Raw genomic sequence first — 57671 nt, 5'->3', positions numbered from 1 at the left:
CGTTATCCTGATACAAAGGTCATCATTTTATCGATTCATGATGATGAAAACTATGTACAGCATGCATTGAAAACAGGAGCACAAGGCTATCTGTTAAAAGAAATGGACGCAGATGCATTGATCGATGCAGTTCGTGTTGTTGCTGAAGGCGGTTCATACCTTCACCCGAAAGTGACGCACAATCTGGTCAAGGAATATCGCCGTTTGGCCGCTGAAGAAGGCGCTGATCGCGATTCCCTATACGCTGTGGAAATCAGAAGACCTCTTCACTTGTTGACTCGACGCGAGTGTGAAGTCCTTCAACTTCTAGCTGACGGAAAAAGTAACCGTGCCATCGGTGAAACGCTTTATATCAGTGAGAAAACCGTCAAGAACCACGTAAGTAACATTCTTCAGAAAATGAATGTAAATGACCGTACGCAGGCCGTTGTCATGGCTATCAAAAACGGCTGGGTCGAAGTGAAATAAATGAATTCATGATTTTGTCCGGTTCTTCCGTTACGCATCGCGTAGGGAGGGCCGGCTTTTTTGTTTGACTTATCATGACAATCATAGGAGAAAGGAAAGCTATTTAATGCAAATAAAGGCTTTTTCCTATAGAATGTTGAATAAGTACAGAGAGTAAATATGTTTAAGGATGGTACTATACTATGAAAACGGCAGTCGTAACAGACAGCACTGCATATATACCTAAGGAAATGCGTGAACGATTACATATACATATGATGCCGCTTAATGTGATTTTCTCGAATGAGGCATACCGGGAAGAAGTGGATATTACCGCAGATGAATTTTATGAAGAAGTTAAAAAGCAAGAAAAGTTGCCGACCACTTCACAGCCTCCGATTGGTTTGTTTGTCGAGAAGTTTGAAGAACTGAAGCAGAATTACAACGATGTCATTTCGATTCATCTATCGAGTGGGATAAGCGGGACGTACCAAGGGGCCATTGCAGCCGGTGACATGGTTGAAGGGATTCGGGTCCATGCCTTTGACTCCGAAATCAGCTGCATGGTCCAAGGGCTTTATGTTCTTGAAGCAGCACAGATGGCCCTTGATGACAAATCTGCAGACGAAATCATGGCGAGGCTCCGGGAAATGAAGCAGTCCGTCCGGGCCTATTTCATGGCAGATGATTTATCCCATCTGCAACGTGGCGGACGACTTAGTAGTGCTCAAGCGTTGATCGGAAGTCTACTTCAAGTGAAGCCTCTTCTTCACTTTGTTGACAAGGTCATCGTACCGTTTGAAAAAATCCGCACGAGAAAGAAAGCGATGAAACGGATTGCGGATTTACTTGGTGAAGACGCGGCAAGCGGGCTCCCGTATAGAGCGGTCATCATCCATGCCAAGCGGGAAGAGGAAGCGACGGAATGGAAAACGGAACTTGAAGCGCGATTCCCGAATGTGGAGTTCAGCCTTGGCTATTTCGGCCCTGTCATCGGGACGCATCTGGGTGAAGGCGCAATGGGAATGGGCTGGTATAAAATCTAAAGGATGAACGTCTTTCCAGAGGAGAGGCGTTTTTTTTGTGATTAAAAAAGGATTCACTTATAGAATGCGAGAATTCTAATCAAGAGCCATCAGTTTACAAGAAAGAAGGTAGGAATGTGAATACTCTCCCCTTTTCAAAAGAACTTCAGAAACACCTCGCTGGACGGCTGCTGTTGGCAGCGGAAATCCCTTTCCCAAAAGAAATCCTGACTGAAGAAATTACTCAAGGCTATGTTTCAGAAATTAATGGCGTACGGCGCGAGAATGGGCGCTTCACATGCATACGCTGTGGGAACAAGGATCCTTCCTTGTTTTATACATTTCCATGTAAAGTGTGCCATCAAGATTGTACGTACTGCCGGTCCTGCATCATGATGGGGCGGGTCAGTGAATGTAGTAAATTATACAGCTGGAGTGGTCCTCCACTCGCGTTTCCTATTCCGGATCAGGTTCTGGGCTGGGAGGGAACACTTTCGGCAGGCCAGCAAACGGCCTCGGATTGTGTCGTTCAAGCCATCCAAAAGAACGGGGAATTCCTCGTATGGGCCGTGTGCGGTGCCGGGAAGACGGAAGTCCTGTTTGCAGGAATCGAAGCAGGCTTGCTAGCTGGGAAGCGGATTTGCATCGCGACACCCCGTACCGATGTCGTACTAGAACTAGCTCCCCGTTTAAAAAGGGCTTTCCCGGCAATCGAAGTATCCGCCCTCTATGGGGGGAGCGAAGATCGGCATAAACCATCCCCCCTTACCGTTTCCACTACCCATCAGCTTTTTCGCTTTTCCAAAGCATTCGATGTCATCATCATTGATGAAGTCGATGCGTTCCCCTACTCCATGGATAAATCGCTGCATGATGCGGTCCAGAAATCCAAGAAACCAACTTCGACCAGCATCTACTTAACGGCGACACCCTCCAAACCAATGCAACAAGCTTACCAAAACGGAAAACTGCAAGCAGTGACCATACCAGCACGGTATCACGGGCAGCCCATTCCTGTACCTGAAATGAAGTGGGGTGGCAATTGGCAAAAGCAGTTCCTCCAAAAAAGGATTCCTCCTGTGATCAAGAAGTGGGTAAGCGACCGCCTACAGAAAAAGACGCCCCTATTATTATTTTTCCCGAGTATTGAAGTGATGGAGCAGGTGCTTCCTCTGTTTCAAGAGCTGGACCCGAAAGTAGAAGCCGTTCATTCAAAGCATCCGGAGCGAAAGGAAAGGGTGCAGGCATTAAGGGATGGTGAAGTGCCAGGGTTATTGACGACGACCATCTTGGAGCGAGGTGTCACGATCGAACGTCTGGAGGTGGCAGTGATTGGAGCTGAACATGAGGTGTTTTCCGAGAGTGCCCTCGTCCAGATTGCCGGACGTGTGGGCAGAAGCTCTGCTTATCCGAGGGGCACGGTCACGTTTTTTCACTATGGAAAAAGCCGGGCGATGCTAGAGAGCATCCGTCATATTGAAAAGATGAACCTGGAGGCCAGGAAAAGGGGGCTACTGGATGCGTAGATGTTTATTTTGCGATGAAGAGATGAAGGACGTCCTGACATGGAGGAGTTTATTGCTGAAAGTTGAAGCGAAAGTGATCTGCGAGGAATGTGAATCAAGGCTTGAGGTGATAAGTGGCGAGACCTGTTCGATTTGCTCCAGGGAGTTGGATGAGAAGTTTCGGGTGGGGGATCGATGTTTAGATTGTGTGAGATGGGAAAAAGATGAAAAGTGGAAAGGGCATTTAACGCAGAACATCTCGCTATTTCATTATAATGAATTCCTGAAAGACATCATTGCAAAGTATAAGTACAGAGGAGATTACGCATTGGCTGAAGCCTTCGTCCCCTTTTTAAGAGAAAGAATGAAGGACCTGAAATATGATATTGTGACGGTGATTCCGCTTAGCGGGGAGCGGTTGAAGGAGCGCGGGTTCAATCAGGCACAAGCCTTAACAGATCTATTGGATCTTGAAACAATGGAGCTCCTTACACGCCTTCATACCGAAAAGCAATCGAAAAAGTCACGTGAAGAGCGGATATCATTGCCACAGGTCTTTCAAGCTGTGGAGCTGGACGCGATACAGAACAAATCGATTGTAATCGTGGATGACATTTACACGACTGGGTCGACGTTAAGGCATGCAGCAAAAGCCTTGAAACTTGCCGGTGCAGGAGACATTTCCTCGATTACGCTGGCTAGGTAAAAGTGAGTATTTTTACAAACTTCCTAAAGTATCGCTTTTTCTATTCGATATATAAAGTATAAGAATATAGTCGAGGGGGACACCCGAAGTGGATTTATTCAACTGTCCGAACTGTAACTCGTTATTTGTTAAATCGAAATTCCGCGATGTTTGCGATGCTTGCTATAAAGAAGAAGAAGCGCAATTTGATAAGGTGTATGATTACATCCGGAAGAAAAGCAATCGTACGGCGTCCATGGTACAGGTGGTGGATGCGACAGGTGTCGAGGAAGAACTAATCATTAAGTTTGTGAAAACGGGAAAGCTGAGAATTGCTCAATTTCCGAACCTGGGTATTCCCTGTGAAAAGTGCGGGACAGTCATCCGGAGCGGGAGATTATGTGATTCATGTAGCCAGTCCATTCGTTCGGGTCTAGAAACGTATGAAAATGAAGAAAAGCGTCGCCTTGAGATTGAGGAACGCGATAAAAAAAATACATACTTTACGAAAGATCTATAAAGTGTATATCTTAGCTTCTTGGCTGGAATTTTGTTAGAATATTCTATATTGAGAACAGAATTCGACAAAGGATGTCGAAGGAAAGATTCTAAGAAATCATCAAATAAATCTATTCCTTGTCGATAATACTAGTATGGATAATAAACACAGCTGTGAGTCTTTCTCATCGTCTGTTAAAGGAATCGTAAATATGTGGATGTTGATAAGAATAGATAAAAAAAATCGACCGAAGGAGAGGATCTGGAATATGAAAATCAATAACGTCGGTGTAACGGGTGTGAATCCCTATAATACTCAAATCAATAAAGTGGGGAATGTCAAAGATTCCAAGGTCAACCCCTCAGACAAAGTGGAAATATCTTCAGCCGCGAAAGAGATGCAGCAATTATCACCCATTCCAGCTGCTAGACAGGCGAAGGTGGATGAACTGAAAATCCAAGTGGAAAACGGAACATATAAGATAAATGCAGAGGCAACAGCCAAGGGATTAATCGATTTCTACCGAAAATAACCCTTAATCAAACGTTTGATTAAAATGGACGGAAACCGCATTCCGTCCATCATCTATGAGCAGAGGAGGCAACGAACATGTCTGCACGACAGATCATCGACTCGCTTGAAAAATTGGTTGCCCTTCATAAAAGCTTCAACCAATTGGCGCAAAGAAAAACGAACATCCTGAAAGCCAGCGACACGGAGGCTATCTCCGCCCTGCTGATTGATGAACAAAAGCATATTAAAGCGATCAGCCAAACGGATCAAGAAAGAGAAGCCGCTGTGGAAAGATTTCTTACGGCAAATGGCGCAGCGAATCAGGAGGCTTCGATTTCCACTGTAACGAAATTCACAGATCCGCTAGAAACGGTTGCGCTTGAACACTTAAAAACGGAACTGATTGAAGAGGTAGCTCAGCTGAAAGAGCAAAATAGCTTAAATCAGCAGCTAATCTATCAATCTCTTCAATTCATAAATGTTTCCCTGAATATGCTACGGCCGCAAAATCAGAATATGAATTATGGCAAGACGGCCAAGAAGGCTGCGAAAAGCGGCTTGGGCATGTTTGATTCGAAAGCGTAAGATAGAGAAAATAATGGAGGTTTGAACTTATGATTTCAAGCTTTATGGGGCTCGAAACAGCAAAGCGTGGATTATCCACCTCGCAAGGTGCCTTGTATACGACGGGAAATAACGTGTCCAATGCCAATACGGTAGGCTATTCAAGGCAGCGGGTCAACCTGCAGCAAACATCAGGTTTTCCTACCGTCGGGATGAATAGCCCACTTGTAGCGGGTCAAATCGGAACGGGTGTAGCGGCAGAAACGGTGCAACGAATCCGCGACAGTTTTTTGGATGCGCAATACAGAACACAAAGTAATAAAATCGGTTATTATGGCGCCATGAGCGAATCGCTATCGAAGATGGAAGGCATCATGAACGAACCAACGGATAGCGGCTTGGCTGCAACGATGGAAAAATTCTGGAACTCATTACAAGGATTAACGGCCAATACGGAAAACTCAGGAGCCCGGGAAGTCGTCGCATCAACGGGTGTGATGGTCGCAGATACATTGAATTACTACTACAACTCGTTAACAAGTGTGAAAACGGACATTGGCAATCAAATCAATGTCAAAGCGAACGAAATCAACACGATCATCGACAGCATCGATCAACTGAACCAACAAATCAGTAAAGTCGAGCCGCATGGCTATATTCCGAATGACCTTTACGATAAACGAGACGTGCTCGTGGACAACCTATCACAGCTTGTCAGCATCAATGTAAAAAGCGTCAAACCAAGCGCCTACGGCATAGCAAGCGACGTTGCGACAGGACTATACAACATCGAGTTAATGAATAAAGACGGCTCCTCTTATGTACCGCCTATCAATCTAGTCAGCGTGAACAAGACGGGCATGCAGGGAACGGCGAAAGTCGAAGTGAGCTATGATGATACGTCAGGTGCGGTAGATGGAGTGAAGTTCGGTTCGAAAACGATGACGGACTTCAATTTTTCTGGAGAACTGGCTGGGTTGATTGAAAGCTTCGGATATAAAAAGAGTGATGGCACCACTGGGGGCTCGTATCCTGATATGTTGCAAAAGCTCGATAACATGACGAAGGCTTTTGTGAATGAGTTTAATGTGATTCATCAAGAAGGGTTTGCTTTAGGTGCTGGTACAAAATCAGGGATTAACTTTTTCGAAATCAGCGCTGATGGGAGTGCTGCTCAAAGCATTAAGGTAAACAGTACCATTTTAGGGGATTCTTCTAAAATCGCAGCTGGAAAAAAGAGCGGAGCATCTGGGGATAATGAAAATGCGAAACTATTGGCTGATTTGAAAAAGAAAGCTTTTAGTGACTACCAAACTTTCAAAACTTCGACTGGAATAGAAGATTTAAAGAAAATGAAACTAACGGGTTCTTTTGATACCTATTATTCCGGAATTATCGGGAATTTGGGTGTTGATTCACAAAGTGCGCAAAAGAACCTTTCTAACTCGACAGTACTTGCGGCATCCGTTGACCAGAATAGGGCTTCTGTTAGTTCTGTATCCTTGGATGAGGAAATGACTGACATGATCAAATTCCAGCAGGCCTACAATGCATCAGCCAGAATGGTGACGATGGTCGATGAAATGCTTGATAAAATCATTAACGGAATGGGAACCGTAGGCCGATAATAGGAGTGAATATAGATGCGCGTAACGCAATCGATGCTAACCAATAATATGTTAACCAACCTTAGCAGCAGCTATGAAAAGTTGGGCAAACTGCAGGAACAAGTCTCTTCGCAAAAGAAATTCTCAAAGCCTTCAGATGATCCCGTAGCAGCAATGATGGGGATGGGATATCGAACCAATCTTAATCAAATCCAGCAGTATAAGAGCAACATCTCGGAAGCGGAGAACTGGATTAATAGTACGGATGATGCGATTACCGAAGCTGTTTCTGCACTGCAAAGGATTCGGGAGTTAACCGTGCAAGGGAGTAATGGAACGTATGAAGAAAATCAGAAGAGTAATATTGCAGAAGAAATCAAACAATTGAAAGAACATCTTGTGAGTATTGGGGACACACAGATTGGAGGTAAGTATATTTTTAATGGGCAGAATACAAATGTTAAACCTTCTGCTAGTGCCGATGCTAATGGAAATATTACGTATGGTACGGAACTTATCAATCTTGAGGCATTTTCTGGTATTTCTATTCAAATCAATACGGATGGATCTAATATGTTTGGAGAGGCACTCGGAGAGGATGGAAGTATCCAAAAAACAATTAAAGCACTTACAGAGAATGGCGATGTAGGTGCCATGTTGGCAGAGCTTGATAAAACGATTGATAGCTTTTTAGCAACACAGGCCCAAGTAGGTGCGAGGCAGAATCGAATTGAGTTGATGACTGATCGTCTAAGTCAACAAGAGGTGTTTGCTACGGAAATCCTTTCGAAAAATGAAGATGTCGATATCGAAAAAGCCATCATGAATTTAACGACCCAAGAAAGTGTTCATAGTGCTTCATTAAGTATCGGCGCAAAAATCATGCAACCGAGTTTACTAGATTTTCTTCGCTAAGCTATTCGTAACCGGATAGCTTTTTTCTATAAAGAGAGGAGTGGTGAAGATGCAAATGCCGCAAATTCGCATGCATTCTACATCGATGCAAATCGGACTGAATATCGAGCAGCCGGTACAGCAAATAGAACAAAAAGCAGCAGACTTATCGATAGAACAGCCAAAAGCGATTTTGGAGATCCAGACAACCCCTGGAAAACTGACAATCGATCAATCAAAGGCTAGAGAAGATATGGACTTAAAAAGCTTATCCAAGCGAGTGGAGGAATTTGCCCAGCAGGGGTACCAAGATTGGCTGGCTGGTATGGCAAGAAGATCACAGCAGGGGACGGAATTGAGGCATATTGAAAACGGGGGTAATGCAATTGCTTCGCTGGCGAAACAAAATAGCAAAGGTTCAGAGAAGCAATTCAATCTTGGTTGGATACCCTCGCATTTCAGTGTGAAGCTAGACTATCAACCTGCCCAAGTCGATATTGATGTAACTCCGCAAAAACCAAACATTGATGTTCGAAATAATAGGCCAACCCATGAATATACGCCAGGTAACACAGAAGTGGAAGTTCTACAAAAAAATTCACTGGATATAGATTTCATAAATTTATTTCCAGATGAGATAGGTGAGTGAATATATGATCAGACAAACAAAATTTCATGGTGAATTAGAAATAGCAGAGGAAGATATTTATAGATTTGAAAGCGGGATACCGGGGTTTCTGGAGGAAAAGCAGTTTTGTCTATTACCACTAGAAGAAACACCATTCTTCGTTCTCCAGTCCATTGAAACAAAAGAAGTGGCTTTCATCGTAACGAATCCTTTTGATACTTTTCGTGCTTATGAAGTGAAGCTGACTGATGAAGTACTTTCTACTTTACAAATAGAAACAGAAAAGGAAGTCATCACGCTTGTCATCTTAACCATTCATGATCCTTTCAATCAGACAACTGCCAATCTTCAAGCGCCTATCATTTTAAATAGTCATAAAAAAACGGGAAAGCAATACATCATGAATGGTAGTGACTATATGAATAAGCATTTGCTAATTGAACCTCTAGAAGTAGAACAGGGGGAAAAATAATGCTTGTATTAACTAGAAAACAAAATGAATCATTAATGATTGGTAATGATATTGAAATTACTATTCTAGCAGTAGATGGTGAACAGATTAAAATTGGTATCAATGCTCCAAAGAATGTGGATATTCACCGAAAAGAAGTCTACCTGTCTATTCAGGAGGAAAATAATGAAGCTACTAAAACAGAAACCAATCTTCTGGAAAACTTAAATGCATTTTTTAAGAAAAAATCTTAAAATCTACTAAATATGTTTCTAAGCATGTCGATATTATATATAGAACGATGATTAGTGAAATAGGCGGCCGACTTATTCACTACTCATCGTAAAAAACCACATGGATGTGGGAACTTAAAACTCAAGGAGGAAACAAAAATGATTATCAATCACAATATCGCAGCTCTTAACACACATCGTCAGTTAGGTAGTGCTACTAATGCACAATCTAAATCAATGGAAAAATTAGCATCAGGTATGCGTATTAATAAAGCTGGGGATGATGCAGCTGGTCTTGCGATTTCGGAAAAAATGCGTGGGCAAATTCGTGGTTTGGATCAAGCAGGGAAAAACTCACAAGATGCAATTTCTTTGATTCAAACTGCTGAAGGTGCATTAAACGAGACACATGACATCCTACAACGTATGCGTGAACTTGCAAACCAAGCAGGTAATGATACTAATACTACAAGTGACCGTGGAGAAATTCAAAAAGAGATTAACTCTCTAACTTCTGAAATCAACCGTATCGGTAATACTACTGAGTTCAATACACAAAAATTGCTTAACGGAGAAAAGGACGGAGCTGGTTCTGCGGCAGTAACTGCAGTTCAAGGTAAATTCGCAATCGGAGTGACTGACCCTGCAACAGCGGGTATTACAATTAATGGAACCAACGTAAAAGGAGCAGATTTAGCTACATTAGCTACAAATATTGGAACAGCTTTGACTGCTAAATTCACTGCAGCAGAAGGTACTGGGGTGGATGCTGGAAAAATTATCATTACTCAAAAAACTGGCCAAGAATCTGCTAGTGAGCCAACTGTCGCTGGAGGTAACATCACAACACAGACAGCTGGAGTAGTGGCAAAAGCAGCCGTAGCAGCAGATGATAGTAAAAGTCTTAAATTCCAAATTGGAGCAAACCAAAATCAGAGCTTAACTCTTGATATTGCTGATATGAGAGCGTCTGCTTTAGGTCTTACAACTGTAGGTACTGGAGATAAGCTTGCTGTAACAAACGGGACAAATAATACAACTACTGAACAAGCATTAGATGTATCTAATCACGCATCTGCATCTGCAGCTGTAACAACAATTCAATCAGCAATCGATAAAGTATCGGCAGAACGTTCTAAACTTGGTGCAAACCAAAACCGTTTAGAGCACACAATTAATAACTTAAACACATCTTCTGAAAACCTAACTGCTGCCGAATCTCGTATAAGAGACGTTGATATGGCTAAGGAAATGATGAACCAAACTAAGAACTCTATTCTTTCTCAAGCAGCACAAGCAATGTTGGCTCAAGCTAACCAACAACCGCAAGGCGTACTTCAATTACTTCGTTAATCTTTGGCCCCACGGCTTAGATTAGCTAAAAAGAAAGAGACTCTAGGGATTTTCCTAGGGTCTCTATTTATGCACTCTCATTCTCTAATACAGGCTGTCTGTAAGGTGTTTTATTCTTCATAATACTAAATACTAAATACTATGTTTACTAGCCTTCTTTCTACATAGACCATGGCTTGTTTCTTCTTGCGCCCCTCTTTTATTTTACTCTGATAGTATTCATACAAGATTGGATTCATATTTTTTCTTATTTGTGTTAAGGCAAGGGAGTAGAAGGCTTTGTTAAGTTCTCTGTTACCTAATTTGTTTGAATAATTTCTTTGGCTCTCCCCCGAACTGTGTTCCAGTGGAGCTATTCCAGCCAATTTAGCTAGTTTATTTGCCTTAGGAAACCTATTGACAACTCCTATATTGGCTATGAAAGTAGCTGCCAGTACTGTATCCATTCCATTTATAGTCTTGAGCGGATAAGTTATCAAGGGTTTTATCAAGACCATCAATCTGATTTTCTATATGTTCGAGGGAATTTATGAAAGATATCACACTTTCATTTTGTTCCTTCTGATAATCTGTCTTATTCCAGCCGTTACTATCAATAGCTAATAATATCTCTTTTGCCTTCTTTCTAGGTACTGATTTATTAAAATTTTTTAGTTCTTCTATCAGTTCCCGCTCTGTTACCCCTTCAAGTAAGTTTGGTGAAGGATATTTCTTGAAGAAACCTTTTGTCGTTTTACTTTCTAGATCCTCTTTATGCATGGGGTAATGATGAACAAGGATATTCTGAAGTGACATTTTGATATTGGCTGTCATTTGAACATAATTGTTTCTAGTATTGAGTGTTTGTTTGATGGCAAGATATACATCTTGAGGATAGGTAAAAGGGAGATGCTTATATTCAAAAATAAGAGTTTTAGCAACCGCAAGAGCATCAAGCTCATTAGATTTATTGTGATTAGTTCCAATACTTCTTTGTTTCTTTGTATAAGAAGAATTAACTTCTTTTACTATGAAACCTGAGTCAAGTAGGTATCTGGCAAGGCTTCTACCATAAAAATTAGCATCTTCTAAACCAAATACAATTTCTTTCCCGCAAATTCTACTAAGTAATTTCTATTTATTTGGATTAATAAGAGAATGTGACAGAATAAGAGAGTTACCTTCAAAAATGTTTAAAATAAACCCTTTCTGATATTCGCTAAATCTACATACCCCATTCCAATCCCTAAATATTAACTGGCAAATACCGATATAAAAAGTAAAGATATCTTATTGGGGGCAAAAGAGATGTTGGAGAGTCTATCGACGAATATTCTTTCCTCGCAACTTAGAACAGCAATCTCAGAAGGAATCAGTACGTATTATCAAAGAGAAATCAATACAGTAGCATATTCAGAAAAAAGTGTGGAATCGAATGATAATCCAACAAAAGAAAAGGTCCAGGAGGTAACTGAAAGTTTAAATACCTTTCTAAACCCAACACACACAGCGGTACGCTTTGAATATCATGAAAAACTGGACGAGTATTATGTTAAGGTCGTTGATGACATAACGAATGAAACAATCAGAGAAATTCCTCCAAAAAAGCTTCTAGACTTTTATGCGGCAATGACGGAATTTGTCGGAATAATGGTGGACGAAAAAATATAAGCAGGTGATGAATGATGGTACGTGTCAGTGGATTAGCAAGTGGGATGGATATTGATGAAATAGTGAAAAGTATGATGCAGGCAGAACGAGTGCCTTTGGATAAATTAACGCAGAAGAAACAATACTCTGAGTGGCAACGGGATGATTATCGATCGGTCAATACAGCATTATCTGAATTGGATAAACTGATCTCAGATGGAGTTGGAAAACAATCTTCGTTTATCAAAAAGACGGTGTCTGTATCAAACCCAGATGCAATATCTGTGCGAAATGTTAATTCAACAAGTGATTTTACGGGGAAGATAAATGTAACAAACCTTGCCACGGCGGCGACTATGACGAGCAAACCAATAAAAGAGGTAGATAAAGATACGGGTAAGCCTATAAAGATTGATTCAAAAGAGCCGTTATCTAAATATGGGTTGGTAAAGCATGAAATTTCGATATTAGCGATTAATAAAGATGGCGTTTTTGATTTGGATGAGAGTAAGGTGAAGAAACCTTATACACTTACCATCGAACCAACTGATACATTAGATAGTGTTATTAATAAAATTAATGCTAACTCAGGGGTAACAGTCTTCTTTGATCAGAACTCTCAGCAGTTTTCTATTACTGCTAAGAATACTGGTGATGTAGAGGGTGCAGCAGAGATTGAATTGGGTGGGGAATTTTTTACTGGTTTATTAGAAATGAGTAATAATAATTCAGAGGCAGGAGGCACAGCTGGAACCAACGCAACGGTAGAATACAATGGCTTAAAAATTACCCGACCATCGAACACCTTCCAAATCAATGGAGCAGAAATTACCGTAAAGAAACCAACAACGGAAGCTGTTACGTTCTCCTCCAAAGCTGACGTAGACACTATTTTGGACACGGTCACTCAGTTCGTGAACAAATACAACGAAATCATCAAAAAAATTCAAGACAAAACTAGTGAATCGAAATATCGTTCCTATACGCCTCTTACTACAGAGCAAAAGAAAGCGATGACCGAAGATGAGGTGAAGCTTTGGGAAGAAAAGGCGAAGAGTGGGACGCTGAAAAATGACTCTACTCTAAAGAACCTTCTCACAACGATGAGGTCCTCTCTTTATACTTCAGTCAGTGGTATGACAGGGACTAATACGCTTAGTAAGTTAGGGATTACTACCACAAGTAATTACTTAGAAGGTGGTAAACTCACCATTGATGAGGATAAGCTGCGTGCGGCCATTTCAGAAGATCCGAATGCAATTTATAAACTGTTCATGACTGAGGGTAAGGGTACGGAAAAAAGTTCACAAGGCCTGGCACGTCGTTTGCGGGCGGATATTCAATCATCCATGAAGGTGATTACAGAAAAAGCGGGTAAGGCCGGTTATGTAAATAATATGTTTACCATTGGGAAATCGGTCAATGGGCTGGATACTAGAATTTCCACATTCGAGGCAAAGTTAGTAAAACTTGAAACCCGTTACTATAATCAGTTCACAGCCATGGAGAAGGCGATATCGAAAGCGAATAGTCAAAGCTCTAGTTTATCGCAATATTTTAGCTAAGTAAGAAAGGAAGAATAAAAGAAATGGCCATTAATAATCCATACCAATCTTATCAACAAAATTCAGTGAATACAGCATCGCCGGGAGAGCTTACACTCATGCTTTATAACGGATGTCTGAAGTTCATTCTACTTGGTAAAAAAGCCATTGAAGCGGGTAAGATTGAAGAAAAGAATACGAATATCTTAAAGGCCCAAAACATCGTTCATGAGCTGATGGTGACCTTGAATATGGATGTTGCCGTATCGAAAGACTTGATGAGCCTCTATGATTATATGAACCGTCGCCTGATTGATGCTAATTTGAAGAATGATATCGCGGCTCTGGAAGAAGTGGAGGGGCTTGTTACCGAGTTCCGTAACACATGGAAGGAAGCCATTCAATTGAACCGACAAAAACAATTCGTCCAAAGTGGCCAAGTTTGATGGTGCTTCAAGATTTTCATGATGTCACCACTGAATTACTAACCGTCTTGCAGGACCAAAATATTGTCGAACGTGATGATCGAATCGATCGAATCACCAAGTTGCTTGACCGTCGTGAAGCGTGTCTTTCGCATATCCAACCGCCTTTTTCTGATGAAGAGCTACAATTGGGACGTCAATCCATTCTTTTGAATCAGCAGGTCGATCAATTGTTGTTGCTCCAAAAGCAAGAGATTCAGCGGGATATCAAGGAATTGAACCAGAAAAAGAAAACTTCGAATAAATACACCAATCCCTATGAGAATCTTTCCACGGATGGCATGTTTTACGACAAAAAGAAATAAACCCTTACCCAAACCGTTTGAATTTCAAACGGTTTTTGTGTAATTCTTTTCTAAAATTTCTGTTAATTTTAATGGCTAATTTTTTCTTTATTGGGCAGTGTTTGGTATAATAGAGCTAAGGTAGACATCAACCTTTTTCAAACCTTCCGACAATTGTTTCATAATTTCGACATATTTCATGATGTGTTTCTAAAGGAAACCGGAGGGGTATTGTAGAATCTAACTGTATAGTCTTAATTTAAGGAGGACTCACTTTATGAATTACAACGTACGCGGTGAAAACATTGAGGTAACTCCAGCAATTCGAGAATACGTCGAAAAGAAAATTGGCAAGTTAGAAAGATATTTTAACAATACGCCAGATGCAAATGTGCAAGTGAATTTGAAAGTGAACAATAATACGTCCAAGGTCGAAGTGACGATTCCGATGCAGAATTTGGTTCTTCGTGCTGAAGAAGAAAATGCGGACATGTATGCCGCAATTGATTTGATCAATGACAAGCTAGAACGCCAAATTCGTAAACATAAAACGAAGGTCAACCGAAAATTCCGCAACAACTTATCCAATACACCCGAAGCATTCGCTTTTGCTACGGAAGTCGATGAAGTGGCGGATGAATTCGAAGATGACAGCGATATTGAAGTGGTCCGTAACAAACGCTTCGATTTGAAGCCGATGGACAGTGAAGAAGCGATTCTGCAAATGAATATGCTTGGTCACAGTTTCTTCGTTTACACGAATGCGGATACGAATACAACCAACGTCGTGTATCGCCGGAAAGATGGACGATACGGATTAATAGAACCAAGTTAATTTAATCATGAAATGCATGGAAGCACCGTCCAGACTCTGGGCGGTGCTTTTTAGGCATGCTCCTTTTCTATTTATCGATATAGGTATAAGGTAACGGATTCTTTTTCGAATTTAAGACTGTTTCAAAAATTTAAGAAGGTATATTCCTTTCATAACAGGTGTTCTCAAATGAAGTAGAGTAAATTTATTTTTCTTTAAAACGAACAAAAAGCGTTCTTTTATGAGAAAAATAGCTTTTTATACCCATTCCTATACTCCCTTAATTTGGCATATAATCAACTTACTTGTTCTTTAAAAAGAACAAGTGGTTAATAAGGTGTAGAGGGGATGGGATGTTGTTTCGGAAAAATTGCCATACATGCAATAGGGCTTCGTTTAGTAGTTCGGAAATGGGGAACTGGTTTTGTCCGACCTGTGGCGAGGATTTGACCGTGCAAAAGGCCTTTGATGCCCTGTCGGTGGAGCGAATTAATATGTCTCATCGCCTGAATGAAAAGAGCAAGGTTTTTTATTATCTTAAAAAGCGAACGTGATCTTTCGTTTCATGTAAATCCATCCTTGATTTTCTCCCACTTGTTGTAATTTGTCGATAAACATTTCCTTATTTTGGGTAACTGACGACATAAACTAGCAACATATGTAGGGTGTATTCCCTATAATAAGATTGTAAACTATGCATTTAGTAATATTTATCGAGAAAAAGGCAAACTTATCGAAAGGTGAGGGCGCAAAGGCACAGGTCTAAGGCTGTAAGGAGCTAAGATGGCTGGTCTGCCTGAAATACAAGGTAGTATTTTAGGAGGTTGATAAAATGATTACGACGGAAATGGATCAAGAGTGGATGACGTTGATTTTGGAGGCAAAAAGCTTAGGATTAACGAAAGAAGAGATCCGTGATTATCTTGCACGGGAGTCATCGAAGGGGAATGGCGAAAAATGAGAAAGATGTGGAAAGCATCCCTATAAACAGTATGGAGCATGGCTGTTTATAGGGATGCTTTCGTTTGCGTAAATAGATTGATATACTTTCTATCTACTATTCTATTCGTTGCTCTTTTTCCATTTGTTAAACTCAATAAATTCTCGGAATTGTTGTTTTGAAACACCTGAATGCATGGCATCTTCAACGATTTTTATCCAGTCGGTATCCAGGATTTCCTTATTGGGAGCATCGTAAAGAAGGGCATCAACAGGAACATGAAGCACTGCAGAGATTTTTTCCAAAAATTGAATGGAAGGGTTCGTTTGTAAGTTCCGTTCGAGCGAACTTAAGTAAGACTTGGCTACCCCTGCTTTCTCGGCTAGTTCAGTCATCGACATTTTCTTTTCTTCCCGCAGCTTTTTAACACGCTCACCGATCATCATTACCACCTCGAAACTAGTTCTATTTATCCCGCAGAATAAGCTTTGTTAACCCACTTACAGTGTCTTCTACCATCCAGGTTTTCAAGGGAATGGTATCAACTATCATTGAACCATCTCATTATAGTAGTTGAGAGATATAGCCTTTTATAAAGACCAGCTGTGCAAACGTGGGCCTACTTATATGTATTTTAAATCTTCCCTCTATTTTAACAGTTTTTGTCCTGTTTTATCCATTGTTTTTCTCAAGAAGTGATATCTGGCCCATAGTCCTGAAAGTGACATGAAGTTGTACCTCATGAATAGAAGTGGTAAAATTAAGACTAGATTATTATCGGCAGAAGGTGTGTTCCTTCTTACTTATATGAATGAACGATATTGAATGATCATTTTCCCAATAGAGGAGCGTTAATGAATGCTTAATATATTAAATAAAGTTTTTGATCCGAATAAGCGTGAACTTAAGCGGTTAGAGAAAGTGGCTGATCAGGTCGAAGCGCTGGCGGATGAGATGGCTTCGTTATCGGACGAGCAGCTGACTGCCAAAACGGAAGAATTCAAGAAACGTTATCAAAACGGGGAAACTGTGGATGATTTGCTCGTTGAGGCGTTTGCTGTCGTACGTGAAGGGGCAAAGCGGGCCCTTGGCATGTATCCTTTCCGCGTTCAGATCATGGGTGGGGCGTCCCTTCATGATGGGAATATCTCTGAAATGAAAACAGGTGAAGGGAAAACGTTGACCTCGACCATGCCCGTTTATTTAAATGCGATTACTGGCAAAGGCGTTCATGTCGTGACCGTCAATGAATACCTCGCACAGCGTGATGCGACGGATATGGGTGTGTTATATAATTTCCTCGGACTGTCTGTCGGGTTGAATCTGAACAGTCATTCTAAAGAGGAAAAACAAGAAGCATACAATGCGGATATCACGTATAGCACGAATAATGAGTTAGGCTTCGATTACTTGCGTGACAATATGGTGCTCTATAAAGAACAAATGGTACAACGACCATTGCATTATGCGGTCATCGATGAAGTCGATTCCATCTTGATCGATGAAGCGAGGACGCCATTGATCATTTCCGGTGCAGCGCAAAAGTCAGCCCAGCTTTATATCCAGGCGAATGCGTTTGTACGTACCCTGAAAAAAGATACGGATTACACGTATGATGAGAAAACCAAAGGCGTGCAATTGACTGAAGAAGGTATGAACAGGGCTGAAAGAGCGTTCAATATTGATAATTTATTCGATATCAATCATGTGACATTGAACCATCATATCAATCAGGCATTGAAAGCGCATGTTGCCATGCACTTGGATGTGGATTATGTGGTCCAAGACGGCGAGATTGTCATCGTTGACCAATTTACGGGCCGTTTAATGAAAGGTCGCCGTTACAGTGAAGGACTTCATCAGGCCATTGAAGCAAAAGAGGGGCTAGAAATTCAAAATGAAAGCATGACCCTTGCGACGATTACTTTCCAGAACTATTTCAGGATGTATGAAAAACTTTCCGGTATGACGGGTACGGCCAAGACGGAAGAAGAGGAATTCCGTAACATCTATAATATGAATGTTATCGCGATTCCAACGAACCGGGATATTGTCCGGGATGACCGACCAGATCTCATTTATGCGTCAATGGACGGGAAATTCAGAGCGGTCGTGGAAGATATTGCAGAGCGTCATGTAAAGGGACAGCCCGTGCTGGTTGGTACGGTCGCCATTGAGACTTCGGAGATCATTTCCAATTACTTGACGAAAAAAGGCATTCCTCATAACGTGTTGAATGCGAAGAACCATGAGCGTGAAGCGGAAATCATCTTGAATGCAGGGAATAAGGGAGCGGTTACGATCGCCACGAACATGGCCGGCCGTGGTACGGATATCAAGCTAGGTGAAGGCGTCAAAGACGTGGGCGGGCTTGCCGTCATCGGGACGGAACGTCATGAAAGTCGCCGGATTGATAACCAGCTGCGTGGTCGTTCTGGTCGTCAGGGAGATCCAGGGGTCACTCAGTTCTATCTATCCATGGAAGATGAATTGATGCGTCGCTTTGGTTCGGATAATATGAAGAGTATGATGGCGCGCCTTGGCATGGATGATTCCCAACCCATTCAAAGCAAAATGGTGTCAAGAGCCGTTGAATCCGCTCAGAAACGGGTTGAAGGCAATAACTTCGATTCTCGTAAACAATTGCTGCAGTATGATGATGTTCTTCGTCAGCAACGTGAAATCATATACAAACAGCGTTTCGATGTAATGGAAAGCGAAAACTTGCGTGAAATCGTTGAAACGATGATCACGGCATCCATTCAACGTAATGTTGCAGCTTTTGCGCCAATGGGCGATGAGGAAGGCTGGAACTTGCAAGGACTTGTCGATTACTTGAACGGCAATCTATTCCAAGAGGGTGAGATTACAATTGCCGATTTGGATGGGAAAGATGAATCGGAACTAGTTGAATTCATTCTAGGAAAAGTAAAAGAAAGTTATGATCAAAAAGAAGCCGAGCTTTCAGAAGAGCAAATGCGCGAGTTCGAAAAAGTGATCGTGCTTCGGGCGGTGGACAGCAAGTGGATGGATCATATCGACGCGATGGAACAATTGCGTCAAGGGATTCACCTACGTGCATATGGTCAAATCGATCCGCTTCGTGAATACCAATCAGAAGGCTTCGCGATGTTTGAAAGCATGATTGCTTCGATGGAAGATGAGGTCACTAAGTACATTATGAAAGCTGAAATCCGCAATAACTTGGAGCGGAAGGAAGTCATAAAAGGACAAGCGGTCAATCCGAAAGAAGACGAAGGCGGCAAAGTGAAGAAGGCGCCGGCTCGTAAATCAGAAGATGTCGGGCGAAATGCTTTATGTCCATGTGGCAGCGGAAAAAAATATAAGAATTGTCATGGCAACTTAGCCTGAAAATAGGTGTATAATGGAGAAGAGACGGATAAGTTAAATGAACTTACCGCCTCTTTTCATGTTTCGTTTAGTAAAGCGGACGGGATGCATATCGTTTTGATGAGGTATATTTGCATGAAGTAAATCCCGATACGGGATTTTTTTTAACATACTAATGAGGTGAATAGAAATGGAAATGGCAGAAATCAGAAACGAATTAGAAAGAACAGCGCAACGATTAACGGACTTTAGGGGGTCTCTTTGACTTAGATGAAAAAGAGGCACGCATTGCACAACTAGAAAATGAGATGACGCATCCTGACTTTTGGAATGATCAACAAAAGGCTCAAGGTGTCATCAATGAAACAAACGCATTGAAAGAACAAGTCGACCAATTGGCCGAGTTGAATGATTCATATGAAAATCTCGATTTGACGTATGAACTGGTCAAAGAAGAGAATGATGAAGATCTTATGACGGAGTTAGTGGAAGAAATCACGATTCTTTCCCAAAAGATGAATGACTTTGAACTACAGCTTCTACTAAGTGAAGAGTATGATTCGAAAAATGCCATTCTGGAACTGCATCCTGGTGCAGGCGGAACAGAGTCCCAAGATTGGGGTTCCATGTTGCTACGCATGTACACTAGATGGGGCGAAAAAAGAGGATTCAAGGTGGAAACCCTTGATTACCTTCCAGGTGATGAAGCGGGAATCAAGAGTGTAACGCTCCTATTCAAAGGCCATAACGCTTATGGCTATTTGAAAGCGGAAAAAGGCGTGCACCGTCTTGTCCGGATTTCTCCTTTCGATTCATCAGGCCGCCGTCATACTTCGTTCGTATCATGCGAAGTCATGCCGGAATTCGATGAAACGATTCATATAGATATCCGTACGGAAGATTTGAAAATCGATACGTACCGGGCAAGTGGCGCCGGCGGTCAGCACATTAACACGACTGACTCAGCTGTCCGGATTACCCATTTACCAACGAATACGGTCGTAACGTGTCAAAATGAGAGATCGCAAATCAAAAACAAGGCCCAAGCGATGAATATGCTGAAAGCCAAATTATATCAACTTGAGATCGAACAGCAACAAGCCGATTTGGATGAAATCCGCGGTGAACAGAAGGAGATTGGCTGGGGAAGCCAAATCCGCTCTTACGTCTTCCACCCTTATTCCATGGTAAAGGATCACCGTACAAGTGCGGAGACCGGAAACCTTGGAGCAGTGATGGATGGGGATATCGATATGTTCATCGATGCTTATTTACGTTCTAAATTATAAGAGGTATGAATCGAACCGGATCTTATTCGGTTCGATTTTTTTGTACAACATTTCAATTCATTAGTCCTTTACCACGTCATCTGGCTGTTATTTACAGGAAATGAACAGGGATGCTATACTACTTTCGGTTAAGACTAATTAAATAGAAGGATTATGAGGAGACAACCAGAATGAGAAAGAGATATCGGGAGCCAAAGCACCCTTTGATACAAATTTTGATGGAATATGGCCTCGTATTGGTAGGTTCAGCAATCATTGCGATTGGATTCAATGTATTTCTACTACCGAACCAGGTCGCTTCAGGCGGGGTCAGCGGAATCAGCACGATTCTATATACGACGCTAGGTTGGGAGCCGGCATACGTTCAGTGGGCCTTTAATATTCCTCTATTCATTGCCGGACTTATTGTGCTTGGACGGAATTTTGGGGCAAAAACGTTCATCGGGACATTATTTTTACCGTTTGTCGTCTTTTTGACAAAGGAATGGGAACCATGGACGAACGATGCGTTACTCGGATCCCTTTGTGGCGGTATCCTGGTCGGATTGGGATTGGGCATAGTCTTTCGCGGGAAGGCTTCCACTGGGGGAACGGATTTAGCGGCGCAGATCATTCATAAGTATACCAATTTGTCATTGGGGACCTGTGTGGCAATCATTGACGGTCTCATCGTCTTGAGCGCGGCCATTGTTTTTGATATCGAAAAAGGGCTGTATGCCTTGATCAGCTTATATGTCACAAGTAAGACCATCGACCTGATCCAGGTTGGATTGAATCGTTCCAAGATGGCATTAATTATCACGAATAATGAACCCGAAGTTAGGGATGCTATTATACATGAACTAGACCGCGGTGTTACACGGATTTCCGGGCATGGCGGCTATACGGATGATTCCCGTCCGATTTTAATGTGTGTCATCGACCAATCCGAATTCATTAAATTGAAACAATTGGTCAAAGTCGTTGACCCTAAAGCATTCGTGATCGTCATGGATGCCTCAGAAGTACTTGGGGAGGGTTTTAAACTCGATTGAAATTGGTATAATGTTTCTGTACTGGTAGACTTGAGAAGAAGGGGGCTTGTCCAATGAAAAAGAAATGGTTAGCTTTACTATTAGGTACATCTCTTGCGCTTACTGCTTGCGGGGGGAATGACGATAATAACGCAGATAAAGAACCGGCAACGGATACTAATGAAACGACCACGGCTGGTGCCGGTGATGCAGCCAAGATTTATGAAAATAAATGTTCAAGTTGTCATGCTGTGAATCTTGAAGGCGGCGTAGGCCCGAATTTAACGGAAGTCGGTTCGCGTTTGTCGAAAGATGAAATTGAGCAAATCATCTTGAAAGGCCAAGGTGGAATGCCAAAAGGTGTCATCATTGGTGATGATGCATCAAAAGTAGCCGATTGGCTTTCCGAACATAAGTAACATTTCTACTGAAACGTCCTCCTTTAGGCTGGACGTTTCATCCATCCTCTTCATAAAATCCCCTATTATTTCCATTCGTTTTTCCGTATACTAGATAGATAGTCTTACCTCACTCTTTGAAATGAAACTGTAATATTTTTATGCTTAATTTGACAAACTTTGATGTTATAATGTTCCTGTGCTTAAAACGAAATGATTCCTGTCGTTATTTAAAAAATGCTGTCGAAAAAAACGCTTTTAATAGATAAGTTAACAAGCAAATTAGGTGGTTTTAGAATGATAGAGATGATAGATGTCAAAAAGACCTATTCTAATGGCGTCATAGCCATTAATGGGTTGAATGTAAAAATACAGCCAGGCGAGTTTGTTTATGTAGTGGGTCCAAGTGGTGCCGGCAAATCGACCTTCATCAAAATGATGTATCGGGAAGAAAAGCCGACAAGTGGAAATATCTTGGTTAATGGTGTCAGCCTACCAAAAATCCGCAATTCGAAAGTTCCTCTATTTCGCCGTAATATCGGGATGGTCTTCCAGGATTTTAAACTCCTTCAAACTTTCACAGTCTACGAAAATGTTGCCTTTGCAATGGAAGTCATCGAAAAAGAACCTGAAGTCATTAAAAAGAGAGTCATGGAAGTTCTCGATCTAGTAGGGATCAAGCATAAAGCCAGAATGCGTCCTGCAGAGTTATCAGGTGGAGAACAACAAAGGGTTGCGATTGCCCGTTCAATCGTCAATGACCCCAAGGTGGTTATTGCCGATGAACCTACAGGGAATCTGGATCCTGAAACATCATGGGAAATCATGAGCATATTTGAAGAAATAAACAAGCGCGGAACGACACTTATCATGGCTACGCACAATAAAGATATTGTTAATAACTTTAAACGTCGTGTAATTGCCATTGAAGGTGGAAAAATCGTTCGCGATGAACATAGAGGTGAATACGGATATGAAATTTAGAACACTCGTCCGTCACTTCCGTGAAAGCTTTAAAAACATTGGTCGTAATGGTTGGATGACGTTTGCATCAGTAAGTGCTGTAACAGTCACTCTAACATTGGTTGGCGTTTTTTTAGTGATTATGATGAATTTGAATCATATCGCGGGTAATGTCGAAAACGATGTCGAAATTCGTGCGCATATTGATAATGCAGCGAGTAAAGAGGATATACAAGCAATCAGCAAGCAGATAACGAGTATAGGTGGAATTGATAGTGTTGTCTTCTCCCCTAAGGATGAAGAGCTCACCAATTTAATTGATGATTTAGGCGATAATGGAGATGCCTTTAAACCATTTGAACAAGACAACCCTTTACGGGATGTTTATATCATTAAAACGAAAACACCTCAAGATGTGATCAAGGTAGCGAAAGAAATCGAAAGCATCAATTATATTCAAAGCGTTAAATATGGACAAGGTTATGTTGAAAACCTATTCAGTTTTGTCGAAATTGCTAGAAATATCGGGATTGTACTTATCGTAGGGTTGCTTTTCACAGCCATGTTCCTCATCTCGAATACGATTAAAATTACGATTGTGGCTAGGAAAAAAGAAATTGAGATCATGAGATTGGTAGGGGCAACAAACAACTTCATTCGTTGGCCATTCTTCTTAGAGGGACTCTGGTTAGGAATCCTTGGTTCTGTCGTGCCTATCGCCCTGATTTCAGTACTCTACTACAATCTGTTCAATTATATATCACCACAGATTACGTTTAAATTCGTAGACTTTTTACCAGCAAGTCCATTCATTTACCAAGTGTCGGCGATTCTTATCATCATGGGCGCCGTGATTGGAATATGGGGAAGCTTAATGTCCGTTAGAAAATTCTTAAAAGCATAAGCGAACAAACTTTACAATTCTTTTACACTCGAAATACGAAGAAGAAATTCATTCAAAATAGAGAGACGTTGCATGGCACGAGTTGTAACGAGATTGAAAGGGGAAATGGAACATTGAAAAAGAATATTATCGCGGTGAACGCGACAATCATGATTGGCTTGGGGAGCATTTTGGCTGCTCCTTCAGCTTTTGCTGAATCCATTTCAGACTTAGAGCAAAAGAAGGCATCTATACAGGAAAAACGTTCGGGTGTTGAAGCGGACATTTCCACTACCTCAGAAAAAATCAATAACCTCCAGAATAAACAACTGACGGCTGAGGAGCAAATCGCTGCCATTGATGCGAAAATTGCAGAATCAGCAAAGAAAATTGATGCGAAAAATGCTGAAATCACTCAAACAAAAGAAGAAATTGAAGTATTGAAAGCAGAAATTATAGTGTTGCAAGAACGTATCGCTAAGCGTAACGACGTTCTGAAGGAACGTGCCCTTTCCTTCCAGGAGTCCGGTGGAGATTTGAATTATGTGGAAGTATTGTTCGGATCATCTAGTTTTAGCGATTTAATTGACCGTGTAGGAGCTGTTGCAGCCATTGCAGAAGCCGATCGCGAGATTTTGAAACAACATGAGCTGGATAAAAAAGAGCTTGAAGAAAAGCAAAAGGCCGTAGAAACGAAGCTTGCTAGTTTAGAAGTGGCTAAAGCTCAACTTTTACAAATCCAAAATCAACAAAAACAGCAGAAAGAACAAAAAGCTGCGTTAGTTAAGAAATTAAAGAAACAAACGAAAAAAGAAGAAGAAAATAAAATGGGCTTAGAGGAAGAAAAGGCGAACCTTGCTGCTCAAGAAACAGCTATCAAGTCAGCCATCGACTTAGAGAAGAATCGTCTAGCTGAATTAGAAGCAGCTCGTAAAAAAGCAGCAGCTGAAGCGAAAAAACGTGCAGAACAAGAAGCGGCAGCACAGGCAGCGCAAGCAGCTCAAGCGAAAAAACAAGCTCCTTCCCATTCTAACTCTAGTTCTAATAGTAGTTCATCATCATCGTCATCATCACAAGCTCCGGCTAGTGTAAGTGCTGCACCGGCTGTATCGTCGGGAACATTTACACGACCAAGTGCAGGTTATGTATCTTCACAAATGGGCGAGCGTTGGAATAAGCAACATGCCGGGATTGATATTGCCGCTAGCGGAACAGTGCCTGTTGTAGCAGCGGCAGACGGAGTCGTAAGTCGTTCGTATACGTCCTCTTCATACGGCAATGTAATCTTTGTTACCCATAATATTAGTGGCCAAACGTGGACAACGGTTTATGCACATTTAAGTTCAAGACAAGCTAGTACAGGTGCAGTCGTTGCCAAAGGTCAACAAATTGGGATCATGGGGAATACCGGACATTCTTATGGACAGCATTTGCACTTTGAGCTTCACAAAGGTACGTGGAATTACAGCAAGTCCAATGCAGTCAATCCATTAAGCTACATACCTAACTAATACCCAATATATGAATCATAAAACAGACTAGGATCACATCCTAGTCTGTTTTTTTGCTCTGTTCAAAAGCATATTTACCCGAACCTACTCATATAGTGAAAAATATATCGGGGTAGAAAAGGGGATAAATATGGTCAAAAAATGGGTAATTCCTCTGGCAATCATGATGTCATTAGTTATTGGGGCAGCAGGGGGCATGTATTGGACAAGCACCCAGGATAAACACGAGATGAAACAGGGAAGCCAAGAGGGGATAAAAGATCAGGAGTGGGCAAAAGTGGAACAAGCTTACGGGTTGATCGTGAGCCAGTATGTTGAACAGGTAGACGGCTCAAAGCTCATCGAAGGTGCCATTCAAGGCATGCTGGCAACATTGAAGGATCCATATTCCGTATATATGGACAAGGAGACCGCAAAGCAGTTCAATGAGACCTTGGATTCCTCGTTTGAAGGGATCGGTACGGAAATCGGGATGGAGGACGGGAAGGTCATCATTGTCTCTCCCTACAAGGACTCCCCGGCTGAAAAGGCAGGATTAAAGCCGAAGGACCAAATCCTAAAGGTGAATGGGGAAAGTGTCGAAGGGTTGGACCTCTATGAAACTCGGTTGAAGATCCGTGGGAAAAAGGGCTCTTCAGTCAAAATGGAAATAAAACGTGCCGGTGTATCCAGTCCAATCGAATTCAATATGGTTCGTGCAGAAATTCCATTGGACACGGTTTTTTCTTCGACCAAGGAAGTAGCGGGTGAGGAAATCGGGTATGTGGAGTTGACCACATTCTCGGAAAATACCGCATCGGATTTTAAAAAGCAGTTGAAGGAACTTGAGAAGAAGGGAATCGAAGGGCTGGTGATCGATGTCCGGGGGAATCCGGGCGGTCTCCTTTCAAGTGTGGAGACGATTTTAGGCGAGTTTATTACGAAAGATAAACCATATTTGAAAATAGCCGAAAGAACGGGTGAGACGCAATCCTTTTTCACCGAGCTGAAGAAAAAGAAGGACTACCCCATTGCCGTCCTGACGGATAAAGGCAGTGCCTCGGCTTCGGAGATCCTTGCCGGTGCCATGGAGGAGGCCGGGGGATACCCGCTGATTGGCGAGAAGACGTTCGGTAAAGGGACGGTTCAACAGGCAGTCCCAATGGGAGATGGCAGCAATATCAAGCTTACGCTGTACAAGTGGCTGACACCATCTGGTAACTGGATTCACAAAAAGGGAATCGAACCGACGATTGAAGTCAAGCAACCGGTGTACTTCAACGCCCATCAGTTAACCATCGAAAAGGTATTGAAGCGGGACATGACAGACGACCAAATTCAGTATGCGCAAACGATCCTAAAAGGGATTGGTTTTGAAACAGGGCGTGAGGATGGGTACTACGATTGGAATACGGAGATTGCGGTCAAGGCTTTTCAGAAGCAGTATGGGATGAAAGCGACTGGTAAGTTGGATGCTAAGACCGCAGCTAAGCTAGAAACCGTCATCTTGGAAAAAATTCAGGATGAAGATAATGATATTCAGCTACGGACGGCTTTGAATTATTTGGCGAAATAGAAGAAGGAGGCAACGCCCATCGGGTGTTGCCTTTTTACTTGGCAGGAAAGGGGAAAGATTCATTTCATCTATTAGAGCGGATACAGTTTTTTCTACATCTTAATAGGCAGGAAGCTGACATATTTGATAGAATAGGAAGTAACTGACTAGAACGATTGATACATACTTTTAATCACTTATAGGGATGGTGGAGAGAAATTGACAACGGATTGGCTTATTGATTGCTTAATAGGATTGGGAAAACTCTTCCTTCATCCATTGCTTTACGTTTCCATTGCTTATTGTTTATTCATTGGCTATCTTCGGGTTAAACGGGAGCGCCGTGATTTCAATACGAAGATTTATAGGAAAACCATGGAGCTTCGGGCTTTGCTTCTACAGGGAATCGTCACTGGGGTGATTCTGTCACTCATCGCGCTGGTGTCTGGCCTTGTCATACCGATGGCGGCGGTGGTCATCATGGCGGCAGTCTCGGTCCTAGCCGTCTTGACCATGAAAAGGAGACTGGTATCACCTGTTTATACGTTGGGTGTCACGTTCTTTATCCTTTTCTTTCTAAATGGTAAGGATTTGCCACTTCCTATTTTCACGGATGCATTTGACCAACTGAATCAATCGGTTTATCCGACACTTGTGATATTGATTGGGCTTTTGTTGATGGCGGAAGGTTTTCTTATCGTTAAGAAAGGCAGTAAAAAGGCATCACCGCAGTTAGAGGTTTCAAAGCGCGGGCAGCCGATTGGCGTTTATGTTTCGCAACGTATTTGGCTGATTCCGATGTTCGTACTGATTCCTGGGGGAGAACTGCCCGTTCCTTTTGACTGGTATCCCGTATTCTCCATTGGTGAAGTGTTCGTTTCTCCAATCGTTCTGCCATTTTTGATTGGATTTAGGCAGAAGGTTCATGGATCGCTTCCGGAACAGGCAATAAAGGCCCAAGGTAAGCAGGTAGGGACACTTGGCATATTGATTACAGTCTTGGCGGTCGTCAGCTACTGGTATCCACTATTGGCAATCATAACAGCTGTTTTAGCGATCCTTGGTCGGGAATTCATCCATTATGCGCAAAAGAATTTGGACGAAAAGCAACCGTTTTACTTTTCGAAAAGCAAGCTTGGCGTCCAGATTCTAGGCGTTATCCCTGAATCACCGGCTGACAAGATGGGATTGGTCAAGGGTGAAATCATCTCAAAGATCAATGGGGTTGTCGTCAGGGAAGAAGAAGAGTTGTACCGGGCGCTGCAAAAGAATCGGGCCTATTGTAAGTTAGAGGTCATCGGCATTAATCAACAAATGCGCTTTGTGCAACGAGCCTTATTTGAAGGGGAACATTATGAATTGGGCATCCTTTTTGTGGATGATCAATTGAAAGAGAGTGGCCAAGCAGGATAGAAACGGCCGGATCTTTCTGAATAGTAACTGAAACCACTTAGATGATAGATCTAGGTGGTTTCTTATGTGGGTAGACGAAATGAAAAGTGAAGGTGCGAATATGGATATGACGATGAAGATGAAGAGTATGAAGAGTATTTTGATAGTATTATCATGCTTGTTCTTATATGGATGTCAACCAGGTGGGAAAGACGGGAGAAAGGAAAGTTCTGCCCCCGTTGACCTTATAGGGGAGTGGCATGGGGAAGAAATGAGTTTAGATGGAAATCGTTATACAGGATTTTACGCGTTTGACATCGAGAAAAATGGGAAATTTTCTTTGTATGATGCTGAAGCGGGGAACCCGGGCATCCAAGGAGAGATTACACAATATGATGGGGAATCTCTGAAAATGAAGACAGGGGATGAAGCAGATTTTGATGTACCTGCAGAATGGGCAGGATTAAAGCATTCCGATACTCTGTTGTATGAAATAAAAGGGGAAAAATTATATATGAGTTACAAAGATAAACAGGATAAGCATACGCTTGTTTTTTCTAAATCCAGTTATTGAACGATTTTTCACAAGAAACCCCCAAAAGGCAGGTTGCTCTGCTCTTTGGGGGCTTTTTAATGAAATATTTTACGCTTCTTTTGCGGCTTCGATATCAATGGAAATGGTGATTTGATCTCCAATCAGTACCCCGCCCGTTTCTAGGGCTGCATTATAGGTTAAACCATAGTCGCTGCGCTTCACTTTCCCTTTGCCACTGAAGCCGGCTTTTTCCGTACCCCATGGGTCTTTTCCTTGCCCTTCGAATGTCATGACGAATGTTTCTTCTTTTGTTACTCCGTGAAGCGTGACATCACCGGTTACGGCATACTCATCGTCATCCGTTTTTTTGATGTCTGTAGCTTTAAATGTCAGGTTCGGGTTCTTTTCAACGTCAAAGAAGTCAGCAGAACGCAGGTGGTCGTCGCGGTCATTATTGCGTGTGTCGATGCTGGCCAAATCCACTGTGAAATCAATTTCCGCTGTTGTCAGGTCGGTTGGGTCTGCAGAAATGCTGGCGTCAAATTTATTGAAACTTCCTTTTACTTTTGCAATCATCATGTGTTTTACAGAAAACTCTATCGCGCTGTGTGTAGGGTCGACGATCCATTTTGTTTTAGCCATTCTAAATTCCTCCTATTTCATCTTGAAATTATATATCTTTAATTTGAGATAATTTAACATATTGTAATTATATGAGCTAGGGGTTCCAGAGTCAAACGTTTTTTCCTTTATTTAGAAAATGCAAAAAAACCTGTGCCGCATGTGTGCGGACACAGGTCTAAGAAAGAAACTCTTAGTTAGAACGTTCTTTTTCTTCGTGAATCGGGGCTTTACTTGGCCAGAAAGCATAGCGACCAAGCAAAGCGGTAATCGCCGGCACTAGGAATGGGCGAACGATGAATGTGTCCATCAGTACACCGAGTGCGGTAATGAGTCCGAATTGGACAAGCACTTGAATCGGCAACGTAGCGAGCACAGAGAATGTAGCTGCCAAGATGATACCGGCTGAAGTGATGACGCCACTTGTTTCGGTTACACCTTCTCTTATGGCTTGCTTGATTGGCATCGTCTTCTTCTTGCGCCATATGCTCGATACCATAAAGATGTTGTAGTCTTCCCCTAGGGCGACAAGGAATACGAATGAATACAACGGAATCGTGCCTTCAATTGCATCCACACCCATGAAGTGGTGAAGGATGATCCAGCCTAAGCCCATAGCGGCAAAGAAGGAAAGGATAACCGTTCCCATTAAATAAGCCATGGCTGTTACGGAACGAAGGTAGGCTAACAGTAGCAATGAAATCAAGACGATGATGATTGGGAAAACCAAGAATTCATCTGCCTTGACCGTTTCGCGTTTATCGTGTTGCTCGGCTGTCTGGCCGCCAATCCATACTTTTTCATCAACGGATGAGATCTTCGCTTCTTTCAGTTCTTTTTCTACGGAACTGCGTATATCTGAAATGGCGTCGATGGCTTTCGTATCGTATGGGTTGATATTGAATTTGACTTCATAGGATTGTAAATCCTTATTGGTCTCACTCCTTACAGGTTCTGAGACACTTCCGATCAGGCTCATATCCTTCAGGGAATCCGTTAAATCGATATCCTTACCATCCGTATCGACGACGACTGTTGCCGGTGCAAGTTCACCAGGAGAGTAGGCATCGGAAATGACGGTATATCCTTCACGAGAGTTGATGTCTTCTGGGAATGAAGAGAGGATATCATAGGAATATTTTATTTGTGATGAATAGCCAGCTAAAAGGCCGAAAAGAATCAGGCAAGTAAGGATGACGGTCCATGGCTTTGTTGTAACGATATTCCCAATCCATTTTCCAATGCGTCCGCCTTCTTTGTGTATCTTGACGGGTTTGCCCTTTTTCTTCGCGCGTGCTTCTTCCATTTCGGGTGTACGTGGAACGATCGGGAAGAAAGAGGCCCGGCCGAAAACGGAAAGTAGTGCAGGAACGAGAGTTAAGGCAGCAATCATCATGATTAATATGGATAAGCTGAATGGTACGGCGAAACGATGATAAGCACCATATTGAGCCACGAGCAATGTTAATAGGGAGACGACGATCGTCAGACCGCTCATCGCAATGGCGCCTGAAGAATCTTTAAAGGCAGCCATCATGGCTTCTCGTTTGCTTTCGTGTCTTCTCAATTCACTACGGTAGTGGGATATCAAGAATAAACAATAATCGGTTCCCGCCCCGAATAGCAATACGGTCATAATCGAAATGGCCTGCGCATCGACTGTAATCCAGCCGTGGTCTGCCATGAATCCTAGGATAGGACTTGTGACAAGGTAAGCGAAACCGACCCCGATTAATGGAATGATCGCTAAAAGTGGTGAGCGATAAATAAGTAATAAGACGACAAGAACGAGTATAACCGTCGCCAGTAGTAATTGAATATCGGCACCGGCAAATAATCCAGTCGCATCGACGGAGATCCCGACAGGACCCGTTACACGAAGGGACAGGTCTTCAGAGTCGATTTTAACCTTTGAAGGGTCCGTACCGACGCGTTCGGTTACTAACTTATTGATGCGTTCAATGTTTTTTTCCAAAACGGCTGTCCCGGCACTTTCCTCAAAGAAGAGGGGCTGTACGAAAGTCGTACCATCTTCAGAAACAGAGCCCTTTAGTGCGGGCAGTGGAGCGTTGTGAAGAGGAGGTAAGAAGGATTGCTGTTTTAAGGGACTTTCTGTAAGCTCTTTGGAAAGGTTTTGAATTTCAGCTAAATCAGCATCAGTCAGTCCACCCTCCCGATGCCATGTAAGCAAGGCAGGTATCCCTGAGGAATTAGGGAATTCTTTTTTTATCAGTTCATCCGCTACGACAGAATCTGAGTCTGCAGGTAAATCAGTAGGAACATTTTCCGTTTTATCGTTCACTGCCGGTAACGTGAAGGTTAACAGTACTGTCGCAATAATCCAGATGGCGATGACAACCCAACGGCTGATTGTTCCGGTCATCATTTTGCTTAATCTTCCTAACATGTTCAATGAAGGCACCTCACTTTTGAAATTTTTATCATAATCCACTCTTAATTATAAAGGGGAAACTTTCCTATTTGCAAAACTGGGTATGCAGTTTCTTGAATTTCTAAAAAAAAGCTTTGGAAGGTAAATCCCTCCAAAGCTTTTTTGATTCATTAAAATAAATTGAAGTATTTCTTCAACCCATTAAAGATACCAGTGACGGCCGTGTCTTGATAGGCGCTCGTGGCAATGAGCTTTTCTTCTTCCAAATTGGAGATGAACCCTAATTCTAGTAATATCGCAGCTTGCTTGTTATCCCGGATGACCTGGAAGTTCCCCGTTTTGGCACCACGGTCCCTCAATTTTGTTTCTTTGATGATTTCAGCTTGTACGGTTTGTGCGAGCTCTTTTTCATTGACATTCGATGCTAGATAAAATGTTTCAATGCCGTTGGCTGAGCTGGGACCAGCATTATAGTGAATGCTGATAAAGACATCGGGTTTGTTGGCCTGGCTGATTTCCACTCGTTTACTTAAAGAGGGATACGTATCGCCTGTTCGTGTCATGACGACTTTTGCACCGGCCTCCTCCAATTTGGCTTTCAGCTTTTTAGCCGTGGAAAGAGTTAAATCCTTTTCCCGATTATTTTTCCCGGATGCCCCAGGGTCAGACCCGCCATGCCCCGGATCAAGGACGATCACCTTGCCTTTAAATCCATCACTCGGTTTGGTCTTCGATAGATACGTGAGGGAGGCCCATCCTACCAAACCGGATTGTGTTTCGACCTTGCCCCAATCTCCTTGTGTTTCCGTCACTATGACACTATCACTTCTATCGACGGCCCCTATTATTTTATTCGTTGCCGAAGGTCCATTGCGAATGTTCAACGAGTCGGAAATGACATAGTATTTGGTTGGCTTGGTTTTGACCGGTTCTTCTTTTATAGGTGCTTCTACTTTAGGTGGTGTGGTTGTTACTGGTTTTGTTTCTTTCGGCTTGGTTTTTGCTAGATAGGTAAGGGAAGCCCAACCTGTTTTCCCGGAAGCCGTTTTGATTCTTCCCCATTTGTCTTTCTCTTCATAAAGCGTGACAGCCTCCCCTTTTTTTAGAGTGGTGACTTTGTCTGCTTTTGAGTTACCCGATTTCCTTACGTATAGCTCGGCAGCTGTTACATAGTAAGTCGTTTCCTTAACGGCTGAAGGAGATGCAGTAGGTTTTTTCTTAGATAGATAGGTTAAGGAAGCCCATCCGGTCACGCCGGAAGCCGTCTTCACGTTTGCCCAGTTACCCGATTTTTTAATATAGGTAACGGCAGCGCCCTTATTGATCGTCGCCAGCTTCTTTGACGTGGTATTGGCAGACTTACGGACATACAATGAACTGGCTGTAACATAGTACTTGGTTGTGCTGACAGCTGCCGGTTTAGCGGTGGCTGTAGGCTTGGAACTAGATATGTATGTTTTAGAAACCCAACCGGTTTTCTTTTTGGAAGATACATAGATTTGTAGCCAATTGCCTTTGGTCGATTTAATTTCTACGGCGGTTCCTTTAGGTAAGGTTGCGAGAGACTTGCTGCTTGTATTATTTGATTTTCTTAATACTAACGAGGAAGCTGTCACATAACCTAACTCGTCCAAATACGTGGTGGAAACCCAGCCCGTTAGTTTTCCATACTTGATTTTCGACCATCCGGATTTTTGTGAAGAGATCGTCACTTCTTTTCCTTTTTTTATTAAGCCCAGAGATTTTGCGGTGGTCTTAGGTTGTTCTCTTATATGGAGGGAACTAGCTGTAACTTTGGCCGTTTTGGAAGCGGCTTGAACTTGATCGGTGGCGTGTGGATACGAGAAAATCGTCAAAAAAACCAAGGTTGCTGCAAATAGGGTGATTATTCTTCTTTTCATTAAAGCTCGCTCCTTTAAATTATGCTGAAATAATCGAATGGCTATGGTTCATCCAGAGGTTGGGTCAGAATAACCCTTGGTAAGTGAATATAAGTGCACATATTCTGCGGAGATGCCTTCATTGGAGTAATCTCCATGATTTTTATCGGTATCATTGGCGATAGTGTGAAGGAGATTCATTAATAATAGTACAATATACTCACATCAATTAGTAGGTGTTTTTTGGAACTTTTTGTAGGTAATTAGAACGTAATTTACATTAATTGAAGAATTTTGAATTAATATGAGTGAAGTTTGAGGAATTGGGGATGTTAGTTGGAGTGATGGATGATATTTACAAAGGAGGAAATTTAGTGTCTGATCAACCAAAAGAGACGAATAATGAATCGGAAGAAACCTTGACCAACCGACAAGGGCACCCCATAACGAATAATCAAAGCATCCGGACTGTTGGAAACAGGGGACCAAGTACATTAGAGAACTACGACTTCCTGGAAAAAATGAGTCACTTCGATAGAGAGCGGATTCCGGAGCGGGTGGTACATGCACGAGGTGCAGGTGCACATGGATATTTTGTTCCGACAGGCAAGGCGGGAGACGAGCCGGTTTCTAAATATACGAGAGCAAAGGTCTTTCAAGAAGCGGGTAAAAAAACACCGGTCTTCGTCAGGTTTTCTTCGGTCATTCATGGGGGAACCTCCCCTGAAACATTACGTGACCCTCGTGGATTTGCCGTTAAGTTTTATACGGAAGATGGAAACTGGGATTTAGTAGGGAACAACCTCAAAATATTCTTTATCCGCGACGCCATGAAATTTCCCGATTTGATCCATGCCTTCAAACCCGACCCGGTTACGAACATTCAGGATGGCAGAAGGATTTTCGATTTCTGCTCAAGTTCTCCGGAAACCTTCCATATGATCACCTTCTTATTCTCGCCTTGGGGCATTCCGGCTAGCTACCGCATGATGCAGGGTTCCGGGGTCAATACGTATAAGTGGGTGAATCAAGAGGGAGAAGCAGTCCTGGTCAAGTACCATTGGGAACCAAAGCAAGGGATCAAAAACTTGACGCAGAAAGAAGCGAATGAGATTCAGTCGACGAATTTCAATCATGCTACACAGGATTTATATGAAGCAATCGAAAATGGGGATTACCCAGAATGGGATTTAAATGTACAGATCATGAGTGATGATGCCCATCCTGAACTGGATTTCGATCCATTAGACGATACGAAGATTTGGCCAAAAGACCAATTCCCATGGCTGCATGTCGGCACGATGGTTTTGAATAAGAACCCGGAAGATTATTTCACCGAAGTCGAGCAGGTTGCTTTTGGAACGGGAGTCCTTGTAGATGGATTGGATTTCTCGGATGATAAGATGCTCCAAGGCCGCACATTCTCGTATTCGGATACACAACGTCATCGCGTGGGGGCCAATTATCTGCAACTGCCGATCAATGCACCGAAAAAACGGACGGCGACCAATCAAACGGGCGGCCAAATGCAGTATGAAGTGGGTAGAGGAAACCAAAGTCCTCATATCAACTACGAACCATCGACTGTAGGAGGATTGAAAGAGGCTGAGCAGACGGGTAAAGAGTATACCCCTTTTGTGGAGGGCAAACTGGTCCGTGAAACGATAGATCGCCAAAGCAACACGAAACAAGCAGGTGAAACGTATCGTGAATTCGAGGATTGGGAAAGGGACGAATTGATCTCCAATCTAGTGGATGCACTCGCACCTGCTGATCCACGCATTCAAGAGAAGATGATTGCCCTTGCTGAAGAGGCCGATAAAGATTATGGCCGTCGTTTGAAAGATGGATTAGCGGCAGCTTCCCAACATACCGAGTCTTCCAAACCAATGGGTGGTACGGACAATCCAGAGGAAGCAGTCGAAAAAGGTCATGACGCCGATCCATATTAATAGGATGCAAAAAGTGAACTCCCTTCCTTGAAGGGGGTTTCCCTTTTGTATACCGCTTGTTCGTTTTGCAGGAAATAGATTGGCAAAAAACCAAGGAATCATTTAAACTGTAACTACTCTATTTTTCTCTTACAAAGGAGATGAAAAAATGATTAAATTTCTTTCAGCCCTTCTATTACCCGGTCTTCTAGTCATGCTATTTTCAAGGGTCACCTATAACTATATTGTAGGTCTTATACTAACGGTTGCATTGATCGCCGCTTCCGCATATAAAGGTTATACACATACGAACTTATTAATAATCATTGATGCACTATCACTGACGGTGGGTTTCTGGTTATCAAAAAGAATGATGAAACGAACAGCCAAGAGCGCCTAATTTATAGAGGTGCTTTTTTTGTCTCGATTTCTATGAAAAGGACTCTTTGACCTGCTAGGTTATAAAATACGAAACAGAATGTTTGTTCGCTTTTCGGTGGTTTGTTTTGGGGATATTGTGGTAGAATGTGTATATATAGTTCTTTAAACGGAATAAATAGAAGGAATAAATCATATCCCTTTTTTCATATAAAACTAATTCAGTAGGAGGCCATGCTTGGTGAAGGAAACGTTTGAGTTAGTCTCAAAATATTCTCCGCAGGGAGATCAGCCAGCGGCGATAGAAAAGCTTGTTGCTGGCATAAAAGAAGGAAAGAGTATGCAGACGCTGCTTGGAGCGACAGGAACAGGGAAAACATTCACTGTCTCCAATGTCATCCAACAAATCAATAAGCCTACTCTTGTCATTGCCCATAACAAAACGTTGGCAGGGCAGCTTTACAGTGAGTTCAAAGAGTTTTTCCCCAATAATGCGGTTGAGTACTTTGTCAGCTATTACGATTACTATCAGCCAGAAGCCTATGTGCCTTCCACTGATACTTTCATAGAGAAAGATGCCAGTATCAATGATGAAATCGATAAACTCCGCCACTCGGCGACATCCTCTTTGTTCGAACGGGAAGATGTCATCATCATTGCCAGTGTATCCTGTATTTATGGGTTAGGTTCCCCGGAAGAATACAGGGAGATGGTGGTATCGCTGCGTACTGGTATGGAGATAGACAGAAATGCACTGCTGCATAAACTTGTAGATATTCAATATGAGAGAAATGATATTGCCTTTCAACGTGGAACGTTCAGGGTCCGCGGAGACGTAGTTGAAATCTTCCCGGCCTCAAAAGATGAACACTGCGTTCGGGTCGAGTTTTTCGGGGACGAGATTGACCGGATTCGGGAAGTCGATGCCCTGACTGGCGAGATCACTGGTGAACGGGAACATATCGCCATCTTTCCGGCATCCCATTTCGTGACACGTGAAGAGAAACTGAATGTGGCGATTCAAAATATTGAAACGGAACTTGAAGAACGATTGGCAGAACTTCGTGAAGATGAAAAGCTTCTTGAAGCACAGCGATTGGAGCAACGGACCCGTTACGATTTGGAAATGATGAGGGAGATGGGTTTCTGTTCGGGTATCGAGAACTATTCCCGTCATTTAACCCTACGCCCCGCAGGAGCTACACCTTACACCTTGATTGACTATTTTCCGGAAGACTTCCTATTGATTGTCGACGAGTCACATGTGACCCTTTCACAGATCCGCGGCATGTTCAATGGCGATCAGGCTCGGAAGCAGGTATTGGTGGACCATGGATTCCGCCTACCCTCTGCGAAAGATAACCGGCCACTCAGATTCGAGGAGTTTGAAAAGAAAGTCCATCAATCCATATTCGTTTCGGCAACTCCAGGACCATATGAATTGGAACATACGCCGGAAATGGTCGAGCAAATTATCCGACCTACTGGATTGCTTGATCCTACCATTGAAGTGCGACCGATTGAAGGGCAGATTGATGACCTGATAGGTGAAATCCAGGAACGGGCTAAACGGGATGAACGGGTTTTAATTACGACATTGACGAAAAAGATGTCCGAGGATTTAACGGATTACCTGAAGGATATAGGAATCAAGGTTCAGTACCTTCATTCTGAGATAAAAACGTTGGAAAGAATTGAAATCATCCGGGAATTGAGGATGGGGAAATATGATGTCCTTGTCGGGATCAATCTTTTGCGGGAAGGTCTGGATATCCCCGAAGTGTCCTTGGTGACCATTCTCGATGCTGATAAAGAAGGATTCCTCCGCTCGGAACGTTCACTCATCCAAACGATGGGCCGTGCCGCCAGGAATGCAAACGGGCACGTCATCATGTATGCTGACCGGATAACGAATTCGATGGAACTGGCCATCAGTGAAACGACGCGCCGACGGGAAATCCAGGAAAATTTCAACAAAAAGCATGGAATCACACCACAGACCATCCAAAAGGATATCAGGGATTCCATCCGGGCTACGCAAGTTGTTGAAGATGGGGAAGCGTATCAGGAAGATCCGGCTATCAAACTGTCTAAGCTTCCGAAGAAAGAGCGCGAAAAAGTGGTGGCAAGCATGGAAAAAGAAATGAAAGAAGCGGCAAAGGCACTGGATTTCGAACGGGCTGCCGAACTGCGTGATTTAATATTAGAGTTAAAAGCGGAAGGGTGACGAAACATGGCAATGGATAAAATTGTGATTAAGGGTGCAAGGACCAACAACCTCAAGAATATCGACGTCACGATACCGAGGGATAAGCTTGTGGTGCTAACGGGATTATCCGGTTCCGGGAAGTCGTCCTTGGCTTTTGATACGATATATGCGGAAGGACAAAGACGTTATGTCGAATCACTCTCGGCTTATGCCCGCCAATTCTTAGGGCAGGTGGATAAACCAGACGTGGATATGATTGAAGGGTTATCTCCTGCGATATCGATCGATCAGAAAACGACGAGCAAGAACCCTCGTTCCACTGTGGGAACCGTAACGGAAATTTATGATTATTTAAGATTGCTATATGCGAGGGTCGGCCGGCCGACTTGTCCGATCCATCATATCGAAATCAGTTCCCAGACGATTGAACAAATGGTTGATCGTATACTTGATTATCCGGAACGGACAAAGCTTCAAGTATTGGCACCACTCGTTTCAGGAAGAAAGGGAACGCATGTGAAAGTGCTGGAAGAAGTGAAGAAACAAGGGTATGTCCGTGTACGGATTGATGGGGAGATGTATGACCTCAGTGATGATATCACCCTTGAAAAGAATAAAAAGCATTCAATAGAAGTCATCATTGACCGGATCGTCATCAAAGAAGGAATCAGGGCAAGACTTGCAGATTCCTTGGAAAGCGCTTTGAAGCTTGGGGATGGCAAGGTCATTATAGATGTGATGGGCGAAGAGGAATTACTCTTCAGTGAGGATCATGCTTGCCCAATCTGTGGTTTTTCTGTTGGGGAGTTAGAGCCGAGGATGTTTTCTTTCAATAGTCCATTCGGGGCCTGTCCGGATTGTGATGGTTTGGGTGCAAGGCTTGAAGTGGACCGTGATCTGGTCATCCCGAATAAAGAGTTAAGTCTTCGCCAGCATGCCATAGCGCCATGGGAGCCGACGAGTTCTCAATATTACCCGCAGCTCCTTGAAGCTGTAGCGACTCATTATGACATCGATATGGATATCCCGGTCAAAGACCTTCCGGAAGAGAAACTGGAGAAAATCTTACTGGGATCAGGTAAGGATAAGATCTATTTCCGCTATAAAAATGATTTTGGAAGAGTGCAGGAAGGCCATATTCCGTTTGAAGGGGTTTTACGAAATATCGAACGGCGTTTTAAGGATACGAACTCCGATTATATACGGGAGCAAATGCAGAAATACATGTCGGAGAATCCGTGTCCCACATGTAAGGGGCATCGATTGAAAAAAGAAAGCCTCGCTGTCCTCATTCAAGGTGTCCATATAAGCGAAACAACGGCTTTATCGGTTTCAGACTCCTTGCAGTTTTTCGATAACCTGGAGTTGACCGAAAAAGAAGCCGCGATTGCGAAGTTGATCTTACGGGAAATCCGCGAACGCCTTGGTTTCCTTGATAACGTCGGGTTGGATTATTTGACGTTAAGCCGGGCAGCAGGAACATTATCGGGTGGGGAAGCTCAGCGTATCCGGTTGGCTACCCAGATAGGTTCACGTCTGACGGGGGTGCTGTATATTTTAGATGAACCTTCCATCGGTCTGCATCAGCGTGATAATGACCGATTGATTGACACGCTAAAAAACATGCGTGAAATCGGCAATACGCTCATCGTGGTCGAGCATGATGAAGATACGATGCTTGCGGCAGATTATCTGATTGATGTGGGACCGGGAGCAGGTGAACATGGTGGAGAAATCGTAGCTGCCGGCACCCCGGAAGAAGTCATGAATAATCCCCAATCATTAACGGGCCAATACCTTTCCGGAAAGAAGTTCATCCCTCTTCCGTTAGAACGCCGAAAAAACGACGGACGGTTCATTGAAATCAAAGGGGCTAAGCAAAATAACCTGAAAAACGTCAATGTTAAATTCCCACTTGGGGTGTTTACATCGGTCACTGGGGTTTCCGGTTCTGGTAAAAGTACGTTAGTGAATGAAATCCTTCATAAGTCTCTAGCGCAAAAACTGAACCGTGCCAAGGCTAGACCTGGGGAGTACCGTGAAATTAAAGGGATTGAACATTTAGATAAAGTGATTGATATTGATCAATCGCCAATTGGCAGGACGCCTCGTTCTAACCCGGCCACCTATACAGGCGTGTTCGATGATATTCGTGACGTTTTTGCATCAACGAATGAAGCGAAGATCCGTGGGTATAAAAAAGGACGTTTCAGCTTTAATGTGAAGGGCGGCCGTTGTGAAGCCTGCCGAGGTGACGGAATCATTAGGATCGAAATGCATTTCCTTCCTGATGTCTATGTTCCATGTGAAGTCTGCCATGGAAAAAGGTATAACCGTGAAACACTGGAAGTGAAATATAAAGGGAAAAACATTTCCGATATCCTTGATATGACTGTCGAGGAAGGTGTCAGCTTCTTCGAAAATATCCCGAAAATCAAACGGAAAATACAAACGCTATTTGATGTGGGGCTAGGGTATATCAAGCTTGGGCAACCGGCAACCACATTGTCAGGCGGTGAAGCCCAGCGGGTGAAGCTCGCTTCCGAATTGCATCGCCGCTCAACTGGCCGTTCATTTTATATCTTGGATGAACCGACTACCGGTCTGCACGTCCATGATATCGCCAGGTTGCTTGAAGTCTTACAGCGACTTGTGGACAATGGGGATACCGTTCTCGTTATCGAGCATAATCTTGATGTCATCAAGGCATCGGACCATATCATTGATTTGGGTCCTGAAGGCGGAGATAAAGGCGGGACCATCGTAACCTACGGAACACCAGAGGATATTTGTGAAGTGCCTGAATCTTATACAGGGAAATATTTAAAGCCTGTGTTGACCCGTGATAAAATCCGGATGGAAAAATGGATCGAAGAAAAAGAACAAGAGCATGAACATGTTTAATAGCAAGCCAATTCGGCTTGCTTTTTGTAGAAATATGGCAGGTTCTTTTTAATTAATCAGTTGATTAAAATCAATTGAACTCCATTATTTCCGGGGAAATGTGTTCTTTCCCCTTTCAGAAATTGTCGCCACTCTTTGTCGATAAATGGAATTGGGATAATTATGAAACTTTTCACCTGTCTGGGCGTATGTATGTGTAAGGTACTCTAAGAAAGTGGGGATGTCTATGCAAGCGGAAAAACAGAGAATATTAGAGATGGTACAAGAAGGAAAGCTGACAGCTGTAGAAGCATTGAATCTGTTGGAGGAATTAGAAAAGGCTAGTTTGGAAAGTGATGCAAAAGAGCAGAAGTTGCAAAATGAGCTATCCACCGTTGTTGTCAATCAGAAAAGTGATGACAGTGCCCAGGATAGCTTCAAGAAGAATGTACAATCCTCTAAGGAAAAAATCTTAGGCTTCGTTGAAAGTGCATATAAAAAGATTAAAGAAACGGATTTGGATTTTAACTTTGGGAAATCCGTCGAGGTCAGTCATATTTTTCAACATGATTATGAGTACCTGGATGAAATCGATATCGATATCGCAAATGGGAAAGTGAAAATCGCAACATGGGACCAGCAGGATGTACGAGTGGAATGTCTTGCTAAAGTGTATCGGGTGGAAGATATAGAAAAGGCGAGGGAGACCTTCCTAGAGGAAGTTCACTTTGCAATCGACGCTGGGAAAATGAAGTTCAAGGTCCGTGAAAAGACGATGAAGGTCGATACGGTGTTGTATATCCCGAGCAAGGCCTATGAAGACATTCAGGTTAGGCTGTTTAACGGTGCAATCACTACAGAATCCCTGACGGCAGAGAAACTTAAGGCCAAAACAGCAAATGGTGTCATCCATATCCAACAAGGGAAAGGTGAAACATGCGAACTTGAAACGGGTAACGGAACCATCACCATTTCAGATACGAATTATGATGAGCTCGAGGCAGAAACATTAAATGGGGCAATTAATGCCGATGGGCACTTCAAGAAAATGGATGTTCAGTCCTTTAACGGGGAAATCGTCTGCAAGAATCAAGCGCAGGATTGTGAAGCAATCCATGCCAAATCGATTACTGGGAAGGTCCAGCTGATTTTGCCTCCAGGAAAGGCGATTGAAGGAGAGTTGAAGTCTAACTTAGGAAGTTTTAACGTAAGCTTAGAGGGAATGACCATCGTCGAAGAAAAAAGTGATGTGGTTCAAAAAGTGCTTAAGTTTAAAACGACTAGTTTTGATGATTCGGTCCTCCATGTATTCGCCGACACGAAAACGGCAGCCATCACGGTTTCTTAAAAGTAAAAAAAAAGCGTAAGCCCGCCAGTTAGACTGACGGGCTTTGTTTATGTTTGCTTGGTAATGAAGGCATCATAACCATCTTTGGCCAACTTTTTGACAAGGGTTTCAGCTTTTTTCTTATCCGTGAAGGCTCCGATTTGGACTTTATACAGAATGGTGGAGGAGCCCTCGTTTTTAAGCTTATAATGGGCAAGGACACTTTTGGCGATGGACTCTCCGCATGTTTTCCGAAAGGCTTCCGTTTTTAAAAGGGAGGCCTCCTGTTGATTGGTCATGAACCCACATTCGATTAATAGTGCAGGGCATTTTGTTTCACGAAGAACCTGGAAGTTTGCCGTCTTCACTCCTCTGTTCTTCAATTGTGTGGCTTTTACCAAATCATGTTGGACTTTTTCGGCGAGGGAGAGCGATTCCTTCGGTTTAGAGGTATGAACATAAGTTTCAATCCCGTTTGCCTCATGCCATTTCCCTGATCCAGCGGCATTCGCATGGATGGAGAGGTATAGGTCAGCTCCGAGGGCATGGGATTTCCGGGTTCGTTCACCAAGAGGGACGTCCCTTTCATCTTCGTGGGCGTAATAAACCGTGATGCCTTTTGATTTTTCTAGATAGTGTTTGATGAAGGCAGCCGTCTCGCGATTGAACTCATATTCCTTCATGCCATCGGGAGATCGCTTGCCGGGGGTCGAATAACCGTGGCCGGCATCAAGTACGACTTTCATGGGTTATCCCTTCCTTTCGAAATCCTGTATTCTTCATTATAATCAAATGGGAAAGGGGTAAAGTAGCTTCCGGATAGGAAAAAAGAATAAATTGATCATGCGTGGTTTGGTTATTTACAGAATAATGCTAAAATGAAAAAGTATCGCTAAAAATAAACATCGCTCCAAAAAAGGAGGAAAGATATATGGCAAAAGTCCGTACAAAGGATGTAGTCGAAGCATTCGATCTTGAACTTATCAGTGGTGAAGAAGGCATTAACCGTCCAATCGTTACAAGTGATCTTTCTCGGCCAGGATTGGAAATAGCCGGTTTCTTCGACTATTATCCTGCAGATCGCGTACAACTCCTGGGAATGACGGAGATGTCGTTCTTCAACCGTCTGAATGAGGCCGATCGAATTCAAAGGATGGAAGAACTATGTAGAGACTATACACCAGGAATCATCATCACTCGTGGTCAGGAAGTGCCTATCGAGTTGATTGAAGCGTCGGAACGCGAGTCCGTTCCTGTCATGCGGTCTTCCATGAAGACAACGAGGTTATTCAGCCGTCTGACGAACTTTCTCGAAAGTAAATTAGCCCCCACTACAGCGATTCATGGTGTGTTAGTGGATATCTATGGATTGGGTGTACTGATTACCGGAAAAAGTGGGGTCGGTAAGAGTGAGACGGCGCTCGAACTGGTTAAACGTGGACATCGTCTTGTAGCCGATGATTGCGTCGAAATCCGCCAGGAAGATCAGGATATGCTTGTCGGGAATGCTCCGGATTTAATTGAGCACCTTCTTGAAATCCGGGGACTGGGCATCATCAATGTCATGACGTTATTTGGGGCCGGAGCTGTTCGGAGCCACAAGAAAATTTCCATCGTCATCAATCTGGAACTTTGGGAAAAGAATAAGCAATATGACCGGGTCGGTCTGGATGAAGAGACAATGAAAATCATTGATACAGAGATTACGAAAATCACCGTTCCGGTTCGTCCAGGACGAAATTTAGCTGTCATCATTGAAGTGGCCGCCATGAATTACCGGTTAAAACGCATGGGTGTTAATGCGGCGGAACAATTTTCGGATCGTTTAAATAATGCTATTGCCGATTCGGACAACGATGAATTTTAAGTAAAGTTATCAGAAAAGAGGGGACAAAATGGAGCAAGGAATTCAACCACTAAATCCGATTGCGATTGAACTTGGTTCCATCCAGATACATTGGTATGGGCTGATTATCGGGTTTGGGGTACTACTGGGCCTTATCATTGCCTTAAGGGAATCAGAACGCCGAGGCCTGGACAAGGAACTATTTACGGATATGATCCTTTTTGCAGTGCCCATTGCGATTATATGTGCACGCATTTATTATGTTATCTTCCAATGGGATTATTATTCACAAAACCCCGGGGACATCATTAAAATATGGAATGGCGGAATTGCCATCCATGGGGCATTAATCGGTTCGGTCCTAACCGCCATCATCTTCGCAAAGGTAAAGAACGTATCATTTTGGAAGTTGGCGGATATCGCTGCTCCAAGTTTGTTGCTAGGTCAGGCCATTGGCCGTTGGGGCAATTTCATGAACCAAGAAGCGCACGGTGGGGAAGTAACCAGGGCCTTCTTGGAAAACTTACATCTTCCAGAGTTCATTATTAATCAAATGTACATAAATGGAACGTATTATCACCCGACCTTTTTATACGAATCGGTCTGGAACATAGTCGGCGTGGTCATCCTCCTATTATTGCGTAAAGTGAACTTGCGTAGGGGAGAGTTATTTTTAACATACGTTCTATGGTATTCAGTTGGTCGCTTTTTCATTGAAGGGCTGCGGACCGATAGTTTGATGCTAACGGATTCACTTCGGATTGCCCAAGTGATTTCCATTGTCTTGATCATTATTGCTGTTGCTTTCATTCTTTATAGAAGGTTCCGTGGTCATGCGGATAAACGATATTTAGATGCATAGAGAATATGTGTAAAGGGAGAGGGCATAGTGATAGTAGATTCCGTTAAGAGGGGAATTCTTTCTGGTTTAAATACTACTTGGACATTGGGGAAAATCATTTTTCCGGTTACATTGATTGTGACGGTGCTTCAGTATACACCTGTATTACCATGGATGATTGACTTAATTGCGCCACTGATGAATTTAATCGGTCTCCCTGGTGATGCGGCCATCCCGCTTGTACTAGGGAACTTCTTGAATTTATATGCGGCAATTGCAGGAATCTTGACGCTCGATCTCACGGTAAAGGAAGTCTTCATCATTGCCGTGATGTTATCCTTTTCACACAATTTATTTATCGAATCGGGGGTAGCCATGAAAACGGGCGTCAAGCTGTGGGTCATTTTGCTGGTCCGGTTTGGTCTCGCCCTAGTGTCTGCCGTCATCATCAATCTCGTTTGGCAAGGTGGAACGGAAATGGCCCAAGGTTTTGCGGTTCCGGAGACAGTCGAGATTACCGGGACGGGTGCGATTCTATTACATGGGGTCATTCAGGCTCTATACGGAATTGGACAGCTGGCGCTCATCGTGATGCCCCTTATGGTCGTTGTTCAGATTATGAAAGACTTAAAATGGCTGGAGGCCTTCTCCAAGGCACTTGCTCCTTTTATGAAAATCCTGGGGATGAAGCCAAATACATCAATGCCATTTGTGGCAGGGCTGACACTTGGCCTTGCTTATGGAGCGGGTGTGATGATTCAGGCTGCCAAGGAAGACAATGTCTCGAAGAAGGATATGACCCTCGCGTTCATCTTTTTAGTAGCCTGCCATGCCGTTATAGAAGATACATTGATTTTTATACCACTGGGGATTCCCGTTTTGCCTTTATTACTAATCAGGCTGGTCACCGCCATTGTCCTGACGATGGTAGTCGCTTATATATGGAATCGATACAGCAGTGTACAGAGGAAGGATGCCGCATATGAACAGTAAAATAACTACACTATTATTTGACCTGGATGGAACGTTGATCAATACGAATGAATTAATCATCGCCTCCTTTACGGAAACGTTGAACCATTATTATCCCGGACAATTCAAGCGGGAGGACATCATCCCATTCATAGGCCCGACATTGGTCGATACGTTTACTTCGATAGACCCGGAACGCGCGGATGAAATGATCGCCCGCTATCGCGAACATAATTGGAAAAACCATGATATGCTGGTAACCCAATTTGATGGGGTTTTCGAGACGGTCCAAACGTTGAAGCAAAGTGGCTATAAGCTAGCTGTCGTGACGACGAAAAAAAGGGATATTGTCGAAAGAGGCTTACGCTTAAGCAAACTTGATCAATTCTTTGATGTCGTAGTCACTTTGGATGAAGTGAAACACGCAAAACCAGATCCGGAGCCGCTGTTAAAAGCATTAAAGCAGCTTGACTCCATCCCAGAAGAAGCGGTGATGATTGGCGACAGCCATCATGATATTCTTGGTGGAAAAAACACCGGAACGAGAACAGCCGGTGTTGCGTGGTCCATAAAGGGCCGGGAGTTCCTGAAAAGCTTTCATCCAGATTTTATGCTGGAGAACATGTCTGATTTATTGGATATAGTAGAGGCTGAGAAGTTTGAAGAGGTTAAGGGATGAGACGGACGACCCGCTTTCCAGTGAAAGGGGCCAATTCACTTTGGCATGTGTATAAAACCGTCCCGTTCTGGAAAGTCGTGAAGAATTTTATTGTGATTCAACTAGCAAGATATACACCGTTTTTAGGCATGAAAAATTGGTTGTACCGGACCTTTCTGCGAATGGAAGTGGGAAAGCATACCTCGTTCGCCTTGATGGTCATGCCGGATGTCATGTTTCCTGAAAAGATTTCAGTGGGGCGGAATACAGTCATCGGCTATAATACGACGATTCTTGCTCATGAATATTTGATCGACGAGTACCGGTTGGGAGAGGTGGTCATTGGGGACGAAGTACTGATTGGAGCCAATTCCACCATTCTGCCTGGACTGACAATCGGAAATGGGGCAATTGTTTCAGCTGGGACGCTTGTTCATAAGGATGTTCCAGAGGGAGCTTTCGTTGGTGGGAATCCGATGCAGCTGATTTATACTAAAGAAGAAACGCTGAAGCGTGAACAGCAAACTTCTTTATAAGAAAAAGGACTTGCTCAATGAGTAAGTCCTTTTAGCTGGGACAAATCCTTTTTTAGCTGATCCATAACCTCTGCCAATGATATATTCTCTTCACTAGACGTGATTTCATATGTGTTTCTTACGATTTGAAAGAACTTTTCCTGCGCCCTTTTATCGGTCACGCGCCCGTCCTCCTACTCTCTTATAATGGAGAGAGGGCTGCAAAAAGGATGCAGCCCTCTCTTTTAATTGTCCACTTCCGATTTCAGTAAATCAGCAATCAATACATATCGCTCTGGTGCACTACCAATATATGAAAAGGGATAGCAGGTTGTTACCGTTAGCGTGGCTTTGGGCTTGGGTACGATCACGGTCCGGTCATCGGCATCAACAATACGGACCTTTCTTACCTTATACGTGAACGTGCCTGCTTCTGTCTTCGTGATCAGCAAGTCCCCCTTACCAACCTCACCTAGCTTCCGGAATACAGTGTCCCGATGGCCAGATAAAACGGAATTATCCTTTTCCCCAGGCAGGACAGAACCTGCATAATGGCCGACTCCCTTTTCAAGCTCATCCTCATCTGTTCCATGAAAAATCGGTAAGGTTGCTTCGAGCTTGGGGATATACAGTTCACCCACCAGGTCGCCCATTTCTGGCCTTTTTTCATATAGTTGATCAGGAACAGGGTCCTTTTTTTCTGGGTGTAGGGTCGCCGTCGACTCCACACTATCCGGCTTGTTCCATTTATAGAGGGCATAGCCTTTTAACAGCGTATAGGCATTCGTCGTCGTAAAATAAAACCCTACAATTATGAGGCAGGAAGCTACAAGGAGCAGCCACTTTTTCTTTTGCTTGGGATTCATCTTATTTTACGAGTGTCGCTTTTCTGATCAGCCTGTAGGCAAGGGCAATCATCACTAAGCCGATTAACGCACCAAAAAGATAGTTACCGGAAGTTTTGGGCATCAAAGCACCTTTTTCCGTTTTATGTGTAGGCTTTTCTTGTTTTACATCAGCCACTTTGGTTATGACCTTCGTTGTTTGCTTAAGGTCATTTCCTGTTTCTTTCACTAAATTGGAACCAATCATTTCCCCAGTCAATTTAAAATCAAGCAAGAGGTTGCCACTTAAGTCATAGATGGAGACTAGCAAGCTAGCATTCGTTAAATCCTCTAGCTGGAATAATGATTCAAGAGAAAGAGTGGAGGTAACGCCTTCATGAGTTAAGGAAAACTTGAATTGAATCTGCAACAAGTTTTGCAATTCATCATAAATTGAAAGCATTTCAGCCACTTGTTCAGCGGAAAGTTCATCGATTGTATCAAAGTATTCCAATTGTTCCATCTTATCGGCAATCGCCATTAAGCGTGATTCGAAGGAAGGGTCCTCGACGATGGGCAACAAATGGTTCATCAGGCGGTCGAGTTCTTCTTCTGTGAGATCGACTTCGGTAAATAGACCATCCATCAAATCAAGAAGATCCTCGTCGGCATAATCCATGTCTGATTCTAAATCCATATCAATGATATCTTGAATATCGTAAATGAAGTGAAACGAATCGAGAATGGTTTCCCCTTTTTCCATTTCGCCATATTCCACTAATAAGCTCGTAACCTCTTCTTCGGTCATTTCATATTCATCCAGGAGCTCCTGTAAAGATTCTGGAGTAACGATGGGACCACAAGTATCGCGTAGCTCTTCCAATGAATCGAAATCTTTCAAAGTTAAATCATAGTAGTCCAAGTACTCTTTTAACTCGTCTTCCGTCATTCTTATTTCAGCAAGATAGGCATTCAGCTCATCTTGATTGATTTTCATTGCGGCAAACCCCTTATCCCCGCCAAACCCGAACGTAAAAATGATGACACTTGCAACAATAAACGACAAAAATCTCTTCAAATCATTTCCCCCTAAGAAGTTAAAATACACCTAAACCACTAAAAATTATAAATCCTCCATACCAAAAGATATATAACAATAATGAAAAACGAACAAAGATAGTAGAAAAGAACCGGGAAATAGGGTCTGACCCCCTTTTTTCATTGACGGGAGGTGGGGGCAGGAGTACACTAGTAATAACTTCATCTTGTTACCATATTAGCGAACTAAAGCAATTTGATAGATAATTGCGATTATTTATAGGATTATGTTAGTTTTTTTGATAGTATTTTACATGTGACCCATAGTGGGGTTTTAAGATTGGCATATAGGAAAGATATAAGTAAACACATATTTAATTTATCAAGGCCCTGCATTTTAAAAGAGGAGGGTCGAATGGAAATACATACAGTACCCATTATTCCAAAAGGATGTGCAGTCGTGACTAAGCCATTTATGTTTGAGAAACCGTTAGGGATGAGAGATACATTACCGATGCTATACGAAACCAAAGTATCGGTTCGAAATAAGATGAGTGATGAGATCAAGAAGTGGGGGTATCAATTTATTGAAACACCTGCTTTGGAATATTACGAAACAATCGGGGAAGCTTCTGCCATTTTGGATCAGCAATTATTTAAACTGCTTGATGCCCAGGGACATACGCTTGTGCTTCGACCGGATATGACGGCTCCGATCGCCCGGGTGGCGGCATCGAAACTGCTTAAACAACAAATCCCACTTCGTCTAGCTTATTCAGCGAATGTGTATCGCGCCCAGCAACGTGAAGGCGGGAGACCGGCTGAGTTCGAGCAAATCGGGATTGAATGTATTGGGAACAAATCAATCAGTGCAGATGCGGAAATGATCGCGTTACTTACCGATGTCCTGAAGGCTGCCGGCCTCGAGGATTTCAAAATATCCATCGGGCATATCGGATTTTTACAGGAATTCTTCTTGAGCATATTAGGGACGGAAGAAAGAGCTTCGGTTTTAAGAAAGTTGTTATATGAGAAGAACTATGTTGGTTTTCGTGAACATGTAAAATCGCTTCCGCTTTCTTCTATTGATAAACAAAGGCTTATCGAATTCATTTCCTTAAGAGGAAGTGAGGGCACTTTGTCAAAAGCAATGGCGCTGCTTGAGAATGGAAAAGGACAGGATTCACTCGATGAACTGAGGGAACTGGCTGTACAGCTGAAGGAATTCGGTGTCGATCAGTATGTGAACCTTGATTTAACGCTAGTCAGTCATATGAGTTATTACACCGGAACGCTGTTCGAAGTGTATGCAGGTCAAGTTGGGTCGCCGATCGGGAATGGTGGACGTTATGACAACTTACTTGAAAAATTCGGATGGGATGCCTCTGCCACTGGTTTTGCAATTCGTGTCGACCGCCTTGCCGAAGCATTAGGTGAACCTAGTCAGCTAATTGCACCGGAGTGCATTTTGTTCAGTCCGGAGCGCCGAGCGGAAGCCCTTGATTTTGCGAAATCGAAACGATTGGAAGGCAAGAGAATCACGATTCAAGATATTACGGTCGTACAAAATGTCGATGCGTTTACAAGAACTTTTTCTGATGTGCATATGTTTGTAGGGAATGGGGGGAATGGACAAGATGAGTAATAGCTTTTTAACAATAGCGATGCCTAAAGGCAGAATTTTTGAAGAAGCGGCGGAGCTATTAAGGAAGGCCGGCTTCCGTCTACCTCCTGAGTTTGATGATTCCCGTAAGTTAATCATCGAAGTGGAAGAGGAAAATCTTCGGTTCATTTTAGCAAAGCCGATGGATGTCGTAACCTATGTGGAGCATGGAGTTGCGGACATGGGGATTGCGGGCAAGGATGTAATGTTAGAGGAAGAACGCGATGTTTATGAGTTGCTGGATTTGAAAATCAGTGCTTGCTACTTAGCGGTGGCCGGGCTACCTGGAACGAAAATCAGCTCATTTGCCCCTAAAATTGCCAGTAAATACCCGAATGTGGCCTCGAGTTATTTTCGCCAGCAAGGTGAGCAGGTCGAAATCATCAAATTGAATGGTTCGATTGAGTTAGCTCCATTAATTGGCTTGGCAGAGAGAATCGTGGATATCGTCTCAACAGGTCAAACATTGAAGGAAAATGGTTTGGTCGAATATGCGAAAATTGCCGATGTGACTTCAAGGTTGGTGGCGAATCCTGTCAGTTACCGAATTAAAGAGGCGCGAATTACGGAAATTGTCGATCGTTTAGCGGAAATCATAGAACAATAATACGTACGTTTATGAGGTGGAAACATGAAAATTGCACGGTTTGCAGAAGGCATTTCCTTAAAGCGTTCAGTTGATGCAGGTACTGCCGATCAACGAAAAGCGGTACAGGATATCATTTATGCTGTGAGAAAAAATGGGGATGAAGCATTACATAATTTTACGGAACGTTTCGACGGCGTTCGTCTTGAAGAGTTTCTAGTTACCGAACAGGAAATCGAAGAGGCAACAGCGGATTTAACTGAGGAGCAGGTAGCGATCATTCAGGAAGCGGCCGATAATATCAGAATGTTTCACGAGAAACAAATTAGGAACTCCTGGATCACAACCGATGAGAATGGAACTATGCTGGGCCAGAAAATGACGCCCCTTGATGCGGTTGGGGTTTATGTTCCCGGTGGAACGGCTGCCTATCCATCATCCGTTCTGATGAATGTGATGCCCGCCAAAGCGGCGGGGGTGAAGCGAATCGTCATGGTATCTCCACCTGGGAAAGACGGGAAATTGACACCGGCCGTTTTAGCCGCTGCGAAAATTGCCGGTGTGACGGAGATTTACAAGATCGGTGGGGCTCAAGCGATTGCGGCACTTGCTTATGGAACAGAAACGATTGTGCATGTCGATAAAATCGTCGGTCCCGGCAATATATATGTAGCATTGGCGAAACGGGAAGTATTCGGGGACGTGGCAATCGACATGATTGCAGGCCCTAGTGAAATTGCCGTCCTTGCAGATGATACGGCTGTTGCTTCGGAAGTGGCCGCGGATCTGTTATCACAGGCAGAACATGATGCTCGTGCCTGTAGTGTCCTTGTGACGACTTCAATGGTCCTTGCAACGGAAGTGGCTAAAGAAGTGGAGAAGCAGGTTGCATTACTTCCACGGCGGGAAATTGCAGAAGCTGCGATTAAGGATTACGGGCGGATTGTTGTCTGTGAGAATATGGACGAGGCCATTGGTGCCGTAAATGAGCTGGCACCAGAGCATTTGGAAATTGTGACTCGTGATGCTCTTGAAGTGATGGCGAAAATCCGCCACGCCGGGGCCATCTTTATCGGCCGTTTCAGTTCGGAGCCGGTGGGGGATTATTTCGCAGGACCGAATCATGTCTTACCTACGAACGGGACGGCCCGTTTCTCTAGTCCATTAAATGTTGACGATTTCCAAAAGAAATCGAGCATCATCATGTACAGTGAAACGGCATTCCGACAAAACGCGGCAAAAATTGCCGCATTTGCCCGAATGGAAGGACTCGAAGCCCACGCACGCGCCATCGAATCCCGTGGTGTGCATGAACTTGGGAAATAGGGTCTGACCCCTAAATAAATCATTGAAAGTATTGATATATAAGCGTTTTCAAAGAGTTTACGAACTTGGGAAATGGGGTCTGACCCCCGATTTGAGGAGGATTAGTTATGGAGCGTTTTGCTAGTGTGGAGCGGAAGACGAATGAGACGGATATTAGTTTGAGGTTTGGTGTCGATGGGGAAGGGAATTCGTCGATTGAGACGGGTGTTCCGTTTATGACGCATATGCTTGATTTGTTCACGAAGCATGGGAAGTTCGATCTTACTGTGGATGCGAAGGGGGATACGGAGGTTGATGATCATCATACAACTGAAGATATCGGCATTTGCTTAGGGCAGACGTTATTGGAAGCCCTTGGGGACAAGCGTGGCATCAAACGTTATGGAAATGCCTTCGTACCGATGGACGAGGCTCTTGCTCAAGTGGTCATCGATTTAAGTAATCGGCCGCATCTTGAGTTCCGTGCAGAGTTCCCTTCGCAAAAGGTCGGGACATTCGATACGGAATTGGTGCATGAATTTCTTTGGAAGTTTGCGCTTGAAGCACGAATGAACCTACATGTCGTCGTTCATTATGGCCATAACACGCATCATATGATCGAGGCAATCTTTAAAGCGCTTGGGCGTGCATTGGATGAAGCTACGTCCATCGATCCGCGAGAAAAAGGGATTCCATCGACGAAAGGAATGTTGTAAATGATCGGGATCGTCGATTACGGAATGGGGAATTTATTTTCCGTCAGTAAGGGGCTCGAACGTTTGGAAGCTGATTCATTCATTTCCGACGACCCAGCTGAGCTGGTCAAAGCGACAGGCATCATCCTACCAGGCGTCGGTTCATTCAGAGATGCGATGAGTCTTTTGGAAAAACAGAAGCTTGATGAGTTCCTGAAACAATACGTCGCCGATGGTGGATTTTTACTCGGGATTTGCCTTGGCATGCAACTTCTATTTGATGAAAGTGCAGAGAATGGACCAGCAAAAGGACTTTCTCTAATTCCAGGGAAAGTCGTTCGTTTTACCGGTGTTGATGCTAACGAACAAACATATAAAGTACCACATATGGGCTGGAACCACCTTGAATTTAAACAATCTTCGCCATTAATCGACGGTCTTGCAGAAGAGCATGTGTACTTCGTCCATTCCTATTATGCGGATACCGATGAATCGTATATGATCGCTTCAGCAACCTATGATGTGGAGGTACCGGCGATCGTGGGGAAAGGCAATGTGTTCGGCATGCAGTTTCATCCGGAGAAAAGCGGGCAGATGGGCATGTCTCTCTTGAAAAATTATTTGTCGTTAGTGGAAGGGAAGGAAAAAGCATGAGCAACTTTACGATTTACCCGGCGATTGATATGCGGGGCGGCAAATGCGTCCGCTTAATCCAGGGAGACTATAATCAGGAAACGGTCTATGGAGATTCTCCCTTTGATATGGCCAAAAGCTTTGCGGACCAAGGAGCAGAGTGGATACATATGGTTGATTTGGATGGGGCCAAAGAAGGCGTGCGCATCAATGACTCATACGTGATTAAAGCGGCAAAAGAGTTGGGGGCGCGTGTCCAAATCGGCGGCGGGATTCGGACGGAAGAGGATATTGCCCATTATCTCGATAACGGTGTAGAGCGTGTCATTCTTGGCAGCACAGCCGTTTCCAATCCTGAATTCACAAAAGAAATGATTAGAAAATACGGGAAACACATCGCGATTGGAATAGATGCGAAGGATGGTAAAGTGGCCACGCATGGTTGGCTACAAACCTCTGAAACACTGGCCATCGATCTTGGGGAAATTCTTGCTGATGCCGGTGCGGAAACGTTTATCGTGACAGATATCGCGACGGACGGGATGCTTTCGGGTCCTAATGTGAAGGGGATTGTCGCGATGGCGGAAGCAACCGGTAAGAATGTGATCGCATCAGGAGGCATCAGTTCGCTTGCTGACCTTATCAAACTCCAAGAATATGAAGCCCAAGGTGTGGCAGGGGCGATTATCGGCAAGGCCATTTATACGAACCGCTTCACGGTAAAAGAAGCGCTGGAAAAGGTGCGTGGTTAAATGCTGACAAAACGGATTATCCCCTGTTTGGATGTAAAGGATGGACGCGTCGTTAAGGGGATTCAGTTTGTTTCCTTAAGAGATGCGGGGGACCCTGTCGAACTTGCGGCCTTTTACGATCAAGAAGGAGCCGATGAACTGGTCTTCCTTGATATTTCTGCTTCGCATGAAGGACGGGAAACCATTGTCGACGTCGTTCAAAGTGTGGCAGGCAGCCTTGCCATCCCCTTTACGGTTGGCGGTGGCATTAACTCGCTAGCGGACATGAAGAAGATTCTACGAGCAGGCGCTGATAAAGTGTCTCTAAATACAGCTGCCGTCCTACGACCTGACTTAATCAATGAAGGTTCCGATTACTTTGGAGCGCAATGCATCGTCATTGCCATTGATGCACGATATGATGAAGCACTTGGTTCTTGGCGTGTGTATACCCATGGGGGCCGAAAACCGACAGAATGGGAAGTCATAGAGTGGGCAAAGGAAGCGGTCAGCCGTGGTGCCGGTGAAATCTTATTAACCAGCATGGATTGTGATGGCGAGAAGCAAGGGTTTAACATTGCATTAACGAAAGCGGTATCTGAAGCTGTTTCCGTTCCGGTCATTGCCTCGGGTGGTGCCGGGAATGCGGAGCATTTCCAGACTGCATTTGAAGAAGGAAAAGCGGACGCGGCATTGGCGGCTTCAATTTTCCATTATAAAGAAACATCAGTTAAAGAAGTCAAAACGTTTCTCAAACAACAAGGAGTGGTTGTACGATGAATTTCGATACTATTAAATATGATGAAAAAGGCCTTATTCCAGCGATTATCCAGGATGCTGGTACAGGAGAAGTGCTTACACTTGCTTACATGAACAAAGAATCCTTGAATCTTTCCATCGCAAAAGGGGAGACGGTATTCTATAGCCGTTCTCGCAATGAGTTATGGCATAAAGGGGAAACGAGCGGAAATACACAAAAAATAGTCGAAATGAAATATGACTGCGACCAGGATGCATTAGTCGTGAAGGTTGTACCTGCAGGGCCCGCATGCCATACTGGTGCAACTAGTTGCTTCGGCACAACGATTTATAAAGATGAAGAAGTGCAAAAATCTGGACCAACGAACGTGAATTTCCTAACGGAATTGGAAGGGTTGATTGCAGAGCGAAAAGCAGAAATGCCTGAAGGATCTTATACGACCTACTTATTCGAAAAAGGCGTTGATAAAATCCTGAAAAAAGTGGGGGAAGAATCCGCTGAAGTCATCATAGCTGCCAAAAACCGTGATGCCGAAGAACTTTCGATGGAAAGTGCCGATCTCCTTTATCACTTATTCGTCCTGCTACAAGAACAGGAATTACCTTTCCAGGCCGTTCTTGATGTATTAAAAGCTAGGCATTCCGTAAAAGACGAGCCAAAATCAAAGGCCTAAGCAGGTCTATTGCCCTCCTTCTTCGGAGGGTGTTTTTTTTTACAAAGGCCACCCGTCAAATCGAGAAAAAGGAAGTCGAATATCAATTTCCAGTTTCTTGAATCGTTCGGCAAAAATCCTTCCATATGGTATAATACTATAGTTAATCAACTTGTAGATGGAGGATTACATGAGTAAAGACTCTAATTATGGCCAACAGGCAAAAATTCTAACCTTTCACCCAACTGGTGAGTATTACTTCACCAAGGGTTTAAAAGCATATCATAGACATGAATTACCAAAGTCAAAAAAATACCTGGAACGTGCCTTGGAACTTGAACCCGCTGAACCGATGATTGCATGCCAATTGGCAATTACTTGTTCGGAAATCGGAGAATACAATTATTCCAATAACCTTCTAGAAAATATCTTGGATGTAATGGATCCCTTTATGTCGGAATGCCATTACTTCCTAGCCAATAATTATGCCCATTTAGGCATGTTCAAGGAAGCATACCGCCATGCGAGTGCTTACCTGGATAAAGAGGAAGACGGGGAATTCAGTGACGACGCTGAGGATCTTCTTGAACTTATCACCTTTGAGTCAGATGGTTCGGAGGAAAATCCCTTCAAGCATGATGGCCTGATTGCCAAACAGGAGAAAGCGCGTGAATATTTGGAAGCGGGCGACTTCCCTAGAGCGATTGAAGTGTTAAAAGAAACGATTGCCGAATATAAGGATTACTGGTCCGCTTACAATAACCTTGCGTTAGCCTACTTTTACCTTGGGCAGGAAGATGAGGCGTTCGCCACATTGGATGAGGTCCTGGAAAAAAGCCCAGGAAACCTGCATGCGCTATGCAATTTAGTCGTCTTTTATCATTATCAACAGGAAGATGAGAAGGTGGATGAACTTGTTTCGATGCTCGAAAAGATCCGGCCGATGCTATCGGAACATCGCTTCAAGCTCGGTGCCACTTTTGCATTAATCGGAAACTATGCATCTGCATATAAATGGTTAAATGTGCTACAAAAGCAAGGATTTGAAGGTGACGGAACGTTCTACTATTGGCTGACGATATCGGCTCATCATTTAGGACATGAACAGGCCGCCAGAAAAGCATGGAAAAAGGTCATTGAAATGAATCCAGAAAAAGAAGGCATGGAGCCATGGGGGGATATGAACGCTACCTCTGATGGGTTTGAAAATCACCTTCCTTCTATTATAAAACGGCTTGATAGTGAATTTATCGAAGAAAGATTGTTTGCTATTTTCCTATTAAAGCACTCCGTTCATAAACCGAAGCTTTTGAAAAACCAGGTTTTCGGCATGAAGCAGAATTTCACCGAATGGGAAAAGGA

Annotated in this window: 58 protein-coding genes and 1 riboswitch (2 of these 59 running past the window's edge); of the genes, 48 read left to right on the top strand and 10 right to left on the bottom strand. The window is 43.3% G+C overall.

Annotated elements, in window-relative coordinates:
• From ACIQXH_RS13655 to ACIQXH_RS13595, 13 genes are all read left to right on the top strand, one after another.
• Nucleotides 1–468, top strand: the 3' portion of a protein-coding gene (locus ACIQXH_RS13655; RefSeq protein ID WP_402870571.1) for a response regulator. 216 nt of this gene lie to the left of the window's left edge; only the last 468 of its 684 coding nucleotides appear in the window; the start codon falls outside the window, past its left edge; it ends in the stop codon at nt 466–468.
• Nucleotides 469–650: 182 nt separating this feature from the next.
• Nucleotides 651–1493 carry a DegV family protein gene (locus ACIQXH_RS13650; RefSeq protein ID WP_403124024.1) on the top strand — a complete coding sequence of 281 codons (843 nt, stop codon included), beginning with the start codon at nt 651–653 and terminating at the stop codon, nt 1491–1493.
• A 116-nt stretch (nt 1494–1609) separates the two neighbouring features.
• Nucleotides 1610–2998, top strand: coding sequence for an ATP-dependent helicase ComFA (locus tag ACIQXH_RS13645; protein WP_403124021.1), 1389 nt, complete (start codon nt 1610–1612; stop codon nt 2996–2998).
• Nucleotides 2991–3683 (top strand): ComFC family protein, encoded by a 693-nt coding sequence (locus ACIQXH_RS13640; RefSeq protein ID WP_403124018.1) that lies wholly within the window; start codon nt 2991–2993, stop codon nt 3681–3683. The genes ACIQXH_RS13645 and ACIQXH_RS13640 overlap by 8 nt, the downstream gene beginning before the upstream one ends.
• An 88-nt stretch (nt 3684–3771) precedes the next feature.
• Nucleotides 3772–4182 (top strand): TIGR03826 family flagellar region protein, encoded by a 411-nt coding sequence (locus tag ACIQXH_RS13635; protein WP_403124016.1) that lies wholly within the window; start codon nt 3772–3774, stop codon nt 4180–4182.
• 247 nt (nt 4183–4429) lie between these two features.
• A complete protein-coding gene (gene flgM, locus ACIQXH_RS13630) occupies nt 4430–4693 on the top strand; it encodes a flagellar biosynthesis anti-sigma factor FlgM (RefSeq protein WP_402954641.1) in 264 nt (87 codons plus the stop codon).
• A 77-nt stretch (nt 4694–4770) separates the two neighbouring features.
• The gene (locus tag ACIQXH_RS13625) at nt 4771–5259 is read left to right on the top strand and encodes a flagellar protein FlgN (RefSeq protein WP_403124013.1); all 489 of its coding nucleotides are present in this window, start codon (nt 4771–4773) and stop codon (nt 5257–5259) included.
• 29 nt (nt 5260–5288) lie between these two features.
• Complete coding sequence (flgK, locus tag ACIQXH_RS13620; protein ID WP_403124010.1) at nt 5289–6866, top strand: flagellar hook-associated protein FlgK; 1578 nt, start codon at nt 5289–5291, stop codon at nt 6864–6866.
• A 15-nt stretch (nt 6867–6881) separates the two neighbouring features.
• A complete protein-coding gene (gene flgL / locus ACIQXH_RS13615) occupies nt 6882–7760 on the top strand; it encodes a flagellar hook-associated protein FlgL (protein WP_403124007.1) in 879 nt (292 codons plus the stop codon).
• A 49-nt stretch (nt 7761–7809) separates the two neighbouring features.
• On the top strand, nt 7810–8388 hold the full coding sequence (locus ACIQXH_RS13610; RefSeq protein WP_403124004.1) for a DUF6470 family protein: 579 nt from the start codon (nt 7810–7812) through the stop codon (nt 8386–8388).
• Nucleotides 8389–8392: 4 nt separating this feature from the next.
• A complete protein-coding gene (gene fliW / locus ACIQXH_RS13605) occupies nt 8393–8839 on the top strand; it encodes a flagellar assembly protein FliW (protein ID WP_403124001.1) in 447 nt (148 codons plus the stop codon).
• A complete protein-coding gene (gene csrA / locus ACIQXH_RS13600; protein WP_403123998.1) occupies nt 8839–9072 on the top strand; it encodes a carbon storage regulator CsrA in 234 nt (77 codons plus the stop codon). The genes fliW and csrA overlap by 1 nt, the downstream gene beginning before the upstream one ends.
• A gap of 138 nt (nt 9073–9210) precedes the next feature.
• Nucleotides 9211–10404 carry a flagellin N-terminal helical domain-containing protein gene (locus ACIQXH_RS13595; protein WP_403123995.1) on the top strand — a complete coding sequence of 398 codons (1194 nt, stop codon included), beginning with the start codon at nt 9211–9213 and terminating at the stop codon, nt 10402–10404.
• Nucleotides 10405–10529: 125 nt separating this feature from the next.
• Here ACIQXH_RS13595 and ACIQXH_RS13590 read toward each other — a convergent pair whose 3' ends face one another.
• Complete coding sequence (locus tag ACIQXH_RS13590) at nt 10530–10850, bottom strand: transposase (protein WP_403123991.1); 321 nt, start codon at nt 10848–10850, stop codon at nt 10530–10532.
• Nucleotides 10798–11487, bottom strand: a complete 690-nt coding sequence (locus ACIQXH_RS13585; RefSeq protein ID WP_403124278.1) for an IS110 family transposase — start codon at nt 11485–11487, stop codon at nt 10798–10800. Before ACIQXH_RS13585 ends, ACIQXH_RS13590 begins: the two co-directional genes overlap by 53 nt.
• A 204-nt stretch (nt 11488–11691) precedes the next feature.
• On the opposite strand from ACIQXH_RS13585, the gene flaG reads away from it, so the two are divergent.
• The 6 genes from flaG to ACIQXH_RS13555 all read left to right on the top strand — a co-directional run bounded on the left by flaG (nt 11692) and on the right by ACIQXH_RS13555 (nt 16121).
• Nucleotides 11692–12054 carry a flagellar protein FlaG gene (gene flaG / locus ACIQXH_RS13580; RefSeq protein WP_403123989.1) on the top strand — a complete coding sequence of 121 codons (363 nt, stop codon included), beginning with the start codon at nt 11692–11694 and terminating at the stop codon, nt 12052–12054.
• 11 nt (nt 12055–12065) lie between these two features.
• The gene (locus tag ACIQXH_RS13575) at nt 12066–13598 is read left to right on the top strand and encodes a flagellar hook-associated protein 2 (protein ID WP_403123987.1); all 1533 of its coding nucleotides are present in this window, start codon (nt 12066–12068) and stop codon (nt 13596–13598) included.
• 23 nt (nt 13599–13621) lie between these two features.
• Nucleotides 13622–14023, top strand: coding sequence for a flagellar export chaperone FliS (fliS, locus tag ACIQXH_RS13570; RefSeq protein ID WP_402870612.1), 402 nt, complete (start codon nt 13622–13624; stop codon nt 14021–14023).
• Nucleotides 14023–14367: a flagellar protein FliT gene (gene fliT, locus ACIQXH_RS13565; protein ID WP_403123984.1), complete on the top strand. Its 345-nt coding sequence runs from the start codon at nt 14023–14025 to the stop codon at nt 14365–14367. The genes fliS and fliT overlap by 1 nt, the downstream gene beginning before the upstream one ends.
• A gap of 256 nt (nt 14368–14623) precedes the next feature.
• Nucleotides 14624–15181, top strand: a complete 558-nt coding sequence (gene hpf, locus ACIQXH_RS13560) for a ribosome hibernation-promoting factor, HPF/YfiA family (RefSeq protein ID WP_402870618.1) — start codon at nt 14624–14626, stop codon at nt 15179–15181.
• 692 nt (nt 15182–15873) lie between these two features.
• Nucleotides 15874–15960, top strand: a riboswitch (cyclic di-GMP riboswitch).
• A gap of 32 nt (nt 15961–15992) precedes the next feature.
• Nucleotides 15993–16121, top strand: a complete 129-nt coding sequence (locus ACIQXH_RS13555; RefSeq protein ID WP_403123982.1) for an anti-repressor SinI family protein — start codon at nt 15993–15995, stop codon at nt 16119–16121.
• Between the two features lie 101 nt (nt 16122–16222).
• Here ACIQXH_RS13555 and ACIQXH_RS13550 read toward each other — a convergent pair whose 3' ends face one another.
• The gene (locus tag ACIQXH_RS13550; protein ID WP_402870625.1) at nt 16223–16543 is read right to left on the bottom strand and encodes a helix-turn-helix domain-containing protein; all 321 of its coding nucleotides are present in this window, start codon (nt 16541–16543) and stop codon (nt 16223–16225) included.
• A 415-nt stretch (nt 16544–16958) separates the two neighbouring features.
• Between ACIQXH_RS13550 and secA the strand changes: the two genes are divergently transcribed.
• The 10 genes from secA (at nt 16959) to ACIQXH_RS13500 (ending at nt 29008) form a co-directional block, all read left to right on the top strand.
• Complete coding sequence (gene secA / locus ACIQXH_RS13545) at nt 16959–19472, top strand: preprotein translocase subunit SecA (RefSeq protein ID WP_403123979.1); 2514 nt, start codon at nt 16959–16961, stop codon at nt 19470–19472.
• Between the two features lie 169 nt (nt 19473–19641).
• A protein-coding gene (gene prfB / locus ACIQXH_RS13540) for a peptide chain release factor 2 (RefSeq protein WP_402870630.1) occupies nt 19642–20740 on the top strand; the annotation gives its coding sequence in 2 pieces (ribosomal slippage) (nt 19642–19713 and nt 19715–20740; 1098 coding nt in all).
• Nucleotides 20741–20910: 170 nt separating this feature from the next.
• On the top strand, nt 20911–21774 hold the full coding sequence (locus ACIQXH_RS13535) for a YitT family protein (RefSeq protein ID WP_403123976.1): 864 nt from the start codon (nt 20911–20913) through the stop codon (nt 21772–21774).
• Between the two features lie 53 nt (nt 21775–21827).
• On the top strand, nt 21828–22172 hold the full coding sequence (cccB, locus tag ACIQXH_RS13530; protein WP_402870636.1) for a cytochrome c551: 345 nt from the start codon (nt 21828–21830) through the stop codon (nt 22170–22172).
• A gap of 276 nt (nt 22173–22448) precedes the next feature.
• Nucleotides 22449–23135 (top strand): cell division ATP-binding protein FtsE, encoded by a 687-nt coding sequence (gene ftsE, locus ACIQXH_RS13525; RefSeq protein WP_402870638.1) that lies wholly within the window; start codon nt 22449–22451, stop codon nt 23133–23135.
• Nucleotides 23125–24018, top strand: coding sequence for a permease-like cell division protein FtsX (gene ftsX, locus ACIQXH_RS13520; protein ID WP_402870641.1), 894 nt, complete (start codon nt 23125–23127; stop codon nt 24016–24018). Before ftsE ends, ftsX begins: the two co-directional genes overlap by 11 nt.
• A 113-nt stretch (nt 24019–24131) precedes the next feature.
• The gene (locus ACIQXH_RS13515) at nt 24132–25508 is read left to right on the top strand and encodes a murein hydrolase activator EnvC family protein (RefSeq protein ID WP_403123972.1); all 1377 of its coding nucleotides are present in this window, start codon (nt 24132–24134) and stop codon (nt 25506–25508) included.
• A gap of 130 nt (nt 25509–25638) precedes the next feature.
• The gene (locus ACIQXH_RS13510) at nt 25639–27063 is read left to right on the top strand and encodes a S41 family peptidase (RefSeq protein ID WP_403123969.1); all 1425 of its coding nucleotides are present in this window, start codon (nt 25639–25641) and stop codon (nt 27061–27063) included.
• Nucleotides 27064–27261: 198 nt separating this feature from the next.
• The gene (locus ACIQXH_RS13505) at nt 27262–28455 is read left to right on the top strand and encodes a PDZ domain-containing protein (protein WP_403123966.1); all 1194 of its coding nucleotides are present in this window, start codon (nt 27262–27264) and stop codon (nt 28453–28455) included.
• A 64-nt stretch (nt 28456–28519) separates the two neighbouring features.
• Nucleotides 28520–29008, top strand: a complete 489-nt coding sequence (locus tag ACIQXH_RS13500) for a hypothetical protein (RefSeq protein ID WP_402870653.1) — start codon at nt 28520–28522, stop codon at nt 29006–29008.
• A 69-nt stretch (nt 29009–29077) separates the two neighbouring features.
• Here the strand turns inward: ACIQXH_RS13500 and ACIQXH_RS13495 are convergent, their stop codons facing one another.
• The 3 genes from ACIQXH_RS13495 to ACIQXH_RS13485 all read right to left on the bottom strand — a co-directional run bounded on the left by ACIQXH_RS13495 (nt 29078) and on the right by ACIQXH_RS13485 (nt 33883).
• Nucleotides 29078–29611 carry a YceI family protein gene (locus ACIQXH_RS13495; RefSeq protein WP_402870657.1) on the bottom strand — a complete coding sequence of 178 codons (534 nt, stop codon included), beginning with the start codon at nt 29609–29611 and terminating at the stop codon, nt 29078–29080.
• A 172-nt stretch (nt 29612–29783) separates the two neighbouring features.
• Nucleotides 29784–31997: an MMPL family transporter gene (locus tag ACIQXH_RS13490; RefSeq protein WP_403124275.1), complete on the bottom strand. Its 2214-nt coding sequence runs from the start codon at nt 31995–31997 to the stop codon at nt 29784–29786.
• Nucleotides 31998–32152: 155 nt separating this feature from the next.
• Nucleotides 32153–33883 carry an N-acetylmuramoyl-L-alanine amidase family protein gene (locus ACIQXH_RS13485; RefSeq protein ID WP_403123964.1) on the bottom strand — a complete coding sequence of 577 codons (1731 nt, stop codon included), beginning with the start codon at nt 33881–33883 and terminating at the stop codon, nt 32153–32155.
• Nucleotides 33884–34236: 353 nt separating this feature from the next.
• Here ACIQXH_RS13485 and ACIQXH_RS13480 point away from each other — a divergent pair, with 353 nt between their 5' ends.
• From ACIQXH_RS13480 to ACIQXH_RS13460, 5 genes are all read left to right on the top strand, one after another.
• Nucleotides 34237–35814, top strand: coding sequence for a catalase (locus tag ACIQXH_RS13480; RefSeq protein ID WP_402954568.1), 1578 nt, complete (start codon nt 34237–34239; stop codon nt 35812–35814).
• A 148-nt stretch (nt 35815–35962) separates the two neighbouring features.
• Nucleotides 35963–36193 carry a DUF2198 family protein gene (locus ACIQXH_RS13475; protein WP_402870665.1) on the top strand — a complete coding sequence of 77 codons (231 nt, stop codon included), beginning with the start codon at nt 35963–35965 and terminating at the stop codon, nt 36191–36193.
• 219 nt (nt 36194–36412) lie between these two features.
• Nucleotides 36413–38398 carry an excinuclease ABC subunit UvrB gene (gene uvrB / locus ACIQXH_RS13470; protein ID WP_403123962.1) on the top strand — a complete coding sequence of 662 codons (1986 nt, stop codon included), beginning with the start codon at nt 36413–36415 and terminating at the stop codon, nt 38396–38398.
• A gap of 6 nt (nt 38399–38404) precedes the next feature.
• Entirely contained in the window at nt 38405–41284 is a 2880-nt protein-coding gene (gene uvrA / locus ACIQXH_RS13465; protein ID WP_403123959.1) for an excinuclease ABC subunit UvrA, read from the top strand.
• 226 nt (nt 41285–41510) lie between these two features.
• Nucleotides 41511–42611 carry a DUF4097 family beta strand repeat-containing protein gene (locus ACIQXH_RS13460; RefSeq protein ID WP_402870674.1) on the top strand — a complete coding sequence of 367 codons (1101 nt, stop codon included), beginning with the start codon at nt 41511–41513 and terminating at the stop codon, nt 42609–42611.
• A gap of 47 nt (nt 42612–42658) precedes the next feature.
• On the opposite strand, the gene ACIQXH_RS13455 is transcribed toward ACIQXH_RS13460, so the two are convergent.
• On the bottom strand, nt 42659–43336 hold the full coding sequence (locus tag ACIQXH_RS13455) for an N-acetylmuramoyl-L-alanine amidase (protein ID WP_403123956.1): 678 nt from the start codon (nt 43334–43336) through the stop codon (nt 42659–42661).
• A gap of 185 nt (nt 43337–43521) precedes the next feature.
• Between ACIQXH_RS13455 and hprK the strand changes: the two genes are divergently transcribed.
• From hprK to ACIQXH_RS13430, 5 genes are read left to right on the top strand one after another with little or no spacing between them, the layout of a single operon-like run.
• Nucleotides 43522–44457 (top strand): HPr(Ser) kinase/phosphatase, encoded by a 936-nt coding sequence (gene hprK, locus ACIQXH_RS13450; RefSeq protein ID WP_402870680.1) that lies wholly within the window; start codon nt 43522–43524, stop codon nt 44455–44457.
• A gap of 28 nt (nt 44458–44485) precedes the next feature.
• Entirely contained in the window at nt 44486–45298 is an 813-nt protein-coding gene (gene lgt / locus ACIQXH_RS13445) for a prolipoprotein diacylglyceryl transferase (protein ID WP_402870683.1), read from the top strand.
• Nucleotides 45299–45325: 27 nt separating this feature from the next.
• Complete coding sequence (locus ACIQXH_RS13440) at nt 45326–46270, top strand: nucleoside recognition domain-containing protein (protein ID WP_403079582.1); 945 nt, start codon at nt 45326–45328, stop codon at nt 46268–46270.
• Entirely contained in the window at nt 46260–46928 is a 669-nt protein-coding gene (gene ppaX / locus ACIQXH_RS13435) for a pyrophosphatase PpaX (protein WP_403123953.1), read from the top strand. Before ACIQXH_RS13440 ends, ppaX begins: the two co-directional genes overlap by 11 nt.
• A complete protein-coding gene (locus ACIQXH_RS13430; RefSeq protein WP_403123951.1) occupies nt 46925–47443 on the top strand; it encodes an acyltransferase in 519 nt (172 codons plus the stop codon). Before ppaX ends, ACIQXH_RS13430 begins: the two co-directional genes overlap by 4 nt.
• Nucleotides 47444–47457: 14 nt before the next feature.
• On the opposite strand, the gene ACIQXH_RS13425 is transcribed toward ACIQXH_RS13430, so the two are convergent.
• The 3 genes from ACIQXH_RS13425 to ACIQXH_RS13415 all read right to left on the bottom strand — a co-directional run bounded on the left by ACIQXH_RS13425 (nt 47458) and on the right by ACIQXH_RS13415 (nt 49324).
• Nucleotides 47458–47604 carry a YwzD family small protein gene (locus ACIQXH_RS13425; RefSeq protein WP_402870694.1) on the bottom strand — a complete coding sequence of 49 codons (147 nt, stop codon included), beginning with the start codon at nt 47602–47604 and terminating at the stop codon, nt 47458–47460.
• A gap of 63 nt (nt 47605–47667) precedes the next feature.
• Entirely contained in the window at nt 47668–48288 is a 621-nt protein-coding gene (locus ACIQXH_RS13420; RefSeq protein WP_403079578.1) for a class D sortase, read from the bottom strand.
• Nucleotide 48289: 1 nt separating this feature from the next.
• The gene (locus tag ACIQXH_RS13415) at nt 48290–49324 is read right to left on the bottom strand and encodes a processed acidic surface protein (protein ID WP_402991295.1); all 1035 of its coding nucleotides are present in this window, start codon (nt 49322–49324) and stop codon (nt 48290–48292) included.
• Nucleotides 49325–49699: 375 nt separating this feature from the next.
• Between ACIQXH_RS13415 and ACIQXH_RS13410 the strand changes: the two genes are divergently transcribed.
• The 9 genes from ACIQXH_RS13410 to ACIQXH_RS13370 form a co-directional block, all read left to right on the top strand.
• Nucleotides 49700–50929, top strand: a complete 1230-nt coding sequence (locus ACIQXH_RS13410; protein ID WP_403079574.1) for an ATP phosphoribosyltransferase regulatory subunit — start codon at nt 49700–49702, stop codon at nt 50927–50929.
• Nucleotides 50922–51554, top strand: a complete 633-nt coding sequence (gene hisG, locus ACIQXH_RS13405; RefSeq protein WP_402870706.1) for an ATP phosphoribosyltransferase — start codon at nt 50922–50924, stop codon at nt 51552–51554. The genes ACIQXH_RS13410 and hisG overlap by 8 nt, the downstream gene beginning before the upstream one ends.
• A gap of 24 nt (nt 51555–51578) precedes the next feature.
• Nucleotides 51579–52859 carry a histidinol dehydrogenase gene (gene hisD, locus ACIQXH_RS13400; RefSeq protein WP_403079572.1) on the top strand — a complete coding sequence of 427 codons (1281 nt, stop codon included), beginning with the start codon at nt 51579–51581 and terminating at the stop codon, nt 52857–52859.
• Nucleotides 52860–52966: 107 nt separating this feature from the next.
• Nucleotides 52967–53554 carry an imidazoleglycerol-phosphate dehydratase HisB gene (hisB, locus tag ACIQXH_RS13395; protein ID WP_402870712.1) on the top strand — a complete coding sequence of 196 codons (588 nt, stop codon included), beginning with the start codon at nt 52967–52969 and terminating at the stop codon, nt 53552–53554.
• Nucleotides 53555–54187, top strand: a complete 633-nt coding sequence (gene hisH, locus ACIQXH_RS13390) for an imidazole glycerol phosphate synthase subunit HisH (RefSeq protein ID WP_403123947.1) — start codon at nt 53555–53557, stop codon at nt 54185–54187. It begins immediately after the preceding gene.
• Nucleotides 54184–54918, top strand: a complete 735-nt coding sequence (gene hisA, locus ACIQXH_RS13385) for a 1-(5-phosphoribosyl)-5-[(5-phosphoribosylamino)methylideneamino]imidazole-4-carboxamide isomerase (protein ID WP_403123945.1) — start codon at nt 54184–54186, stop codon at nt 54916–54918. Before hisH ends, hisA begins: the two co-directional genes overlap by 4 nt.
• On the top strand, nt 54919–55677 hold the full coding sequence (hisF, locus tag ACIQXH_RS13380; RefSeq protein ID WP_402870721.1) for an imidazole glycerol phosphate synthase subunit HisF: 759 nt from the start codon (nt 54919–54921) through the stop codon (nt 55675–55677).
• The gene (gene hisIE, locus ACIQXH_RS13375) at nt 55674–56330 is read left to right on the top strand and encodes a bifunctional phosphoribosyl-AMP cyclohydrolase/phosphoribosyl-ATP diphosphatase HisIE (protein WP_403123943.1); all 657 of its coding nucleotides are present in this window, start codon (nt 55674–55676) and stop codon (nt 56328–56330) included. The genes hisF and hisIE overlap by 4 nt, the downstream gene beginning before the upstream one ends.
• Before the next feature lie 169 nt (nt 56331–56499).
• Nucleotides 56500–57671, top strand: the 5' portion of a protein-coding gene (locus tag ACIQXH_RS13370) for a tetratricopeptide repeat protein (protein ID WP_402954514.1). The gene runs 331 nt beyond the window's last position; 1172 of the gene's 1503 nt are visible here — the first part of the coding sequence; it begins with the start codon at nt 56500–56502; its stop codon lies beyond the right edge, outside the window.

It is taken from the genome of Peribacillus sp. NPDC097225, assembly GCF_044761955.1.
Classification (GTDB): Bacteria; Bacillota; Bacilli; order Bacillales; family DSM-1321; genus Peribacillus.
Note: the sequence above shows the minus strand (reverse complement) of the source record. Positions and strands in the feature narration are given on the sequence as shown.

Bases quoted from the DNA above. Each gene is read 5' to 3' on its own strand.
- ACIQXH_RS13475 (WP_402870665.1), top strand. From the start codon at position 35,963: ATGATTAAATTTCTTTCAGCCCTTCTATTACCCGGTCTTCTAGTCATG.
- ACIQXH_RS13420 (WP_403079578.1), bottom strand. From the start codon at position 48,288: ATGAATCCCAAGCAAAAGAAAAAGTGGCTGCTCCTTGTAGCTTCCTGC.
- hisA (WP_403123945.1), top strand. From the start codon at position 54,184: ATGAGCAACTTTACGATTTACCCGGCGATTGATATGCGGGGCGGCAAA.
- ACIQXH_RS13535 (WP_403123976.1), top strand. From the start codon at position 20,911: ATGAGAAAGAGATATCGGGAGCCAAAGCACCCTTTGATACAAATTTTG.
- hisB (WP_402870712.1), top strand. From the start codon at position 52,967: ATGGAGCGTTTTGCTAGTGTGGAGCGGAAGACGAATGAGACGGATATT.
- ACIQXH_RS13595 (WP_403123995.1), top strand. From the start codon at position 9,211: ATGATTATCAATCACAATATCGCAGCTCTTAACACACATCGTCAGTTA.
- fliW (WP_403124001.1), top strand. From the start codon at position 8,393: ATGATCAGACAAACAAAATTTCATGGTGAATTAGAAATAGCAGAGGAA.
- hprK (WP_402870680.1), top strand. From the start codon at position 43,522: ATGGCAAAAGTCCGTACAAAGGATGTAGTCGAAGCATTCGATCTTGAA.
- hisF (WP_402870721.1), top strand. From the start codon at position 54,919: ATGCTGACAAAACGGATTATCCCCTGTTTGGATGTAAAGGATGGACGC.
- ACIQXH_RS13430 (WP_403123951.1), top strand. From the start codon at position 46,925: ATGAGACGGACGACCCGCTTTCCAGTGAAAGGGGCCAATTCACTTTGG.
- ftsE (WP_402870638.1), top strand. From the start codon at position 22,449: ATGATAGAGATGATAGATGTCAAAAAGACCTATTCTAATGGCGTCATA.
- hisIE (WP_403123943.1), top strand. From the start codon at position 55,674: ATGAATTTCGATACTATTAAATATGATGAAAAAGGCCTTATTCCAGCG.
- hisD (WP_403079572.1), top strand. From the start codon at position 51,579: ATGAAAATTGCACGGTTTGCAGAAGGCATTTCCTTAAAGCGTTCAGTT.
- flgM (WP_402954641.1), top strand. From the start codon at position 4,430: ATGAAAATCAATAACGTCGGTGTAACGGGTGTGAATCCCTATAATACT.
- ACIQXH_RS13575 (WP_403123987.1), top strand. From the start codon at position 12,066: ATGATGGTACGTGTCAGTGGATTAGCAAGTGGGATGGATATTGATGAA.
- hisH (WP_403123947.1), top strand. From the start codon at position 53,555: ATGATCGGGATCGTCGATTACGGAATGGGGAATTTATTTTCCGTCAGT.
- ACIQXH_RS13485 (WP_403123964.1), bottom strand. From the start codon at position 33,883: ATGAAAAGAAGAATAATCACCCTATTTGCAGCAACCTTGGTTTTTTTG.
- ACIQXH_RS13555 (WP_403123982.1), top strand. From the start codon at position 15,993: ATGATTACGACGGAAATGGATCAAGAGTGGATGACGTTGATTTTGGAG.
- flaG (WP_403123989.1), top strand. From the start codon at position 11,692: ATGTTGGAGAGTCTATCGACGAATATTCTTTCCTCGCAACTTAGAACA.
- ACIQXH_RS13410 (WP_403079574.1), top strand. From the start codon at position 49,700: ATGGAAATACATACAGTACCCATTATTCCAAAAGGATGTGCAGTCGTG.
- fliT (WP_403123984.1), top strand. From the start codon at position 14,023: ATGGTGCTTCAAGATTTTCATGATGTCACCACTGAATTACTAACCGTC.
- ACIQXH_RS13455 (WP_403123956.1), bottom strand. From the start codon at position 43,336: ATGAAAGTCGTACTTGATGCCGGCCACGGTTATTCGACCCCCGGCAAG.
- ACIQXH_RS13590 (WP_403123991.1), bottom strand. From the start codon at position 10,850: ATGGATACAGTACTGGCAGCTACTTTCATAGCCAATATAGGAGTTGTC.
- cccB (WP_402870636.1), top strand. From the start codon at position 21,828: ATGAAAAAGAAATGGTTAGCTTTACTATTAGGTACATCTCTTGCGCTT.
- ACIQXH_RS13610 (WP_403124004.1), top strand. From the start codon at position 7,810: ATGCAAATGCCGCAAATTCGCATGCATTCTACATCGATGCAAATCGGA.
- hpf (WP_402870618.1), top strand. From the start codon at position 14,624: ATGAATTACAACGTACGCGGTGAAAACATTGAGGTAACTCCAGCAATT.
- hisG (WP_402870706.1), top strand. From the start codon at position 50,922: ATGAGTAATAGCTTTTTAACAATAGCGATGCCTAAAGGCAGAATTTTT.
- flgK (WP_403124010.1), top strand. From the start codon at position 5,289: ATGATTTCAAGCTTTATGGGGCTCGAAACAGCAAAGCGTGGATTATCC.
- ACIQXH_RS13495 (WP_402870657.1), bottom strand. From the start codon at position 29,611: ATGGCTAAAACAAAATGGATCGTCGACCCTACACACAGCGCGATAGAG.
- ACIQXH_RS13460 (WP_402870674.1), top strand. From the start codon at position 41,511: ATGCAAGCGGAAAAACAGAGAATATTAGAGATGGTACAAGAAGGAAAG.
- ACIQXH_RS13500 (WP_402870653.1), top strand. From the start codon at position 28,520: ATGTGGGTAGACGAAATGAAAAGTGAAGGTGCGAATATGGATATGACG.
- ppaX (WP_403123953.1), top strand. From the start codon at position 46,260: ATGAACAGTAAAATAACTACACTATTATTTGACCTGGATGGAACGTTG.
- ACIQXH_RS13625 (WP_403124013.1), top strand. From the start codon at position 4,771: ATGTCTGCACGACAGATCATCGACTCGCTTGAAAAATTGGTTGCCCTT.
- csrA (WP_403123998.1), top strand. From the start codon at position 8,839: ATGCTTGTATTAACTAGAAAACAAAATGAATCATTAATGATTGGTAAT.
- ACIQXH_RS13550 (WP_402870625.1), bottom strand. From the start codon at position 16,543: ATGATCGGTGAGCGTGTTAAAAAGCTGCGGGAAGAAAAGAAAATGTCG.
- lgt (WP_402870683.1), top strand. From the start codon at position 44,486: ATGGAGCAAGGAATTCAACCACTAAATCCGATTGCGATTGAACTTGGT.
- flgL (WP_403124007.1), top strand. From the start codon at position 6,882: ATGCGCGTAACGCAATCGATGCTAACCAATAATATGTTAACCAACCTT.
- ACIQXH_RS13510 (WP_403123969.1), top strand. From the start codon at position 25,639: ATGGTCAAAAAATGGGTAATTCCTCTGGCAATCATGATGTCATTAGTT.
- ftsX (WP_402870641.1), top strand. From the start codon at position 23,125: ATGAAATTTAGAACACTCGTCCGTCACTTCCGTGAAAGCTTTAAAAAC.
- ACIQXH_RS13640 (WP_403124018.1), top strand. From the start codon at position 2,991: ATGCGTAGATGTTTATTTTGCGATGAAGAGATGAAGGACGTCCTGACA.
- fliS (WP_402870612.1), top strand. From the start codon at position 13,622: ATGGCCATTAATAATCCATACCAATCTTATCAACAAAATTCAGTGAAT.
- uvrA (WP_403123959.1), top strand. From the start codon at position 38,405: ATGGCAATGGATAAAATTGTGATTAAGGGTGCAAGGACCAACAACCTC.
- ACIQXH_RS13490 (WP_403124275.1), bottom strand. From the start codon at position 31,997: ATGTTAGGAAGATTAAGCAAAATGATGACCGGAACAATCAGCCGTTGG.
- secA (WP_403123979.1), top strand. From the start codon at position 16,959: ATGCTTAATATATTAAATAAAGTTTTTGATCCGAATAAGCGTGAACTT.
- ACIQXH_RS13650 (WP_403124024.1), top strand. From the start codon at position 651: ATGAAAACGGCAGTCGTAACAGACAGCACTGCATATATACCTAAGGAA.